This is a genomic window from Derxia gummosa DSM 723 (assembly GCF_000482785.1).
In the GTDB taxonomy this organism is placed as follows: domain Bacteria; phylum Pseudomonadota; class Gammaproteobacteria; order Burkholderiales; family Burkholderiaceae_E; genus Derxia; species Derxia gummosa.
The window spans coordinates 453559-510229 of the sequence record NZ_AXWS01000007.1 but is presented as its reverse complement, the minus strand read 5'-3'; the positions used below and the strand labels follow the sequence as shown (position 1 = coordinate 510229).

The window sequence follows — 56671 nt, the reverse complement described above, 5'->3', positions numbered from 1 at the left end:
AGCGCGCGGAACTGCTCGGCGCCGATCTGCGCCTCGATGATCCCGGCCGAGGCGTCGCCCTGGCGCTGGAGTTCGAGCCGCGCGATCGGGCCGACCACGAGCGAGCGCGCGAGCGTCACGGCGATGCCTTCCACGCCCGGCGCCGGCAGCGCCACGTCGAAGTCATAGGGCCGCACATAAGCCACGGCGCTCGCCGAGCCGACATGGGCGTGGTCGTCGGCGGGCAGGCTGAAGCCTTCGAGATGCGCCTTGCCATCCTCGACCCGGCCGTGGAACAGGTTGACGTCGCCGAGGAAGCCGTACACGAAGGGGCTCGCGGGTTGCGCCCAGACCTGCTCGGGCGTGCCGATCTGCTCGATCTGGCCGCGGTTCATGAGCACCACGCGGTCGGCCACTTCGAGCGCTTCCTCCTGGTCGTGGGTGACGAAGATGCTCGTCACATGCAACTCGTCATGCAGCCGGCGCAGCCAGCGCCGCAGCTCCTTGCGCACCTTGGCGTCGAGCGCGCCGAAAGGCTCGTCGAGCAGCAGCACCTGGGGTTCGACCGCGAGCGCCCGCGCGAGCGCGATGCGCTGGCGCTGGCCGCCCGACAGCTGCGACGGGAAGCGGTCAGCCAGCCAGTCGAGCTGCACGAGCTTGAGCAGCTCCATCACCTTCTCGCGGATCTTGGCTTCGCTCGGGCGCGTGGCACGCGGGCGCACGCGCAGGCCGAAGGCGACGTTCTCGAACACGCTCATGTGGCGGAACAGCGCGTAGTGCTGGAACACGAAGCCGACGTTGCGCTCGCGCACATGCAGGTCGCTGGCGTCGGTGCCGTCGAACAGCACGCTGCCGGCGTCGGCCGATTCGAGGCCGGCGATGATGCGCAGCAGCGTGGTCTTGCCGCAGCCCGAGGGGCCGAGCAGGGCGACGAGTTCGCCGGGCGCGATGTCGAGATTCACGCCGTTGAGCGCGGTGAAGGCGCCGAAATGCTTGGAGACGGAACGGATCTGGATGGTCATGGCGGCGAGGCTCAGGCTTGCGCGCCGGTCGCGGCCGGCGTGGTCGGGGAGGAGTTGCCCGCGTTGGGGTTCTCGGGCGGAAGGTCGTCGGAGGGCGTGGCGAGCAGGCCGCGCCATTCGATCCAGCTCTTGATCGCGAGCGTGACGAGCGCCAGCAGCGCGAGCAGCGAGGCCACGGCGAAGGCGGCGACGAACTGGTACTCGTTGTAGAGAATCTCGACATGCAGCGGGATGGTGTTGGTGTAGCCGCGCACATGGCCCGACACCACCGACACCGCGCCGAATTCGCCCATAGCGCGCGCATTGCAGAGGATCACGCCGTACAGCAGACCCCACTTCACGTTGGGCAGCGTCACGCGCCAGAAGGTCTGCCAGCCGCTCGCGCCCAGCACGATCGCCGCCTGTTCCTCGTCGGTGCCCTGGGCTTCCATGAGCGGAATCAGCTCGCGCGCCACGAACGGAAAGGTGACGAAGATCGTGGCCAACGTCATGCCCGGCACCGCGAAGATCACCTTCACGTCATGCGCGCTCAGCCAGGGCCCGAACCAGCCCTGGGCGCCGAACACCAGCACGTAGATCAGGCCCGACACCACCGGCGACACCGAGAACGGCAGGTCGATCAGCGTCATCAGGAACTGCTTGCCCCTGAAGTCGAACTTCGCCACCGCCCAGGCGGCGCAGATGCCGAAGAACAGGTTCACCGGCACGGCGATGACGGCGACGGTCAGCGTGAGCGTGATCGCCGACCACGCATCCGGCTCGCGGATCGATTCGAGGTACACGCCGAAGCCCTTGCGCAGCGCCTCGGTGAACACCGCCACCAGAGGCAGCAGCAGGAAGAAGGCGAGAAAGCCGAGCGCCGCCGCGATGAGCAGCACGCGCACCCAGCGCGGCTCGGTGGTCGAAATCTTTGCCGTGCTCATTTGCGACCGCTCCCGGCCGAACCCGACCGCTTCGCCTGCCATGCCTGGAGCAGGTTGATGACGAACAGCAGCACGAAGCTCACGCCCAGCATCACGGTGGCGACGGCCGTCGCGCCCGCGTAGTCGTACTGCTCCAGCTTGGTGATGATGATCAGCGGGCCGATTTCCGAAACCATCGGCAGATTGCCCGCGATGAAGATGACCGATCCGTACTCGCCGATCGCGCGCGCGAAGGCGAGCGAGAAGCCGGTCAGCAGCGCCGGCAGCACCGTGGGGAAGATGACGTGGCGGAAGGTCTGCCAGCGCGTCGCGCCGAGCATGGCGGCGGCTTCCTCAAGCTCGCGTTCGGCTTCTTCGAGCACCGGCTGCACCGTGCGCACGACGAAGGGCAGGCCGATGAAGATCAGCGCCACCACGATGCCGAGCGGCTTGAACGCCACCTTGATGCCGAGCGGCTCCAGGTATTGCCCGATCCAGCCGTTGGGCGCGTACAGCGCCGTCAGCGCGATACCCGCGACCGCCGTCGGCAGCGCGAACGGCAGATCGACCAGCGCGTCGATGAAGCGCCGGCCAGGGAAGCGGTAGCGCACCAGCACCCAGGCCACCAGCAGCCCCGCGAACAGGTTGACGAAGGCCGCCGCGAAGGACGCGCCGAAGCTCACCTTGTAGGCGGCGAGCACGCGCGCCGAGGTGGTCGCGGCGATGAACTGGTCCCAGGTGAGCGTCGCGGTCTTGAGGAAGAGCGCGACGAGCGGGATCAGCACGATCAGGCTCAGATAGAAGATCGTGTAGCCGAGCGTGACGCCGAAACCGGGCAGCACGCTCGGCTGGCGCCAGGGCGTGCGCCGGGCACCGGGCGCGCCGCCCGCGAGCGGAGGACTGGCAACTGCGGACATGGTCTTGTTCTGTTTGGGGAGTAGGAGCCCGCGCGCGGCGGGGCCGGACGGTGCGCCGGGGCGGTTGCCCGGTCATTTCGGCGATGCGGGCGGCACCGACTCCGCCCGCCTGCCCCCACGCTCAGCGGCCGCCGGGCGTGTAGATCTGGTCGAAGCTGCCGCCGTCGTCGAAGTGCGCCTTCTGGGCGCGGCCCCAGTCGCCGAAGCTCTCGTCCACGGTGAAGAACTTCACCGTCGGGAACTGCGCCGCGTACTTGACGAACACCGTCTTGTCGCGCGGACGCAGGTAGTTCTGCGCGGCGATTTCCTGGCCTTCGGGCGACCACAGGTATTCGAGATAGGCGGTGGCGACGGCGCGGCTGCCGCGCTTGTCCACGACCTTGTCGACCACCGCGACCGGCGGCTCGACCAGGATGCTCAGGCTCGGGTACACGACCTCGAAGCCGCCCCGGCCGAATTCGCGCGCGATCATCTCGGCCTCGTTCTCGAAGGTCACGAGCGCATCGCCGATCTGCCGCTGCATGAAGGTGGTGGTGGCGGCGCGGCCACCGCTGTCGAGCACCGGCACGTTCTTGAACAGCGCGGCGACGAATTCCTTGGCCTTTGCCTCGTTGCCGCCGGGCTGGCGCAGCGCGAAGCCCCAGGCCGTGAGGTAGGTGTAGCGGCCGTTGCCCGAGAGCTTGGGATTGGGGATGACCACCTGCGTGCCCGGCTTGACCAGATCGCTCCAGTCCTTGATGCCCTTGGGATTGCCCTTGCGCACGAGGAACACGGTGGCCGAGGTGAAGGGTGCCGAATGGTCGGGCAGGCGTTTGGCCCACTCGGCCGGCACGACACCGTTGCGTGCAAGCAGGTCGATGTCGGTGGACTGGTTCATGGTGATGACGTCGGCTTCGAGGCCGTTCACCACCGAGGTCGCCTGCTTGCTCGATCCGCCGTGCGACATGTTGATCGTGAGCGTCTCGCCGCCGTGCTTCGCGGCCCAGGCCTTGGCGAAGGCCGGGTTGTAGTCCTTGTAGAAGTCGCGCATCACGTCGTAGGAGACGTTGAGGATCGTCGTCGGGCCGGCGGCGCGCGCGGGCAGGGCGCTGCCGGCGGCGGCGAGGGCGATGAGGGCTAGGGCGTGGCGTCGCTTCATGAAGGGCTTTCGTCTGCGAGGGTTCAGTCGGCACGGCCGGGCCGGCCGGGGGACCGCCGATGATGCATCGCGCGCATCAGAGGGCAGTCCGGGGCGTGCGTGGCGGCGCGATGCCGCCGCGCGGCTCGGTCTTCCAGTCGATCTCGCGCCTGAGGGTTTCGAGATGCTTGAGACCCTCCGGCCAGTCGCCATGGCCGGACTCGGCGTTGATGTGGCCGACATTGTCCAGCAGAGTCAGCCGGCTGCCCCAGGCATCGGCATAGGCGTGGGCGCGGTCGGCGTGGCAGAACGGATCGTCGCTGCTGGCGATGAGCTTGGACACGAAGGGCAGGCGCTGCATCGGTACCGGCGCGAAGTCGGCCAACGGCTCGCGGTTGGCGGGATCGGCGGGCGCCACGAACAGCGCGCCCACCACCGGCGCCAGCGCGGCCGGCGGCAGATGCTGCACGGCGATGCAGCCGAGGCTGTGCGCCACCAGCACGACCGGCGCGCCGAGTTCGGCGATCTTCGCGGCGAGGGCGGCGACCCACACCTCGCGCTTCGGCTCGGCCCAGTCGACCGGTGCCAGCTCCAGCCGGCGGAAGGCGCGAAAGCGCGCCTGCCAGCGGCTCTGCCAGTGGTCCGGGCCGGAATCGCGCCAGCCCGGGACGAGGAGGACCTTGGTACGCATCGGTGGCGTCCTTGTTCTTCTTGCTGGCGCCGGCTCAGCGGCCGGGCGTGTAGAGCTGGTCGAAGCTCGCGCCGTCGGCGAAGTGGGCCTTGTGCGCCGCGGCCCAGGAGCCGAACACCTCGTCGAGCCTGAACAGCGTCACCTTCGGGAACTGCGCCGCGTACTTGGCCGCGACCTTCGGGTCCACCGGCCGGTAGTAGTTGTCGGCGATGATGTCCTGGGCTTGCGGCGTGTAGAGGAATTCGAGATACGCCTTCGCCACGGCGCCGGTGCCGCGCTTCTCGGTCACCTTGTCGACCACGGCCACGGGGGGCTCGGCCAGGATGCTGGTGGACGGCGCGACGATGTCGAACTTGTCGGGGCCGAGTTCCTTCAGCGCCAGCAGCGCCTCGTTCTCCCAGGCCAGCAGCACGTCGCCGATGCCGCGCTCGACGAAGGTGGTGGTGGCGCCGCGCGCGCCCGAGTCGAGCACCGGGACGTTCTTGAACAGCGCCTTGATGTAGTCGCGCGCCTTGGCTTCGCTGCCGCCCGGCTGGCGCAGCGCATAGCCCCAGGCCGCGAGGTAGTTCCAGCGCGCGCCGCCCGAGGTCTTGGGATTGGGCGTGATGACCGAGATGCCCGGCTTGATCAGGTCGCCCCAGTCCTTGATGCCCTTGGGATTGCCCTTGCGCACGAGGAAGACGACGGTGGATGTGTAGGGCGCCGAGTTGCGCGGCAGGCGCGACTGCCAGTTCTTCGCGACGATGCCGCGCTCGGCGATCTCGTCGATGTCGTAGGCGAGGGCGAGCGTCACCACATCGGCCTCGATGCCGTCGATGACGGCGCGCGCCTGCTTGCCCGAGCCGCCGTGCGACTGCTTGATGGTCACGTCCTGGCCGGTCTTCGCCTTCCATTCCTTGGCGAAGGCCGGGTCGATTTCCTTGTACAGCTCGCGGGTCGGGTCATACGACACATTGAGCAGCGTGACCGCGTCGGCGGCGAGGGCGGTCGCGGTGGCGGCGAGGCCGAGGGCGGCCGCGACGACGATCTTCTTGAGGTTCTGAAAGCGCATGGAAGGACTCCGGTCTTGATGGCCGGATCATGCGGAGCCGCTTTCAGACAACGAAGTTCTATCTGGCAAGTTCGAAACAACCGCCAGTTATGACGATGTCGGCTTGCCTGCCGGGTCGGTCAGTTGCCCGGCGCGGCAGGACTCGGCAACGCCGCTTCAGGCGCGGTCACGGCGCGAGTCGGCATTGCCGAGCCGCAGCACCGACATCGTGTCGCGCAGGCTGCGCGCTTGGTCGCGCAGCGAGTCGGTGGCCGAGTTCGACTCCTCGACCAGCGCTGCGTTGTTCTGTGTGGCCGCGTCGAGCTGCTGGATGGCTTCCGCCACCTGCGAGATGCCGAGCGACTGCTCGTCGGTCGCGCTGGTGAAGTCGGTGATGAGCGCGGCCACCTGACCGACGCGCTCGACCACGCCGCGCATGACGACGCCGGCGTCTTCCACCGTGCGCTCGCCCTCGTGCACCTTGGCCGATGATTCCTCGATCAGCGTCTTGATCTCGCGCGCCGCGCCGCTGGCGCGCTGGGCCAGTGCCCGCACCTCGCCCGCCACCACGGCGAAGCCCCGGCCCTGCTCACCGGCGCGTGCCGCTTCGACCGCCGCGTTCAGCGCCAGGATGTTGGTCTGGAACGCGATGCCCTCGATCACTTGGATGATCTCGCCGACCTTGTCGGACGAGCGGTTGATGTCGCGCATCGTCTCGATCATCCGGCCGACCGTCGCGCCACTCTCCTGTGCGGTCTGGTTGGCCTCGGTCACGAGACGCTTGGCGTCGCGCGAGCTGTCGGAGTTGTGCTGGACGGTGCTGCTGAGCTGTTCCATCGCTGCGGCGGTCTCTTCCAGGTTGCTGGCCTGGCTTTCGGTGCGCGCCGACAGGTCGGCCGTGCCGCGCGAGATCTGCTCGGTCACGGCGGCGAGGCTGTCGACCTCGTGCTGCATGTCGCCGCAGATGGCCTGGAGATTGACGTTGAGCTGGCGCAGCGCGCGGTGCAGGCCGCCGAGGTCGTGGTCCCGCCGCGCGGTACGGCGCACCGCGATGTCGCCGGCGGCCAGTCGGTTGGCGAAGCCGATCGCGCTGTGCACCGGCCGCACCACGCGCGCGCGCACCCAGGCCATCGCCGCAAAGCCGCCGGCGAGCTGGGCCAGCCCCACGGCCAGCGCCGTCTTCCAGTCGGCCATGAGCACCGCGACGATGACCGATACCGTCGCGAGCACACCCATTGCGGAGACGATCGGTGCCGCTACCGAGGTCTGGAAGCGCAGCAGCAGGCTGGCGCCCGGACGGTTGCTGATCACATGCCCGCCTTCGAGGCGCACGGTCGGGCGTCCGCGCGCGGCGTCGGCGCGCATGCGGGCGTAGAGGTTCTCAGCCTCGTCGATCTGCTCGCGCGTCGGCTTGGTCCGCACCGACACATAGCCTTGGATCTTGCCGCGCTCGAGGATGGGCGTGACGTTGGCGAACACCCAGTAGTGGTCGCCGTTCTTGCGGCGGTTCTTGACCATGCCGCACCACGGACTGCCGCTGCCGATCGAACGCCACATGTCGCGGAAGGCCTCGGGCGGCATGTCCGGGTGGCGGATCATGTTGTGCTCCTGGCCGATCAGCTCCTCGCGCGTGTAGCCACTGACCTCGATGAAGTTGCGGTTGCAGTACAGGATCCGGCTCTGTAGATCAGTAGTCGAAACCAGCGTCTGCCCATCCGGGTAGTCGTATTCGCGCTGGGTGATGGGCAGGTTGTTGCGCATGGGGACATGCCTTCCGGCAGGAAAGGTTCAGCAGTGGCGGCCTGATGACAACAACCAGGCCATGACAGGACGGAGATCAAGGTTCCTGCGAAGGCTAGTGCCACCCCCCATGACACCAACCCGGGAAAAGCGCTACAGAACGGCCGCTTTGCATGTCACAAGCTTTGGCTGCGACTTTGGCCGGTTTCGACTACACTGCGCGGTTTCCGTTTTCGGCCGTGGCCGGTCGAGGGCGGTCAATCGGCGCATTTGCCGGCTTTTTCGTTCAACACGGACCGTCCGCTGGGTGATCTGGGCCTGAAGCCCGATGACCTGCATGGTCCGCAAGTCAGGAGTCATCCATGTCCGTCGCTGATATCGACAAGGGCGCAATCGTCGCCGCCCACGCCCGTGCCGCCAACGACACCGGTTCCCCCGAAGTGCAGGTCGCGCTGCTCACCGCGCGCATCAACGAGCTGACCGGCCACTTCAAGACGCACATCAAGGATCACCACAGCCGTCGTGGTCTGCTCAAGATGGTGTCGCGTCGCCGCAAGCTGCTCGACTACCTCAAGGGCAAGGATCTTGGCCGCTACCGCGCCCTGATCGAGAAGCTCGGTCTGCGCAAGTAATCTTTTCCCCTCCCGGATCGCTTTCGGTGCATCGCACCAGTCCGGCCGAAGCCCGCTGCGGTGTTCCGCTGCGGGCTTTTTGCATTGGGCTGACGCGTTTGTCCCGACGCTGATCCGGCGTTTGCAGGTGCGCACCGCGGCGCACGGAATTCCGCGGGTTTAGCGAAAGGAAACAGACGTGTTCAACAAGGTCACCAAGGAATTCCAGTACGGTCAGCACAAGGTCGTGCTCGAGACCGGCGAGATCGCGCGCCAGGCTTCCGGCGCCGTCGTCGTCAACATCGAGGACACCGTGGTGCTCGCGACCGTGGTGGCGGCCAAGAAGGCCAAGCCCGGCCAGGATTTCTTCCCGCTGACGGTCGACTACATCGAGAAGACCTATGCCGCCGGCAAGATCCCGGGCGGCTTCTTCAAGCGTGAAGGCAAGCCGAGCGAGAAGGAGACGCTGACCTCGCGTCTCATCGACCGCCCGCTGCGCCCGCTGTTTCCGGACGGCTTCTACAACGACGTGCAGGTCGTGATCCACGTCCTGTCGGTCAACCCCGAGGTTGATCCCGACATCGCCGCGATGATCGGTTCGTCGGCTGCGCTGGCCATCTCGGGCATTCCGTTTAACGGCCCGATCGGCGCCGCGCGTGTCGGTTACATCGACGGCCAGTACGTCATCAACCCGACCGCCTCGCAGCTCAAGCAGTCCAAGCTCGACCTCGTCGTCGCCGGTACCGAAGCGGCCGTGCTGATGGTCGAGTCCGAGGCCGACCAGCTGCCGGAAGACGTGATGCTCGGCGCCGTCGTGCACGGCCACGAGCAGATGCAGAAGGTCATCGACGCGATCCACGAACTCGTGCGCGACGCCGGCAAGCCCGAATGGGACTGGAAGCCCGCGCCCAAGAACAAAGTGCTGGTTGCCCGCGTCGCCGAACTGGGCGCCGCGCCGATCCGTGCCGCGTATGAAATCCGCTCGAAGCAGGAGCGCAGCACCAAGCTGAAGGAAATCTATTCGGCCGTGAACGCCGCGCTGGCCGCCGAAGCCGCCGCCGCCGGCACCGCCGCACCGAGCGAAGTCGATGTCGGCAACCTGCTGTTCGACCTCGAAGCCAGCACCGTCCGCAGCCAGATCCTCGCCGGCGAGCCCCGCATCGACGGCCGCGACACGCGCACCGTGCGCCCGATCGAGATCAGCACCGGCGTGCTGCCGCGCACCCACGGCTCGGCGCTGTTCACCCGCGGCGAAACGCAGGCGCTGGTCGTCGCGACGCTCGGCACCAAGCAGGACGAGCAGATCATCGACGCGCTCATGGGCGAGTACCGCGATCGCTTCATGCTGCACTACAACATGCCCCCGTTCGCGACCGGCGAGACCGGCCGCGTGGGCACGCCCAAGCGCCGCGAAATCGGCCACGGCCGTCTGGCCAAGCGCGCGCTGATCGCCGTGCTGCCGAGCGATTCCGAGTTCAGCTACTCGATGCGCGTGGTGTCGGAGATCACCGAGTCGAACGGTTCGTCGTCGATGGCCTCGGTGTGCGGCGGCTGCCTCGCGCTGATGGATGCCGGCGTGCCGCTCAAGGCGCATGTCGCGGGCATCGCGATGGGTCTGATCAAGGACGGCAACAAATTTGCCGTCCTGACCGACATCCTCGGCGACGAGGACCACCTCGGCGACATGGACTTCAAGGTAGCAGGCACGACCTCCGGCGTGACCGCCCTGCAGATGGACATCAAGATTCAGGGCATCACGAAGGAAATCATGCAGGTCGCGCTGGCCCAGGCCCGCGAAGCCCGCCTGCACATCCTCGACAAGATGCAGTCGGCCGTGGGCGGCGCCCGCACCGAGCTGTCGGCCTTCGCGCCGCGTCTGCTGACCATCAAGATCAACCCGGAAAAGATCCGCGACGTGATCGGCAAGGGCGGCGCGACGATCCGCGCGCTGACCGAGGAAACCGGCACGCAGATCGACATTCAGGATGACGGCGTGGTCACGATTGCGTCGGTCGATGCCGCCGCCGGCGAAGAAGCCCGGCGTCGCATCGAGGCGATCACCGCCGACGTCGAAGTCGGCGCGATCTATGAAGGAACGGTGCTCAAGCTGCTGGACTTCGGCGCGATCGTTCAGGTGCTGCCGGGCAAGGACGGTCTGCTGCACATCAGCCAGATTGCCAAGGAGCGCGTCAACGCCGTCACTGACTACCTGAAGGAAGGTCAGCAGGTTCGCGTCAAGGTACTCGAAGCCGACGAAAAGGGCCGTCTGCGCCTGTCGATGAAGGCCATCGCCACGGACGAGGCGACGTCGGCCTGATCGGTCGGCGGGAATGGCCGCTTGCCGGGCCATTCCCTCGCGCGATCCTGCGAAATCTGACTGCTGGCTTATGCGCGTTGTCCCACGTTGACGAGGCAACGGTACCGCGCTAGCGGCCTGTTGCGCTCGCTATAATCCGCCGCCGCATGTAACACGATGCGTGACTGCTCCTCGAAGCGGCCATGCCGGTGATGTGCCTCCGATCTCGAATACTTACCTCGAAGCCGGCTTGGTCGGCTTCCATCGATGCCAAACATGAGCCGCGCACGCTGGGTAGTCGGAAACTGGAAAATGAACGGCTCGATTGCCGCGAACGAGGCATTGCTTGCCGCCGTGCGCGAGCTGCCGCGAATCGGGGCCAATGTTGGCGTTTGTGCGCCTTACGTCTATCTGCCGCAGGCAGTGCAGGCGCTGGACAAAAGCGCGGTCGTCGTCGGTGCCCAGGACCTGAGCGCGCATGCCGCGTCGGGCGCCTTCACCGGGGAAGTGTCGGGTGCGATGCTGGCCGAGGTGGGTGTGCGTCAGGTGATCGTCGGTCATTCGGAGCGCCGCCAATACCATGGCGAGACTGACGAGATCGTCGCTGCGAAAGCGCTCGCCGCGCTGGGTGCTGGATTGGTGCCTATCGTCTGCGTCGGCGAAACGCTGGTCGAGCGCGATGCCGATCAAGCCTTCGAGGTCGTGAATCGTCAGCTGGGTGCGGTCATGGCGGCGCTCGGCGAGCGCATCAATGAAGTGCTGGTTGCCTATGAGCCCGTCTGGGCAATCGGCACCGGCCGTACCGCGAGTCCGGAGCAAGCGCAGGAGGTCCACGCCTCCATTCGCGCCAAGCTCGGTAGCGCTGGCGCGGTCGTTCCGGTTCTGTACGGCGGGAGCGTCAAGGCCTCGAATGCTTCCTCGATTTTCGCCATGTCCGATGTCGATGGTGGGTTGATCGGCGGCGCATCCCTGGTCGCCGGCGATTTTGCGGCGATTGTTGCCGCGCTCTGATCGGCGATCGAAAGAGTTCTGGAGTTATTGGTAATGCAAACGGTCGTAATGATTCTTCAACTGGCTGCTGCGATTGCGGTCATCGTTCTCGTGCTGCTGCAGCACGGGAAGGGTGCAGATATGGGTGCCGCATTCGGCAGTGGCGCCTCGGGCAGCCTTTTTGGTGCCACAGGGTCCGCAAACTTCCTGAGCCGTTCCACGGCGGTCGCGGCTGCCGTCTTCTTCGTCTGCACTCTCGTGCTGGCGATGATTTCGAACAGCGGTGATTCGGCGACGGGTGGTGTGATGTCGGGCGAGACCGGTGCGGCAATTCAAGTGCCTGCCGCAAGCGAGCCTGTTGTGCCAAAAACTACGGATATCCCCAGGTAGTCGAGGGGAAAGCGTCTGCGGCTGGTGCGAGGCAGAAAAAGACGCTATTATCTATTGCTCTTTCAGCGGTCGACGCCGCAGACACCTCAGTCTAGAAGTTTCCAGGCGTCATTCAACCCGCTCCTCGTAAGCAGGACACGTGCCGACGTGGTGAAATTGGTAGACACGCTATCTTGAGGGGGTAGTGGCGAAAGCTGTGCGAGTTCGAGTCTCGCCGTCGGCACCACAAGTCAATCGTCGCATCTTGCCAGCTAGGCAATGGTCGCAGCGACGAATTCAGTTCACCTCCCTTTCTCCCGCCCTCGCGGCTGCGTGATCGTGAACCTGCAAAGCTATTTCCCGATTCTTCTCTTCATTCTCGTCGGCGCTGCCGTCGGGGTTGGTCCCTTGCTGGCGGGTGCTCTCCTTGGTCCGCATCGCCCCTACGCTGAAAAGCTGTCGCCCTACGAGTGCGGTTTTGAAGCATTCGAGGATGCTCGGATGAAATTCGACGTTCGCTACTACTTGGTGGCGATTCTCTTCATCCTTTTCGACCTGGAAATCGCCTTTCTGTTTCCTTGGGCTGTTTCGCTTGGGGAAATCGGCCGTGTCGGGTTCTGGACCGCAATGATTTTTCTCGGCGTCCTGACTGTCGGCTTCGTCTACGAATGGAAGCGCGGCGCGCTTGACTGGGAGTGACTCTGCGGCGTGCTCCCGAATGCGGAGCGCGTGCGGAACTAAACGAGGTGTGATGTATGAGCATCGAAGGCATTCTCAGCGAAGGCTTTGTCACGACGACCGTTGACAAGCTCATCAATTGGGGCAAGACCGGCTCCTTGTGGCCAGTGACTTTTGGACTTGCCTGTTGCGCTGTTGAAATGATGCACGCCAGCGCTGCACGCTATGACCTGGATCGATTCGGCACTTTCTATCGTCCGAGTCCTCGTCAATCGGATGTGATGATTGTTGCCGGCACGCTGTGCAACAAGATGGCGCCGGCGTTGCGCAAGGTCTATGACCAGATGGCGGAGCCCCGCTGGGTTATCTCCATGGGATCCTGCGCGAATGGTGGTGGCTACTACCACTATTCCTATTCAGTGGTGCGGGGGTGTGATCGGATTGTGCCGGTTGACATTTACGTTCCTGGGTGTCCTCCGACTGCTGAGGCGCTGATTTACGGCGTGCTGCAACTGCATCAGAAGATTCGTCGTACCAATACGATTGCGCGTTGACGCCATGACCAAGATCGAAAGGCTGCATGAGACATTGCAGCAAGTCCTCGGAACCGCGATCGCCAATAGCAAGGTTACACTCGGTGAGGTGACCATCGAGTTGCATGCCAGTCAGTATCTGGCGGCAATGACGACATTGCGCGATCACGAATTGCTGAAATTCCAGCAATTGATCGATCTCTGTGGGGTGGACTACTACAGCTATGGAAATGCGCCTTGCGAAGGGCCGCGATTTGCTGTCGTCAGTCATCTCTTGTCCGTCAAGTACAACTGGCGTGTGCGGGTTCGTGTCTTCGCTGCAGATGACGATTTTCCGTCCATTGCTTCCGTGGTCGATGTCTGGAGTTCCGCCAACTGGTTCGAGCGAGAGGCGTTCGACTTGTTCGGGATCATCTTCGAAGGTCATTCGGACCTGCGTCGGATTCTTACGGACTACGGCTTCATCGGACATCCTTTCCGCAAGGATTTTCCGGTGTCAGGGTATGTGGAAATGCGATACGACCCTGAGCAGCGTCGTGTGATTTATCAGCCTGTCACGATCGAGCCGCGGGAAATCGTTCCGCGCATCATTCGTGAAGAAGCGTACGGTCAGGGGCGCTGAAATGGCAGATATCAAGAATTACACGCTCAACTTTGGTCCTCAGCACCCGGCAGCACACGGTGTCTTGCGCCTAGTCTTGGAACTGGACGGTGAAGTCATCCAGCGCGCTGATCCTCATATCGGCCTTCTTCATCGTGGCACCGAGAAGCTGGCTGAGAACAAGACTTTTCTCCAGAGCGTTCCTTACATGGACCGACTGGATTACGTCTCGATGATGTGCAACGAGCACGGTTACGTGCTCGCTATTGAAAAGCTGCTGGGCATCGAGGTTCCGCTGCGGGCGCAATACATTCGCGTGATGTTCGACGAGATTACTCGTCTGCTGAATCACCTCATGTGGCTTGGCGCGCATGCCTTGGATGTGGGCGCCATGGCTCCCTTCCTGTATGCATTTCGGGAACGCGAAGATCTCTTCGACATGTACGAAGCCGTTTCTGGCGCACGCATGCACGCCGCCTATTACCGTCCCGGTGGTGTCTATCGCGATCTTCCCGATGAAATGCCCAAGTACAAGGCATCGAAGGTTCGCAACGAACAGGCCGTGAAGGAACTGAACCGAAATCGTGAAGGTTCGCTGCTTGATTTTATCGAGGACTTCACGAATCGGTTTCCGATCTATGTCGACGAATACGAAACACTGCTGACCGAGAATCGTATCTGGAAGCAGCGTCTGGTCGGTATTGGTGTTGTCTCGCCCGAGCGAGCATTTCAGCTAGGCTTTACTGGTCCGCTTCTTCGCGGGTCGGGTATCGAATGGGACTTGCGGAAGAACCAGCCGTACGAAGTCTACGATCTTCTGGATTTCGACATTCCCGTCGGTACCAACGGCGATTCCTACGATCGCTATCTGGTTCGTGTCGAAGAAATGCGGCAGTCGAATCGCATCATCAAGCAATGCGTGGAATGGCTCCGCAATAATCCCGGTCCGGTGATCACGCAGAACCATAAGGTGGCTCCGCCGAAGCGCGCAGGAATGAAGTCCAATATGGAGGATCTCATTCACCACTTCAAGCTGTTCAGTGAAGGCATGCATGTGCCTGAAGGTGAGGCCTACGCGGCAGTGGAGCATCCCAAGGGTGAGTTCGGCATTTACCTGGTTTCGGATGGTGCCAACAAGCCGTATCGACTGAAAATCAGGACGCCTGATTACGTGCATCTTTCGTCGCTCGATGAAATGTCGCGTGGTCACATGATCGCCGACGCGGTAACGATCATCGGCACGCAAGACATCGTTTTTGGCTCCATCGACCGGTAATTGGCATGAGCGCTGTTCCGAATTCTCCTCGACTGCTGAGTGACGACGCCTATCGCATGATCGATAGGGCGCTTGCAAAATACCCGGCAGACCAACGACTGTCAGCCGTAATGGCTGCATTGGCAATTGCTCAGCGAGAGTTGGGTTGGTGCTCGCAGGCTGTCATTGACGAGATTGCTGCCTATATCGGCGTCATGCCAATGGCCGTGTGGGAGGTCGCGACCTTCTACAACATGTTCAATACCAAGCCGGTGGGCAAGTACAAGATCACGGTCTGTACCAATCTTCCGTGCGCTCTTTCGGGTGGTGAGCATGCGGGTCAGGTGCTGCGGAGGAAGCTTGGTATCGACTACAAGGAAACGACGGAAGACGGTCGCTTCACCTTGATCGAAGGTGAGTGCATGGGCGCCTGTGGCGACGCACCGGTCATGCTCGTGAACAATGAGCGTATGTGCAGTTTCATGACCGATGAGCGGATTGATGGTCTGCTGGCCGAATTGAAGAAGGACTGAGGCAATGAATTACGCTCCGACTTCGGTGACTAGCATTCATGATCGTCACATTTCGCCGCAAATCCTTGCGGATCTGGATGGCGACAACTGGCGCCTGGCCGATTATGAAAAGCGCGGTGGCTATCAAGCCCTGCGCAAGGTTCTGGGTTCGATGACCCAGGATCAGGTGATTGCAGAATTGAAGGCCTCCGCCTTGCGCGGCCGTGGTGGTGCGGGTTTCCCCACTGGCCTCAAGTGGAGCTTCATGCCGCGCACCTTCCCCGGTCAGAAGTATCTCGTCTGCAATACAGATGAAGGTGAGCCTGGAACTTTCAAGGACCGCGACATCCTCAGATTCAATCCCCATATCGTCATCGAAGGCATGGCGATTGCCGCCTTCGCGATGGGAGTCACCGTTGGCTACAACTATATCCACGGTGAAGTCTGGGAAGTCTACGAGCGCTTCGAAGAGGCACTCGAAGAGGCGCGCGCGGCTGGTTATCTCGGCGACAACATCTTCGGTTCCGGTTTCAATTTCCAGTTGCATGCGCACCATGGTTACGGCGCATATATCTGTGGTGAGGAAACTGCACTGCTCGAATCGCTGGAAGGCAAAAAGGGTCAGCCTCGCTTCAAGCCTCCCTTTCCTGCCAGTTTTGGTTTGTATGGCAAGCCGACGACAATCAACAATACCGAGACCTTCGCTGCCGTTCCGTGGATCATCCGAAATGGCGGCGATGCCTATTTGGCGACTGGCAAACCGAATAACGGTGGAACCAAGATCTTCTCGATTTCCGGAGATGTAAATCGGCCGGGAAACTATGAGATTCCCCTCGGTACTCCGTTTGCCAAATTGCTTGAGCTTGCCGGCGGTATGCGCGAAGGCAAGAAGCTGAAGATGGTCATTCCGGGTGGTTCTTCGGCACCGGTCGTGCCCGGGGACATGATGATGGAATGCACCATGGATTACGACTCGATTGCCAAGGCGGGATCGATGCTGGGATCAGGTGCTGTCATCGTCATGAACGAAACCCGTTGTGCAGTGAAGTCGCTGGAGCGTCTTTCCTATTTCTATTTCGAGGAAAGCTGTGGCCAATGCACTCCCTGCCGCGAAGGCACGGGTTGGTTGTATCGGATGGTTCATCGGATCGAGCACGGTGCCGGACGAATCGAAGATCTGGACGAGCTGGATCGTGTGGCTGGGAACATCATGGGCCGGACAATCTGTGCGCTCGGTGACGCGGCAGCGATGCCTGTTCGCGGATTCATCAAGCATTACCGCGACGAATTTGCGTATCACGTCGAGCACAAAAAGTGTCTTGTGCCCCCGTACGTATAACGAACGATTGATTGCCCGCTAGTGGCGAATATTCCGGCGGTCGCAGGTTTTTTAACAGCGACCGGAGTTGAGAACGGATTAGGTAAGGACTCGCATGAGCGCAGTCGACGGTCAGGGCGTAGAAGTCGAAATCGACGGGGCCAAGGTAGTGGTGGCACCCGGTGCGATGGTCATGGAGGCTGCCACCAAGGCGGGCGTCTACGTTCCTCATTTCTGCTACCACAAGAAGCTGACGATTGCGGCGAACTGCCGGATGTGTCTCGTTGAAGTCGAGAAGAGTCCCAAGGCAGTTCCGGCCTGCGCGACCCCGGTGACGCCGGGCATGATCGTGAAGACCAAGAGCGCAAAGGCAGTGGCGGCGCAGAAGTCCGTCATGGAGTTTCTGCTCATCAATCACCCGCTCGATTGTCCGATCTGCGACCAAGGTGGCGAATGCCAATTGCAGGATCTGGCTGTTGGTTATGGCGGTACCGGTTCGCACTATCAGGAAGAAAAGCGCGTCGTCTTTCATAAGCCGATGGGGCCGCTCATTTCCGCCGAGGAAATGACCCGATGCATTCATTGCACTCGCTGCGTGCGATTCGGTCAGGAAATTGCCGGTGTGATGGAACTCGGCATGGCCAATCGAGGCGAACACTCCGAGATCATGACGTTTGTCGGGCGCAGCGTTGATAGCGAGTTGTCCGGCAACATGATCGACCTTTGTCCGGTCGGTGCCCTGACCAGCAAGCCTTTCCGTTACAGCGCTCGTACCTGGGAATTGGCACGTCGACGCTCGGTTGCGCCGCATGACAGTCTCGGCTCGAACATCGTCGTGCAGGTCAAGGGTGGGGCGGTGAAGCGCGTTGTGCCCTTCGAGAACGAGGAAATCAACGAGTGCTGGCTTTCGGATCGCGACCGGTTCTCGTACGAAGCGCTTGACTCCGAGCAGCGTCTCTTGAAGCCGATGATTCGTCGCGCTGGTCAGCTCGTCGAAGTGGAATGGGACGAGGCCATTGCGGCGGCGGCCGAGGGTCTGAGCAGCGCGAAGGCCAAGCGTGGCGCTACGTCGATCGGTTTCGTCGGCAGTACAAGTTCGACCGTCGAGGAACTCCACCTGCTGCAGAAGCTCGCCAAGGCCTTGGGTAGCAATGCAATCGAGGCTTGCACCCGCATTTCGGATGCTGCGCTTGCTCCGGCGCTGTCTGGTGCGCCTTGGCTGGGCCTGCCGATCGCTGATGTGAGCGGTCTCGAATCGGTCTTCGTCATTGGCAGTTATCTGCGCCGTGAACAACCGCTGCTTGCCGCGCGGCTGCGTTCGGCCGCGCGGCAAGGTCTCGTCGTGTCGGCGCTTGGCGCACTCGACGAGGATTGGCTCATGCCGGTGGAGACACGCATCGTGGCGACGCCGTCAGCTTGGCTTGGCCAGATCGCAGTAATTGCCCGCGCGGTGGCTGAGGCGAAGCAGGTTGCGTGTCCCGCCGAGTTTGCGCAGACCCAGCTTTCCGATTCTGCGGTGTCAATTGCCGGTTCCCTCATGTCAGGTGGCAAGACCGCGATCTTTCTCGGCAATGCCGCCATACAGCATCCCCAAGCCAGTGCGCTCTGGGCTGCGGCGCAATGGATCGCCGACCAGACTGGTGCGGTTCTTGGCGTGCTGTCGGAAGGTGCCAATGCCGTGGGTGCCCACCTCGTCGGCGCGACCGGCGCGAGCGCCAATCTTTGGAATGGCAAGCAGTCTTCCTACGTTCTGTTCAACACCGAGCCCGAGCTCGACAGCGCCGATGGCGTCAAGGCAGCCGCAGCGTTGTCCAGCGCCGACTTCGTACTGGCGCTGACGCCTTTCAGGACGGCTGCGTTGAACTACGCAAGTGTGGTGCTCCCGATCGCGCCGTTCACCGAGACGTCCGGCAGCTTCGTGAACGCCGAAGGTCGTGTGCAGTCCTTTGCCGGCGTTGTCCACCCGGCAGGCTCGGCGCGTCCGGGCTGGAAGGTGTTGCGAGTGCTTGCGAACGCGCTCGAACTTGGTGGGTTCGATCAGGTTTCGACGGAAGTCATCCTGACCGAGGCTCTCGGTGACATCGCACAGGTTGGGACTCGCCTGGGCAATCGGATAAAGGCTCCGCTCGTGGCACCGACCGCAGCGCAGGCCTTGATGCTGGAGCGCGTGTCGCCCGTGGGCGGCTATGCCAGCGATTCGATCGTGCGTCGTGCGCCTTCGCTGCAGCTTACTCGTGAAGGCAAAGCCGTACATGTGCTGGCCGCGAGCCCGGTGCTGCTGGAGCGCATGGGGATCGCCAGCGGCGACAAGGTGCGGGTGCGGCAGGGCAATGCCTCTGTTGAATTGACCGCGAACGCTGACGCGGCAGTGCCGGATAACGCGGTGGTCGTGCTTGCCGGCCATCAGGCCACGGCGGCGATCGGTCCGCTTTTTGGCGAAGTGACCCTGGAGCGGATGTGATGGAAGCCATCGAGAACTTTGCCCAGGCTTGGCCCGGGCTGTTCCTTTTGATCAAGTCGATGCTTGGCATCCTCGCGATCGTTCTCCCCATTCTCGGCTGCGTCGCCTATCTGACGCTCTGGGAGCGGAAGATGATCGGCTGGATGCATGTGCGCGTCGGCCCCAACCGTGTGGGCTTCTTAGGTCTGCTCCAGCCGATCGCCGATGCGGTCAAGCTGATCTTCAAGGAACTGATCATTCCGGCGCAGGCTGACAAGGCGCTCTACCTGATCGCGCCGATCGTCGTGATGATGCCGGCATTGGCGGCTTGGGCCGTGATTCCGTTCGGCCCCGAACTGGTGCTGTCGAATATCAACGCCGGATTGCTGTATGTGATGGCAATCACGTCGATTGGCGTTTATGGCGTCATCCTCGCCGGCTGGGCTTCCAATTCTAAATACGCATTCCTTGGTGCTCTGCGCGCTTCGGCTCAGATGGTTTCGTATGAACTGGCGATTGGCTTCGTGCTGCTCACGGTTCTGATGGTGTCAGGCACGCTCAACATCTCGGGCATCGTGCTGTCGCAGGACCGTGGTCGTTTCGCCGACATGGGCCTCAATTTCCTTTCCTGGAATTGGCTTCCGCTGTTGCCCCTGTTCGTGATCCACGTGATTTCGGCCGTGGCGGAAACCAACCGCCATCCGTTCGACGTTGTGGAAGGCGAATCGGAAATCGTTGCCGGTCACATGGTCGAGTATTCGGGCATGGGCTTCGCGGTGTTCTTCCTGGCGGAATACGCCAACATGATTCTGTTGTCGGCACTTGCCGCAATCATGTTTCTGGGAGGCTGGCTGCCGATCGTAGATTTTGCGCCGTTCAATCTGCTCCCAGGCTGGCTCTGGTTGTTCGTCAAGACTTTCTGCGTGGTGTCGCTGTTCGTGTGGTTCCGCGCTTCGTTCCCGCGCTACCGCTATGACCAGATCATGCGTCTGGGCTGGAAGATCTTCATTCCGCTCACGCTCGTCTGGCTGATCGTGGTGGCGATCTGGATGCAGACGCCGTGGAATATCTGGGCCTGATGCGCGACGAAAGATAGGCGAGGACTTCATGGAAGCAATCAAGGACTTCCTCAGCAGCCTGATGCTGAAGGAATTGTTCAAGGGACTGGCACTGACCGGGCGCTACATGTTTGCGCGCAAGGTCACTGTTCTTTTCCCGGAAGAGAAGACGCCGCAATCGCCGCGTTTCCGCGGCCTGCATGCGTTGCGCCGTTATCCGAACGGTGAAGAGCGCTGCATTGCCTGCAAGCTGTGCGAAGCGGTCTGTCCGGCAATGGCGATTACCATCGAATCCGATCAACGCGAAGACGGCACTCGCCGCACGACCCGCTACGACATCGATCTCTACAAGTGCATCTTCTGCGGATTCTGCGAAGAAAGCTGTCCGGTTGATTCGATCGTCGAAACCGGACATTTCGAGTATCACGGTGAGGTCCGCGGCGATTTGTATTTCACGAAGGAAATGCTGCTTGCCGTGGGTGATCGTTACGAGGCTGATATTGCGGCCGCGCGTGCTAAGGATGCTCCGTACCGCTGAGGCAGGCGACGGCTCCGCTCTGGGATCAAGTTCAAGTCATGGAATTCAAGAACCTGCTGTTTTGGGTGTTCTCGGCTGTGCTGATGTTTTCGGCCACCCGAGTCATCACCGCACGCAATCCGGTACATGCAGTCCTGTATCTCGTGCTGGCGTTTTTTAATGCCTCCGGCATCTGGCTGCTGCTTCAGGCGGAGTTTCTCGCGATCACCCTCGTGCTCGTCTACGTGGGCGCGGTCATGGTGCTGTTCCTGTTCGTCGTGATGATGCTCGACATCAATACAGACAAGTTGCGGATGGGCTTCAGAAAGAATCTGCCGCTTGCAATCATCGTCGGATTGGTCGTGGCGATCGAAATGTCGGCGGTGATTTACAACTCTTTCGATGTCGTCGATGCCACTTGGCCTGCAGCGGCGGCTGACAACTACAGCAATACGCGTGAACTCGGAAAGCTGATGTACACCGAGTACGTTTATCCAATTGAAATCGCTGCTCTGATCCTGCTCGTGGCGATGGTATCGGCCATCGCATTGACGCTGCGTCACCGCAAAGACAGCAAATATCAGAATGCAGGCGACCAGGTGGCAGTTACCAAGAACCAGCGTCTGCGCATTGTGAAGATGGCTGCCGAGCCCAAGGCTCGGGCTGACAAGTCGGCGCAAGGCTGACCGGTTCGGATGCATCGAATGAAAATAATCGGGAGCCTTCCTTGCTGACCCTCACGCATTACCTGGTGCTCGGCGCCTTACTTTTTGCGATCAGCATCGTCGGGATCTTTCTCAATAGAAAGAACGTGATCGTGCTGTTGATGGCAATAGAGCTGATGCTGCTTGCCGTCAACATGAATTTCGTGGCCTTTTCGCATTTCCTCGGCGATTACTCGGGTCAGATATTCGTGTTCTTCATTCTCACCGTGGCGGCTGCGGAATCCGCAATTGGCTTGGCGATTCTTGTTGTGCTGTTCCGGAATTTGAGCACGATCAACGTAGAGGATCTCGATCAGCTGAAGGGCTGATTCGGGCAGAACGAAAATGGACCTCAAATCTCTGCTACTTGTAGTCCCGCTCGCGCCATTGGCCGGGTCGGTGCTTGCCGGATTGTTCGGCAAGCAAATCGGACGGGCTAATTCGCACCGGGTGACCATCCTGGGTGTCGCCATCGCGGCCGCCATTGCGCTCTACGTTCTGAATCTTGTCCTGAGCTCGCCGGCAGGCATTCCGCTGTTCAACGACACGATTTACACCTGGGCAATGCTCGGTGATCTCAAGTTAGAAGTTGGATTTCAAGTCGACAGCCTGACAGCCACCATGATGGTAGTCGTGACTTCGGTGTCGCTGATGGTGCATGTCTACACGATCGGCTACATGGAAGAAGATCCTGGCTATGCCCGCTTCTTCAGCTACATCTCGCTGTTCACTTTCTCGATGTTGATGCTCGTGATGAGCAACAACTTCCTCCAGCTCTTCTTCGGCTGGGAGGCGGTGGGTTTGGTTTCTTATCTGCTGATTGGTTTCTGGTATACCCGGCCGACAGCGATCTACGCCAACCTCAAGGCATTTCTCGTCAACCGTGTGGGTGACTTCGGCTTCATTCTCGGCATTGGTCTAATTCTGGCGAATGCCGGCACCATGAATTACGCGGAGCTGTTTGCCAAACTCCCGCAGATAGCCGATGCGAAGATCGAATTGTTCGCCGGTCATCCCTGGTCGCTCATCACGGTGTCGTGCATCTGCCTGTTCATCGGCGCGATGGGCAAGTCGGCCCAGTTCCCACTGCACGTGTGGCTGCCCGATTCGATGGAAGGTCCGACGCCGATTTCCGCGCTGATTCACGCGGCGACCATGGTGACGGCCGGTATCTTCATGGTGTCCCGCATGTCGCCGCTGTTCGAACTGTCGACCACGGCACTGTCCTTCGTGCTCGTGATCGGTTCGATCACCGCGCTGTTCATGGGTTTCCTGGGCATTGTCCAGAACGACATCAAGCGCGTGGTCGCGTATTCGACGCTGTCCCAACTCGGATACATGACGGTTGCCCTCGGCCTGTCCGCCTATCCGGTTGCGATCTTCCACCTGATGACCCACGCCTTCTTCAAGGCGCTGCTGTTCCTCGCGGCGGGCTCCGTGATCATGGGCATGCACCATGATCAGGACATCCGCCACATGGGCGGCCTGTGGAAGCACATGAAGATCACGTGGTTCACATCCCTCATAGGTTCGCTTGCGCTGATTGGCACGCCCTTCTTCTCGGGTTTCTATTCGAAGGATTCGATCATCGCGGTGGCGATGGAATCGCATGTGCCGGGTGCCGGTTTTGCCGCCTTCGCCGTGATCGTGGGCGTATTCGTCACCGCCTTCTATTCGTTCCGGATGTTCTTCCTGGTCTTCCATGGGAAGGAGCGCTTCCACGATCTCCACCATGATCATGACGATCATGGTCACAATGATCATCACGGCCCTCTGCAGCCGCACGAATCGCCGCTGGTTGTCACGCTGCCGCTGATCGCGCTTGCGATTCCGTCTCTGTTCATCGGTGCGATCGCACTGAAGCCGCTGCTGGTCGGTCATTACTTCGAGAGCGTGATCACGATCGATCACCACGCTCACCCGGCCTTCGAGGAATTCGTCAAGGCGGATGCCGAGCACGGCTGGCTTGCAATGGGCATGCACGCCTTCACCAGCCTTCCGTTCTGGCTGGCGCTCGCCGGTGTCGGCACTGCGGCGTATTGCTATCTGATCAATCCGGCAGTGCCGGCCTGGTTTGCACGCACCTTTGCCCCGATCCGGGTGGTGTTCGAGAACAAGTATTTCCTCGATCGATTCAACGAGATTGTCTTTGCCGGAGGCGCGCGCGCAATCGGTTCGGTGCTTTGGCGAGTCGGTGACGTCAAGTTCATTGACGGACTGTTCGTGAATGGAAGCGCCAAGCTTGTCGGCTGGTTTGCTTCGGTCATTCGGTATCTCCAGTCGGGCTACATCTACCATTACGCGTTTGCAATGATCGTCGGCGCAGTGGGTTTGATGACCTACTTCCTGTTCATGCCCAAGTAAAGAACAAGCCCATGCAGTCAGTTCCCTTGTTAAGTCTTTCGATCTGGACGCCGATTGTCTTCGGTCTTGTCCTGCTCGCGATTGGCAGTGACCGAAATGCGGCGATTGTTCGTGCAGTAGCCTTGCTGGGCTCGCTGGTGGGTTTGGCATTCGCGCTGCTGATGCTGCCGGGTTTCGATGTTTCTTCCGCCGCGCCGCAATTCGTCGAGCGCGCGCCTTGGATCACCCGCTACAACGTCGAGTACTACCTGGGCGTGGACGGCCTGTCGTTCTGGTTCGTTCTGCTGACGGCATTCACCACCGTGATCGTGGTGATTGCCGGCTGGGAGGTCATCCAGGAGCGGGTCGCGCAATACATGGCCGCCTTCCTGATTCTTTCGGGATTGATGATCGGCGTGTTCTGCGCCCTCGACGGAATGTTGTTCTACGTGTTCTTCGAAGCGACGCTGATCCCGATGTACGTGATCATCGGTGTCTGGGGCGGACCGAATCGCGTCTACGCGGCATTCAAGTTCTTCCTCTACACGCTGCTGGGTTCACTGCTGACGCTGATTGCGCTGATCTATCTGTATTTCGCCGCTGACCACAGCTTCGACATCCTGGCCTGGCACAAGCTGCCGATTCCGCTGTCGGCGCAGATCCTGATCTTCCTGGCCTTCCTCATGGCCTTCGCGGTGAAGGTCCCGATGTGGCCGGTGCACACCTGGCTGCCCGATGCCCACGTCGAGGCGCCCACGGGCGGCTCCATCGTGCTGGCCGCGATCATGCTGAAGCTGGGTGCCTACGGTTTCCTGCGTTTCTCGCTGCCCATCGCGCCGGATGCCGCGCATTACCTGTCGAACTTCATGATCACGCTGTCGCTGATCGCGGTGGTCTATATCGGCATGGTGGCACTGGTCCAGAAGGACATGAAAAAGCTGGTGGCTTACAGCTCAATCGCCCACATGGGTTTCGTGACGCTGGGTTTCTTTGTCTTCAATTCGATGGCCGTCGAAGGCGCGATTGTCCAGATGATTTCGCACGGCTTTGTCTCGGGTGCGATGTTCGCCTGCATCGGTGTGCTTTATGACCGCATGCACTCCCGTCAGATCGCCGATTACGGCGGCGTGGTGAACACGATGCCCAAGTTTGGCGCGTTGTTCCTGCTGTTTGCGATGGCCAATTGCGGTCTGCCGGCAACCTCCGGTTTCGTCGGCGAATTCATGGTGATTCTAGGTGCCGTCCAGTTCAATTTCTGGATCGGCCTGCTGGCAGCAACGACGCTGATCTTCGGTGCCGCCTATTCGCTGTGGATGTACAAGCGCGTGGTGTTCGGTGAAGTGGCAAATGACCATGTACGCGAACTCACCGACGTGAATTCCCGCGAATTCTTCATGCTCGGTCTGCTCGCGGCGTTCACGCTGCTGATGGGCCTGTATCCGAAGCCCTTCACCGATGTAATCCATGCCTCGGTCGTCGATCTGCTCGCGCATGTCGCGCAGTCGAAGATCCCGGTCGCACAATAAGGCTAGACGCGATGAACGTCCCGGCAATCAATGTTTCGGTGTTCGCTCCGGAACTCGCTCTAATGCTTTCGATCGGCATCATCCTGATCGCCGATCTGTTCGTGCCCGAGAAATCGCGCACGATCACCTATGCACTTGCCCTGCTGGCGGCAGTCATCGCCGGCGCGCTCGCGGCGACCGGAATCGGCGCGGAGACGGCAACCACTTTCGGCGGAATGTTCATTTCCGACCCGATGTCGTCTCTGCTCAAGGTGTTTGCATCGCTCGCGACCTTCACCGCCTTCATCTATTCGCGGCAGTACGCTGCCGATCGCGGCTTCATGAAGGGCGAGTTCTATGTACTCGGTCTGGCCTCGCTGCTTGGCCAGATGGTGATGATCTCCTCGCACAACCTGCTGGTGATTTACCTCGGCCTCGAACTGATGTCGCTCGCTCTGTACGCGCTCGTTGCCCTGCGCCGCGATTCCGTTCAGGCGACGGAAGCCGCGATGAAGTACTTCGTGCTGGGTGCACTGGCTTCGGGCTTCCTGCTCTACGGTATCTCGATGATCTACGGCGGTGCCGGCTCGCTCGACCTGGCTGAGATCGCCAGCGCCGCCGCGAGTGACCAGATCAACGAAGTCGTGATGGTGTTCGGCGCGGTCTTCCTAGTCGCCGGCATCGCCTTCAAGCTCAGCGCGGCGCCCTTCCACATGTGGGCGCCCGACGTGTACGAAGGCTCGCCCACCGCCGTCACGCTGCTGATTGCCGGTGGCCCGAAGCTTGCCGCCTTCGCGATGATCATGCGTCTGCTGGTGGATGGCCTCGTGCCTTTCGCACCGGACTGGCAACAGATGATCGGCGTGCTTGCCGTCGTCTCGCTCGCGGTCGGCAACCTGACCGCGATCGCCCAGACCAACATCAAGCGCATGCTGGCCTACTCGGCCATCGGCCAGATCGGTTTCATGCTGCTCGGCTTCATGTCGGGCGTCGTTGTCGGCGCCACGCCGGAATCGGTCATCAGCGCCTACAGCGCGTCGATGTACTACGCGATCGTCTACGTGATCACGACGCTCGGCAGCTTCGGCGTGCTGATGCTTCTGGCGCGCAAGGATGGCGATGCCGGCTTCGACTGCGTGCAGATTGACGATCTCAAGGGCTTGAACCGCCGCTCGCCCTGGATGGCGTTCGTGATGTTGCTGCTGATGTTCTCACTCGCGGGCATTCCGCCGACCGTGGGCTTCTACGCCAAGCTTGCGGTGCTGGAAGCCGCGATCGCCGCCGACCATCTCTACGTTGCCATCTTCGCGGTCATGTTCTCGCTCGTCGGCGCCTTCTACTACCTGCGTGTCGTGAAGGTCATGTACTTCGATGAGCCGACGCACAACACGCCGATCCAGGCGCCCGCAGATGCCAGTCTCGCGCTTGCCCTCAACGGTGCGCTGATCCTGTTGCTTGGCCTGTTCGGCGACGGCCTGATGCTGGCCTGCCTGCACTCGATCAAGCTCGCCATTCCGGGCTGAGCCCGAAGCAATGAGTCAGGAAGCAGGCCTCTGGTTGGTGGTGGCGATCGGATTCGCCGCCGCCAATCTGCCGTTCGTGAACGATCGCGTGTTTGGTCTTCTGCCTTACGCGCGTGTACGGTCGGCAATCAAGCCATTCTGGTTCCGGGCAATCGAACTGCTGCTGCTTTACGGTCTGTCGCTCGTCCTCGGGCGCGCGATCGAAGGGCGTTTTGGCCCGGCCTCACCGCAGGAATGGCAGTTCTACGCGGTAACGGCCTGCCTGTTCGTCGTCGCGGCCTATCCCGGATTCGTTTTCCGTTATCTGCGCCGCAAGCCGCAGCAGGGAGCCTGAATGACGAACCCCAGCGATCCGCGCCTCGAAAAGAGCGATCCCAAGCTCGATGAGGCTACGGTGTCCAGCGAAATCGTCTTCAGTGGGCATTTCCTCAAGGTGCGTCGCGATGTGGCGCGCATGCCCGATGGCAAGACCACGACGCGCGAGCACATCCTGCATCCGGGTGCAGTGATGATCGTGCCGATGCTCGACGACGGCCGACTGGTGCTGGAGCGCCAGTTCCGCTATCCGCTTGGTCGCGTCTTTCTCGAGTTTCCGGCCGGCAAGATCGATCCGGGCGAGGCGATGCAGGTCTGCGGCGAGCGTGAACTGCTGGAGGAAACCGGCTATCGCGCGCGTGAATGGGTGCGGCTTGGCGCGATCAACAACGCGATCGGCTACAGCGACGAAGTCATCGAGATCTGGCTCGCGCGCGGGCTGGAGGCTGGCAGCAACCAGCTCGATGAGCACGAATTTCTCGAAGTGATCGCCGTCAGCCTCGACGAGTTGCTCGGCTGGATCCGCAGCGGCGAGGTCACCGACGTGAAGACCATCGTCGGAGCGTACTGGGCCGAGCAGTTTCTCGCGGGCAAGTGGCCGGCTGACTGACATCGGTCAGCATCGCAAGCCGGGTAGGGGCTGACGGATCCGGGCTACAGACCCGGGCTCCAATCACGTCGTCCCGCTCGATGCCCCGGACCGACGACGCGGTGTCGAGCGCGCGGTGCCATCTAGAGCGTTCGGCTCACGAGCATGAACTCCGGATCATCGGCATAGGTCTTGACCGAGAAGCCGAGGTCGCGCATCAGCTTGAGCATCTTGTCGTTTACCGCGAGCACTAGGCCGTCGATCTCGGTCAGGCCGCGCTGGCGCGCCGTGTCCATGATCGCGTGCATGAGGCGCCGGCCGAGGCCCATGCGGGCGTAGTCGTCGGCCACCACCAGCGAGAACTCGCAGCTCGTCGAATCGGGGTTGGTGATGTAGCGCGACACGCCGATCACCCGTTCCTCCTCGATGGTGTCGCCGTTCTCGTCGGTGTGCTTCTCGATCGCGACGGCGGCCAGCGCCATTTCGCGGTCGTAGTCGATGAGCGTGAAGCGCGCCAGCATGCGCGCCGACAGCTCGCGCATCGCCGACGCGAAGCGCATGTAGCGGCTTTCGGACGACAGCTCGCGCACGAAGCGCTGGAGCATCTCGGCGTCATCGGGCTTGATCGGGCGCAGCAGGCATTCGGCGCCACCCGGCAGCATCCAGTGCTGCTCGCAATTGGCGGGGTAGGGCAGGATCGCCAGATGCTGATAGGCGTGCGTCGGATGGGCGGCGGGCTCCAGCGCGATGCGGGCATCGACCGCGACCGCGCCGTGCTCGTCGACGATGAGCGGATTGATGTCCATCTCGGCCAGCTGCGGCAGCTCGCAGACCATTTCGGACACGCGCAGCAGCACGCGCTCGATGCTGTCGATGGCCACGGCGGGCGCGCCGCGCCATTCGCCAAGCGTCTCGGCCACGCGCGCGCGTTCGATAAGCCGGTGCGCGAGGAACTGGTTGAGCGGCGGCAGTTCCGTCACGCGGTCGCGGATCAGTTCGACCATCGTGCCGCCCGCGCCGAAGGTGATGACCGGCCCGAAGGGTGCATCGCTCACGAGGCCGATGAACAGCTCGCGCCCGCGGTCCTTGCCCGACATGTTCTGGATCGTGATGCCGTTGATGCGCGCGCCCGGGCAGGCCTTGCGCACCGTTTCCATCATGCGCACGTAGGTGTCGCGCACCTGCACCGCGTTCAGGATGTTGAGCGCCACGCCCTGCACGTCGGACTTGTGCAGCACGTCGGGCGAATCGATCTTTAGCGCGACCGGATAGCCGAGCTGGTTAGCGATCAGGATGGCCTGGTTGGGCGAAGTCGCGAGCATCGTGCGCGTGACCGGGATGTGGAAGGCCGACAGCAGCGCCTTCGATTCCATCTCGGTGAGGGTCTTGCGCCGCTCGGCCAGCACGCTGTCGATGAGCAGTCGCGCGCCCTCGACATCCGGATCGGCCAGCTCGCTCAGCGGCGGCGGTGTCTGCATCAGCAGCTGCTGGTTCTCGTAGTACGAGGCGATGTTGTGGAAGGCATCGACCGCCGCTTCGGGCGTGCGGAAGTTGGCGATCGAGGCCGCACTCAGGATGCGGCGCGCTTCGCCCACCGTGTCGTCGCCCATCCAGGTCGCGATCAGCGGCTTGCCGAGCTTGCGGTTGGCCTCGGCCACGGCGGTGGCGACTTCGGCCGGATCGACGCCGGCCTTGGGTGTGTGGATGACGACCACGCCGTCGATGTCGCGCTCCTGCGCGGCGGCTTCGAGCGCGACGCGATAGGCGTCGCCAGGAGCGTCCTCCGACAGGTCGATGATGTCGCTGATCGAGGCCTGCGGCGGCAGGCGCGACTTGAGCGGCTCGAACAGCTCGGCGCCGATCAGCCCGAGATGCAGGCCCAGCTCGTTGATCCAGTCGGCCGCCAGCACGCCCGGTCCGCCGCCGTTGGTGATGATCGCGAGCCGCTTGCCCGCCGGCCGGTAGCGCGATGCCAAGCATTTGACTGCCGAGAACAGCTGCACGAAGGAGCGCACGCGCACCGCGCCCGCGCGCCGCAGCGCCGCGTCGAACACCTCGTCGCTGCCGACCAGCGCGCCCGAATGCGTGCGCGCCGCCACGCCGCCCTGCGACGCTTCGCCGAAGCGCACATGCCCCGCCTTCAGCACCACAACCGGCTTGGCGATCGCCGCCAGCCGCAGCGCGCTCATGAAGCGGCGCGCGTTCGAGATGCCCTCGAAGTACACGACGATGCTCTGCGTCGCCGGATCGTTGCCGAAGAAGTCGAGCATGTCGGCCATGTCGAGCGCCGAATCGCGCCCCACCGAGGCCACGCCCGAGAAGCCGATGCCGTTGCGCAGCGCCCAGTCCAGCACCGCCGCCGTGATCGCGCCCGACTGCGAGATGAAGGCCAGCGAGCCGCGCTGGGCCAGCTTGCCGGCGATGCTCGCGTTGAGCGAGATGCCCGGGCGTTGCAGGCCGAGGCTGTTCGGCCCGAGCAGGCGGATGCCGAGCCGGCGCGCCGTTGCCACCAGCGCCTGTGCCGCCTCGCCATGGATGCCCGAGCCGAGGATGACCGCCGTGCGGCATTCCACCCGCCCCGCGAGCCGCAGGCCGTCTTCGACTTCGTCGGCGGGCAGGGCGATGAGCGCGAGGTCGAAGCGGCTGTGGCTCAGCTCGCCGAGGACGACGCTTTCGTCGTCGCCGTACACGATCTCGCCGGTGTAGCCGCCGCTCGACAATGCGTCGACCAGGGCTTGGCCGGGCGCGGGCCGCTTGCCGTCGATTTCCTTGCCTGCGAGCACAAGAATCGACTTCGGCGCGAAGAGCGCGTTGAGGTAATGCTGGTCCATGACGGATCTCGTTCTGGAGGTGACTCGGCCAGCATAACCATGCGGCAATGACGTCAGTCGGCGCCGATCAACACCTTGACGTGTGCCGCCGCGCTGCGGCCGAGCGAGCTCAGCGCGTACCCGCCTTCGAGCACCGAGACGATGCGTCCGTCGCAATGCCGTTCGGCCACCGCCACGAGCTGGCGGGTCACCCACTCGTAGTCGGATTCGACCAGCCCGAGCTGGCCCATGTCGTCTTCGCGGTGGCCGTCGAAGCCGGCCGAGATGAAGATGATCTGCGGCTTGAAGCGGTCGAGCGCCGGGATCCAGGCGTAGTCGACGGCCTCGCGGAACTTCTCGCCGGTGGAATACGCGGGCAGCGGCACGTTGACCATGTTCTTCCCCATCGGCGTGTCGCCCGAGAAGGGGTAGATGCCGGTCTGGAAGATCGAACACATCAGCACCCGGTCGTCGCCGGCGAGGATGTCCTCGCTGCCGTTGCCGTGATGCACGTCGAAGTCGATGAGCGCGACGCGCTCGAAACCGCGGTCGTCGAGCGCATGGCGGATCGCGACCGCGACGTTGTTGAAGAAGCAGAAGCCCGACGCCTGCTCGCGTTCGGCATGGTGGCCGGGCGGGCGCACGTTGCAGAACGCGGTCGGCGCCTTGCCGTCGATGACCAGGTCGGTCGCGAGGATGGCGGCGCCCGCCGAACGCAGCGCGGCGCGCGCGGTGTGCGGGCACATCATCGTGTCGGGATCGACATGCTCGTAGCCCTCGGTCGGGCAGCGCGACAGCGTCTCGCGCACATACAGCGCGCTGTGGGCGCGGGCGAGCTGTTCCTCGGTCGCGAGCGGCGCGTCGTAGGACTGCATCACGTCGAGCAGGCCCTTGATGAGCAGCTGGTCGGACACCGCGCCCAGGCGTTCGGGCGCTTCGGGGTGGTCCTTGCCCATCTCGTGCTTCGCGCAATCGGAATGGGTGATGTAGGCGGGCAGCATGGGTGCTCCTCTAGGAATGGGCCCGGTCTCCCTCGGGCGTGCGACGAATTTCGCACTTTCCAGTCTAGGAAGACGCCCTTACGCCGCCCTTGAGCATGGTCATACCCGAGTTACATGTTCGGGTAGTTGGGGCCGCCGCCGCCCTCCGGCGCGATCCAGACGATGTTCTGCGTCGGGTCCTTGATGTCGCAGGTCTTGCAGTGCACGCAGTTCTGGGCGTTGATCTGGAGACGGTCGCCGTCTTCCTTCTTCACGAACTCGTACACGCCCGCCGGGCAGTAGCGCTGCTCGGGGCCGGCGTACTGCGCGAGGTTGATCGCGACCGGTACCGACTCGTCCTTGAGCGTGAGGTGGGCCGGCTGATGCTCGTTGTGGTTGGTGTTGCTGATGAACACCGACGACAGCCGGTCGAAGGTGAGCTTGCCGTCCGGCTTGGGATAGCTGATGGGCGCGAACTGGCTCGCCGGCTTGAGGCATTCGTGGTCGGCGTGCTGGTGATGCAGCGTCCACGGCGGATTGCCGCCGAACACCTTGTCCTCGATGCCGACCATGAGCGCGCCGACGTACAAGCCCTTGCTCATCCACTGCTTGAAGTTGCGCGCCTTCCACAGTTCGGCGTGCAGCCAGGAGTCCTTGAACTTCGCGGTGAAGTCGGTGACTTCGTCGCCACCGCGGCCGGCGGCGAGCGCCTCGACCAGCGCCTCGGCGGCGAGCATGCCGCTCTTGAGCGCCGCATGGCTGCCCTTGATGCGACTCGCGTTCAGGAAGCCGGCGTCGCAGCCGATGAGCGCGCCGCCGGGGAAGGTCAGCTTGGGCAGGCTCATGATCCCGCCGGCGGTGATGGCGCGCGCGCCGTAGGCAAGGCGCCGGCCGCCCTCGAAGAAATGGCGGATCGCCGGATGCGTCTTGTAGCGCTGGAATTCCTCGAAGGGGCTCAGATAGGGGTTCTCGTAGGCGAGGCCGACCACGAAGCCGACGACGACCTGATTGTTCTCGGCGTGGTACAGGAAGGAGCCGCCGTAGGTCTTGCTGTCGAGCGGCCAGCCGGCCGTGTGCACGACGAGGCCGGGCTTGTGCTTGGCCGGATCGATCTCCCACAGCTCCTTGATGCCGATGCCGTAGGTCTGCGGATCGCTGTCGCGGTCGAGCGCGAACTTGGCTATCAGCTGCTTGCCGAGCTGGCCGCGCGCGCCTTCGGCGAACAGCGTGTATTTGGCGTGCAGCTCCATGCCGACCTGGAAGTCGCCCGTCGGCTCGCCGTTCTTGTCGATGCCGAGATTGCCCGTCGCCACGCCCTTGACCGAGCCGTCCTCGTTGTAGAGCACCTCGGCGGCGGCGAAGCCAGGGAAGATCTCGACGCCGAGCGCCTCGGCCTGTTCGCCGAGCCAGCGCACCACGTTGCCGAGGCTGATCACGTAATTGCCGTGGTTCTTGAAGAACGACGGCATCGCCCATTCCGGCGTCTGGTGCGAGCCGGTTTCGGTCAGCAGCAGGAAGCGGTCTTCGGTGACTGGCACGTTGAGCGGGGCGCCCTTGTCCTTCCAGTCGGGGATCAGCTCGTCGAGCGCGCGCGGGTCCATCACGGCGCCGGACAGGATGTGGGCGCCGAGTTCGGAGCCCTTCTCGATCAGGCAGACGCCCAGATCGGCATTGAGCTGCTTGAGACGGATGGCGGCGGCCAGACCGGCCGGGCCGCCGCCGACGATGACGACGTCGTATTCCATCGACTCGCGCGGACCGTTTTCGGCCACGAGCTTCTGCGACAGCGCGACGAGTTCGGCGTGATTCATGGGTGCGGTTCTCCTGTCTGGCGGCGCTGCGACGAGCGCGCGCGGCCTTTCTGTGCTGGTTGGATCGAGCGGGCCGTACGCTACAGTACGGAAGCCGCATTGGCGAGTGCGGGAAATCGCCGACGTTGCAGGCTTTGACGCACTGCATCAGGAATTACGCGGGCTACTTGCATCCGATGCCTTGGGTAGACTCGTTCGGACGCGCCGGACGCGAGTTTGCCGCACCGCGATCACGCGGTCGCGCATGCCGGTGCCGACAAGCGGCTTCGCTCCATCCACTCATCACGCGGCAACGCGCTGAGACATCCCATGAACAAAGTCTTTGCCAGTGCAAAAGATGCGCTCGCCGATCTCGTCGCCGACGGCCAGACCTACGCGGTCGGCGGCTTCGGCCTGTGCGGCATCCCCGAGGCGCTGATCGCGGCCCTGCGCGACAGCGGCGTGAAGAACCTGACCGCCATCTCCAACAACGCGGGCGTCGACGGCTTCGGCCTCGGTCAGCTGCTCAACACACGGCAGATCAGGAAGATGATTTCGTCGTACGTCGGCGAGAACAAGGAGTTCGAGCGCCAGTACCTCGCCGGCGAACTGGAGCTTGAATTCACGCCCCAGGGCACGCTGGCCGAGAAGCTGCGCGCCGGCGGCTGCGGCATCCCGGCCTTCTTCACCAAGACCGGCTACGGCACGCTCGTGGCCGAGGGCAAGGAGACGCGCGAGTTCGACGGCGAGATGTACGTGATGGAGCGCAGCCTCGTCGCCGACGTCGCGCTCGTGAAGGCGTGGAAGGCCGACAAGGCCGGCAACCTCGTCTATCGCAAGACCGCGCGCAACTTCAATCCGATGTGCGCGATGGCCGGCCGCGTGACCGTGGCCGAGGTGGAAGAGATCGTCGAGATCGGCGAGCTCGATCCCGATCAGGTCCACACGCCGGGCATCTACGTGCACCGCATCGTCCACAACCCCACCCCCGAGAAGCGGATCGAGCAGCGCACGATCCGCACGGCCTGAGGAGCGCAGCCATGGCATGGAACCCCACCCAGATGGCCGCGCGCGCGGCCCAGGAACTGCGCGACGGCTTCTACGTGAACCTCGGCATCGGCATGCCGACCCAGGTCGCCAACCACATCCCCGAAGGCATGAGCGTCGTGCTCCAGAGCGAGAACGGCATGCTCGGCATCGGGCCGTTTCCCACGGAAGACGAGATCGACGCCGACCTCATCAACGCGGGCAAGCAGACCGTGACGATCCTGCCCGGCGGCAGCTTCTTCAGCAGCGCCGACAGCTTCGGGATGATCCGCGGCGGCAAGGTGAACCTGTCGATCCTCGGCGCGATGCAGGTGAGCGAGAAGGGCGATCTGGCCAACTGGATGATCCCCGGCAAGATGGTCAAGGGCATGGGCGGCGCGATGGACCTCGTCGCGGGCGTGCAGCGCGTCGTGGTGCTGATGGATCACGTCGCCAAGGGTGATGCGCACAAGATCCTGCCCGAGTGCAACCTGCCGCTGACCGGCGTGGGCGTGGTCGATCGCGTCATCACCAACCTCGGCGTGTTCGATGTGACGCCGGAGGGCTTCACCTGCGTGGAGATCGCGCCCGAGGTGACGCAGGAGGAGATCAGCGCGAAGACCGGGTGCCCGGTGAAGTTCGCGGTCTGAGGCTCTGAGAGGCGGCGGGCTTCATCGCCGCCGCAGAAGAAGAGGGCGCCCGGGTGGCGCCCTTTTTCATTGGCGCGGCGCGGCTTGATTGGCGCAGCGCTGCTTGTCGTCGGTGGGGAGGCGGTCCACGCCTACAGCGCCGCGAGCCGCCTAATCGCCTCGTCGAGCGTGTCGTCGCGCTTGGCGAAGCAGAAGCGGACGATGCCGTTCTCGGTCGGCTCGTCGTAGAAGCTGCTGAGCGGGATCGCGGCCACGCCCACCTCGGTCGTGAGCCAGCGGCAGAAGTCGAGTTCGCTCAGGCCCGACGGCGCGGCCGTGACGCCGGCGTATTCGGCGCACTGGAAATAGGTGCCCGAGCATGGCAGCAGCCGGAAGCCGCTGCCCGCGAGGCCAGCGCGGAAGCGGTCGCGCTTGCGCTGGTAGAAGCCGGCGAGGTCGCGCCACGGCGCCGGGTCGCGCAGGTAGTCGGCGAGGCCGGCCTGCATCGGCGTGTTGACCGTGAACACGTTGAACTGGTGCACCTTGCGGAATTCGGCGGTGAGCGCGGGTGGCGCGGCGCAGTAGCCGACCTTCCAGCCGGTCACATGAAAGGTCTTGCCGAAGCTCGACACCACGAAGGATCGCGCCGCGAGTTCGTCATGCCGCGCGAGCGACTGGTGCTCGCGGCCGTCGAACACCATGTGCTCGTACACCTCGTCGCCGAGCAGCAGGATGTCGGTGCCGCGCACGAGGGCCGCGAGCCGGTCGAGATCGGCGTCGTCGAGGCTGGCGCCGGTCGGGTTGTGCGGCGAGTTGATGAGGACGAGCCGGGTGCGCGGCGTGATCGCGGCGGCGAGGGCGTCCCAGTCGATCGCGAAGCCGGTGGCGCCGGCGGGCGCGGCCGGGGCGTCGATGGCGGGTGCATCGTCGGCCGCCGCGCCGGCCTCCGGTGCCGATGGCCGTCCGCCGACGTCGGCGCGCCGCAGCGGCACCCGCACCGCCACGCCGCCCGCGAGCGCGATGTTCGGCAGATAGCTGTCGTACACCGGCTCGATCACCACCACCTCGTCGCCCGGATGCACGACCGCCAGGATGGCGGTGAGGATGGCCTGGGTGCCGCCGGCCGTGATCGTGATTTCGCCCGCCGGGTCGTAGCGGCGGCCGTGCATGCGCGCGATCTTTCCGGCCACCGCTTCGCGCAACGCCGGCAGGCCCGCCATCGGCGGATATTGGTTAAGGTTCGCGCGCATTGCGCGTTCGACGCATTCGATCAGCGCGGGATCGCAGTCGAAGTCCGGAAAGCCCTGGCCGAGGTTGATGGCACCGTGCTCGGTCGCGAGCGCGCTCATCGTCGTGAAGATGGTGGTGCCGACGCGCGGCAGGCGCGAGACGAGGCGGGGCGTGGCTGCGGTTTCGGGCATCGCGACTAGGAGACGACATTGGGGGACACGCCCGGATTGTGCATGCGCGCCATGCGCCAGCTGGCCTGCGTGCTGGCCTTGCTGCTGCTGTTGCTGTCCACGGGCGGCACGCAGGCGCGCTCGCCGGGCCAGCGGCTCGACCTGCCGCCCGCGCAGGCCGCGTGGATTACCGCGCATCCGGTCGTCACGGTCGCGCTCGCCGCCGACTTCCCGCCCTACTACTTCTATCCCGAGGGCACGGCCCAGCCCTGGGGCTTTCTGGTCGAGGTGCTCGACCTCGTGAGCCAGCGCACCGGCCTCGAATTCCGCTACCGCCGCGAAGCCGACTCGCATGCCGCGCTCGACGCGCTCGAAGCCGGCCGGGCCGATGTCGTGCCGATGGCGCCCGCCTTCCTGCGCGAGCATCACGCGCTGCGCCTCGCGCGGCCGCTGCTTCCCACGCGGCTCGTCGTCGCTGCGCGGCGCGACGTGCCCGACGTGTCGCCGGCCAACGACTTCGCCGGCCGGCGCATCGCGGTGCAGGCGCGGTCCGACGCCCAGGCGCTGCTGGCCGAGCGCCATCCGAATGCCGACGTGAAAGCCTATGCAAGCGCCGAGGATGCGTTGCGCGCCGTCGCCACCGGCAATGCCGACCTCTTCATCGGCTACCAGCACGAGGCGGTGTACGCGATCGAGCGCCACCTGCTCGCCAACGTCGAACTGCGCACCCGCATCGGCATTGGCGACACGCCGCTCGGCCCGATGCTGCGGCCCGACCAGATGATGCTCGCCGCCATCCTCGACCAGGCGCTCGCCTCGATCACGCCGGCCGACCGCTCGGCGCTGGCGGCGCGCTGGCTGCCGGCCGGGCTGCTCACCACCCAGGTGCCGGAAACCGCGCTGCTCACCGATGGCGAGCGCGACTGGGTCGCGGCGCATCGCGGCATCGCGGTCGCCTATGACGCGACCTTTCCGCCGGTGAGCTTTCGCGGCGAGCTGGGCGACTTCCGCGGGCTGGGCGCCGACTTCATCGAGATGGTCGCCGGCAAGGCCGGGCTGGAGGTGGTGCGCGCCGTGGGCGGCAGCTTTGCCGACGGCGCGCGGCGCGTGCGCGCCGGCGAACTCGACGTGTACGTCGGCATGGCGCGCACGCCCGAGCGCCGCGCCTACTACGACTTCGTCGGCCCCTTCCTGCGCGTGCCGACGGCCATCGTGTCGCGGCTCGATGCCGACGGCATCGGCATCGGCGACCTCGGCGCCGCGAGCCGCATGCGCGTGGGCGTGATGCGCGACCACTTCCTGATCCCCGAGCTGCGCGCGCGCTATCCGGGCCTGCAACTGGTCGAGGTCGATCGCCAGGACCAGGTGCTGAGCGCGCTGGCCGAGGGCGCGGTGGAGGTGGCGATCGGCAACATCAAGGTGGTGAGCGACCTGATCGAGCGGCGCTGGGCCGGGCGGCTGATCATTTCCGGCACGGTGCGCGACGGCGACAGCGAGCTGTACTTCGCGGTGCCGCGCGACAAGCCCGAGCTGTCGCTGGTGCTGCGCAAGGCGATGGACGCGGTGAACGAGCGCGAATCGGCCGACCTGCTGGCGCGCTGGCTCAGCATCGAGGTGCGTCCGCGCGTGCCTTGGCGCGAGCTGGCACGCACCGTCGGACCGGTGCTGCTGGCGCTGCTGATCGGGCTGGCGCTGCTGTGGCGCGCGCACCGGCAGGCGATGGCGGCGCGCGCGATCGAGGCGCGCGGCCGCGCCCTGGCCGAGGAGGCGGCGCAGTCGCGCGGACGCTTCCTGGCCTATCTCGCGCACGAGATGCGCGGCAGCCTCGGCGGCATCAGCCAGGCGGCCGAGATGCTGCGCGCGCCGGTGCCGGCGCCGACCGGCGCGCGCCTGCTCGACGCCATCGCCGGTTCGGCGCGCACGCTGCGCGACCTGTTCGACACCACGCTCGACTACGAGCAGAACCTCGCGCGCCCGGTCGTGCTTCGGCCGATGCCGGTGGTGCTCGACGCCTGGCTCGACAGCGCGCTGGCCGCCGCGCGGGTCGTGGCCGAGAACAAGGGGCTGGTGCTGGAGGTGATCGGCCACGGGCTGGCCCGCACCGCCAGCATCGACCCGCTGCGGCTCGGTCAGGTCGTGGGCAACCTCGTGGGCAATGCGCTCAAGTTCACGTCGGCCGGCACGGTGCGCGTCGAGGCGGCGCTGCTCGACGCCGCCGCCGAGGGCGACCGGCTGCGCATCGCCGTCATCGACAGCGGTCCGGGCCTCGGCGAGGCTGAACTCGCCACCGTGTTCGACGCCTATGTGCAGGGCGCCGAGGGGCGGCGGCTGCGCGAGGGCGCCGGTCTCGGCCTCGCGATCACGCGCCAGATCGTCGAGGCGATGGGCGGCCGGCTCGACGTCGCCAGTGCGCCGGGCGAGGGCGCGACCTTCACCGTCGAGGTGCCGCTGGCGGAGTGAGGCAGGGGTGTGAGACCGACGTCGCGCGCGTGCCGCCCCGGCCCGGCATCCGGCGGCGAGCCTTGCTCAGGCCGGTGGTCCGTCAGTGCCCGGCCATTGCTCCGGCCTCAGCACCTCGCAGCCGCGCTGGCGCAGCCGCCTGGCGAGCTTGAGCACCGCCTTGTCCTTGCTCACCAGCCAGCGTGCGCCGCTGGCCACGGCCAGCTCGATGAACTTCTGGTCATCGCGGTCGCGGCAGCGCGGCAGCGACGGATCGGGCGCGACTTCCACCAGCTCGGTCGCCGCCGCGACGCGCGCCACCACGGCGGGGCGGTCGGCGATCAGGCCGTCCCATTTCGGGTAGTCGACCACTGCGCGCAGCTCGTCGAGGCAGCGCCGCGAGATCGGCACCTGCACCCGCCCCTCGGCGAGGGCGGCGGCGATCGCGGCGCAGCGCGCGTCGGCAAACACGAACAGGTCGAGCCAGACATTGGTGTCGAGCACGAGGCGGGGCGGGGCGGCGCTCACGGCTGGCGATCCGGTCGGCGCAGGTAATGCCGGTCGTCGAAGCTCAGCATCACCTCGGGCAGGTACACCGTCAGCAGCGTCACGATCATGCCGGTGGTGATGGCTTCGCCCCAGGCCAGCAGCAGCGTCCACGGCAGCACCTCCTCGCCGAACCATGCGAGCGGATGCCTGCCGAGCGCGGCCAGCACCGCCATCGAGCCGCACATCGACACCACCGTCGCCGCGAAGCTGCCGAACAGGCCGTTGCCGATCAGGAAGATGAACAGGTTGCCCGGCGTGAAACGTCGGACAAACCAGCCAATCGCGCCAACCGCGAAGGCCGGCAACGCCGCCAGCAGCAGCAGGTTGAGACCGAAGTTCGCCCACGGCCCGTCGGTGGTCTGGAGGTAGAACGCGAGGGTGGCGGCCATGCCCAGCGTGGCCAGACGCGGCCCGAACATCCAGGCCATCAGCGCCGCGCCCAGAAATTGCAAGGTCAGGTCCTGATGCAGACGGAAGCGCATGAGCCAGACCAGCGTCAGCGCGGTGGACGTGCCCAGCCAGGTGAACAGCACCGCGTTGTCGCGGATGCGATGCCAGGGCGCGCGCACCGCGCAGTACCCGAGCAGGCCGCCGCCGAGCGCCCAGCTGGCGATCACCAGCCAGCCCGGCAGCGACGTGTTGAACAGGCCCATGTGGGCTTCCTCCCGATGAATGCGGCCGGGTCCGCCCGGCGGCCGGCAAAGGCATATTGTCGCGCCGCCGCAAGGCCCACCCTTGCTTGCTGTCATGCCAACCAACACGAACACGGCCCGCGCCGATCACGCCATGCTGCTGCTGCTCTCTCCCGCCAAGTCGCTCGACACCACGCCGCTCGCCGCACCCCGGCCCGCGACCCTGCCCGATTTCATCCCTGACTCCGCCCGGCTCGCCGCCGAGATGCGCAAGCTCGGCCCGCAGGACCTGTCGCGGATCATGGACATCTCCGACGAGCTGGCGGTTCTCAACGTCACCCGCTTCCAGGCCTGGACGCCCGAGTTCACCGCCGACAACTCCAAGCAGGCCGTGCTCGCCTTCAACGGCGATGTGTACGAAGGCCTCGCCGCCGGCACGCTCGACGCCGCCGGCCTCGCCTGGGCGCAGGACCACATCCGGATCCTCAGCGGCCTGTACGGCGTGCTGCGCCCGCTCGACCGCATGCAGCCCTACCGGCTGGAAATGGGCACGCGCCTGAAGGGCAGCGCCGCCGAGGCCGGCGTCGGCCCGACGCTCTACGGCTTCTGGGGCGACAAGGTCACGCTCAAGCTCAACGAGGCGCTGAGGGAACAAGGCGGCGCGCCGGTGGTCGTGAACTGCGCGAGCGAGGAGTACTTCAAGGTCGTCAAGCCCAAGCTGCTCGGCGCGCGGCTCGTCACGCCGGTGTTCGAGGACTGGAAGGGCGGCAAGTTCAAGATCATCAGCTTCTACGCCAAGCGCGCACGCGGCCTCATGGCCCGTTACGCGGTGGACCATCGCGTGACGGACGTGGAGCAGCTGAAGGGTTTCGACAGCGAGGGCTATGCCTTCGACGCCGCCGCGTCGGACGAGAACACCTGGCATTTCCGCCGCCGCGTCGAATGAGGCGCGCGAGCGCGGCGTGACCGGTTCCGCAGCCGCGTCGGCCCGTCAGGCGCGGCACTTGCAAAGCGAACCGCGCCGTCTTCCCCCGAACCCACCGCATCACTTCTGGAGCCCGGCCATGCGAATCAGCAGCAACTTCGACAGCGGCGCGATCGAGCTCGTCTCGGTCGAGGGCAACCGCATCGACCTCGACATCCGCGCCGACAGCACCAGCGATCCGCTGTGCGACTTTCGACAGTGGTTCCACTTCCGCGTCGCCAGCACGCCCGGCGAGAAGCTGCACCTGCGCTTCCTCAACGCGCGCCAGTGCACCTATGCCGACGGCTGGCGCGACTACCGCATCGTCGCGAGCCACGACCGCGAGACCTGGTTCCGCATCGACACCCGCTTCGACGGCGTGATGCTCGAAGCCGAGTACGTGCCCGCCGCCGGCGTGACCTGGTTCGCCTACTTCGAGCCCTACTCGTGGGAGCGCCACCAGCGCCAGCTCGGCAAGTGGCTCGGCCGGCCCGGCGTGCGCCATCTCGACCTCGGCCAGACCGTGGACGGCCGCGATCTCGACGGCATCGAGTTCGGCAATCCCGAGGGCGCGCCGGTGTGGGTCATCGCGCGCCAGCATCCGGGCGAGGCGATGGCCGAATGGTTCGTCGAGGGCATGGTCGATCGCCTGCTCGACCCGGCCGACAGCCTCGCGCGCAGCCTGCTCGCGAAGGCGCACTTCTTCGTCGTGCCCAACATGAACCCGGACGGTTCGGTGCGCGGCAACCTGCGCGCCAATGCCGCCGGCTCCAACCTCAACCGCGAATGGATGGAGCCGTCGGAGCGCGCGCCCGAGGTCGCCGCCGTGCGCGAGAAGCTGCACGAGACCGGCTGCGAGTTCTTCCTCGACGTGCATGGCGACGAAGGGCTGCCCTACGTCTTCATCGCCGGCAGCGAGATGCTGCCCGGCTTCACCGAGGCCCAGGCCGCGGCCCAGGCCGCCTTCTGCGACGCCTTCCGTACCGCCGCGCCCGACTTCCAGACCGAGCACGGCTATCCGGCCGGCAAGTACACCGAGGAATCGCTCAAGCTCGCGTCGAAATGGGTCGGCTACGAATTCGGCTGCCTGTCGCTCACGCTGGAAATGCCGTTCAAGGACAACGCCGATCTGCCGGACGAGGAGCGCGGCTGGGACGGGGCGAGGAGCCGGGCGCTCGGCGCGGCGGTGTTGCCGGCGATCGCGGCGGTGCTGGGCTGAGCGTCGTTGCCGGGCGGATGCCGCCGGCCGGCGGCCATGCCCGCGCGGTCAGGCATCGTCGGCCGGGCCGGGCAGCCTCGCCCGCCCGGCCGCTTCCCGATCACATCTCCACCGCCCCGATGTCGCAGCGCGCGCCGTCGCGGCCGTCGCCGTCACGCGGGCGCTCGATGTTGCGCTGGTCGATCGTCGGGCAGGCGAGGGTCGAGGCGTTGTTGGGCGTGGCGGTGTTGCCGGCGTCGCGCGCGGCGCTGGTGGTCTGGAGCCGATGCACCGGCGCGAAGCCGCCCCAGAAGCCGAGGTCGGCCAGATCGGCCGTGAACAGCCCGCTCAGGTTGCCGGTCGTGATGCCGGTGAGCACGCAGCTCGGGCCCATGTCCTCGATCAGGTTGTAGCCGCGCGAATTGATCGTGCCCATGCAGTCGCTCGGCGTCGCGCCGCTGCCGCGCCAGTTCTCGGCGATGAGGGTGTTGCCGATCGTGTAGCTGGTGCTGCCGCCCGCGAGCAGCACGCCGCCGCCCAGGCTGCCGGAGCTGCCGGAGAGCGAGTTGTCGTCATCGGCGCGGTTGCGCGCGATCGTCACGTTGCGCAGCAGCAGCGAGCCGCCCATGCCGTTGGCATAGATGCCGCCGCCGTAGGTGGTCGAGCTGTTGCCCGAGATGGTGACGTTGGTGGCTTCCAGGCTGCCGCCCATGAGCGCGATGCCGCCGCCGTGCTGGGCGCCGTTGTGGTTGCCGGTCACGCTGCTGCGTTCCAGCACCAGCTTGGCGCCCTCGGCCAGGAAGATGCCGCCGCCGATGTGGCCGGAGCGGTTGTCGCGCACATGGATCTCGATCGCATGCGTGAAGTTGCTGACATAGAGCCCGCCCCCGTAGTGCCCGAGCAGGCTGCCAGCCTGACTGTCGCGGATGACGACCCGCTCCATGAACAGCTGCGCGCGGCTGTAGATGCCGCCGCCCGAGCCCGGCGGATGGCCGCCGCGGATCACGAGGTCGCGCAGCGTCACGGTGTCCCAGTCGGCGCGGCCGTCGCGGTCGGTGGCGGCGGGGAAGAGGTCGAACACGCGGTCGCCCAGTTCGGCTGCGTCGATCGTGGCGGTGCCGCCGTTGGCGGTCTCGATCAGCAGCGGATTGCGGATGTCGAGGTCGCCGGCGCTGGCGTCGTCGTCCTGGCCCTGGCGGGTGAGCGCGTAGGTCTGCGAGGCGAGCACGACGCGGTCGGCCACGGCGGTGGTGTTGGCTTCCATGATCGCGGCGCGCAGGGTGCAGGCGCCGGTCGCGGTCTGGCACAGGCCGTCGCCGGGGTTGGCGTCGGGCTGGTCGGCGGTGGAATCGACGGTGAAGGTCTTGCCGAAGGTGTCGGGGCAGGCGACGGCGGGCGCGCCCGTGAGCCATTTGCGCAGGCTGCCGGCCTCGGGCTCGCGCTCGGTGTCGCTGAGCGTGCCCGCATGCCAGACGGCCTCGTAGCGCACCGCGAGGCTGTTGACGCAGGGGTTGACCGGCACCGTCGCGCGCCAGCCTCCGCCCACGAGCGCCATCGGGAAGGGCGTGCCGTCCACCTTCACGGTCACGCTGTCGAGCTCCGCGCCGCTGGTTTCGATGTCGGCATTGAACTCGTAGGTGCTGGCCGGATTGCGGGCCAGCGCGGTGGGCGTGTCGTCGCTGATCTTCACGCCGCAACCGGCAAGCAGCGCGAGCGCCGCCGTTCCCGCGATCGCGGGCCTGATGAATGTGCGCATGGCGGTCTCCTCGTGTTGCGCATCGAAAGATTTTGGAAATCTTCCTGCGCGAGGAAATACCGCACAAGTTGAGCAAAAAGCTCCGGGATGAATCCGGCCGGGTGGCGGCGTCAGGGGTGTGGCGCGTTCCGGCCCATGCGCAAATCAAGGTTTTCTCGCCTGTGGCCGATGCCGTTCGAGGCCGACAACCCCGATACGCCACCACCCGCGTGGCCGGTCGGGCGCGCTAGCATCGACCGGCGCCATGGGCGGCGCGGCGCGGCTCGGCGCCACGCCCGGCGGACCCTAGGAGAACAGCATGTTCAAGCTGGCGATGTACCAGGTCGATGCCTTCACCTCGGAGTTGTTCCGCGGTAATCCGGCGGCGGTCGTGCCGCTCGACGACTGGTTGCCCGATGCGACGCTGCAAGCGATTGCAGCCGAGAACAACCTCTCGGAAACCGCCTTCATCGTGAAACCGCCGACGGCGCTTGCCCCACCCCACGCGGGGGCGAGCGCGCATGCGCCGCTGCACTGGGGGCTGCGATGGTTCACGCCGGCCTGCGAGGTCAACCTCTGCGGTCACGCGACGCTGGCGGCGGCCTGGGTCATCACGCACAAGCTCCAGCCGCATCTGCGCGAGGTGGCCTTCGACACCGCCAGCGGCGTGCTGCGCGTGGTGCGCGGGCTGGAGTTCCTGACCATGGACTTCCCGGCCGATCCGCCGGTGCCCGCCGCCGTGCCCGACGCGCTGGTCGATGCGCTGGGGGTGCACATCGTCGAGTACTGGACGGGCACGACGATGAACCTCGCCCGGCTCGAAAGCCGCAAGGCGGTGGAAGCGGCGCTGCCCGTCGGCACGCTCGACTGCCTGGAGGAGCGCAACCTGATCATCACCGCCGAGGACGACGACTACGACTTCGTGTCGCGCATGTTCGGGCCGTTCGCGGGCATCGCTGAAGACCCGGTGACGGGGTCGGCGCATTGCCTGCTGGCGCCGTTCTGGGCGGCGCGGCTGCGCAAGACGACGCTCAACGGCTGGCAGGCGTCGCAGCGGGGCGGGGCGGTGCTGTGCGAACTGGTGGGGGAGCGGGTGAAGCTGTCGGGCACGTGCGTCGAGTTCCTCAGCGGGACGATCTGCGTTCCCTCTTGAGCGGCGTTGGTCGGGCTTGCTGGTTGGGTTGCGGGCGCGGGTCGGGGAGTGGCGTGGGTGGGGCGGCTGGAGCTGCCGGCCCGTCGGGCCAGCTTCCCTCGCTGCCTTCGGCAGCTCGCGGGCCGGCTTGCCAACTCGGCTTTGCTGCGCAAAGCCTCAAACAGGCAAGCCCGAACGGCCTGCGGCCGTTCTCCCGCGCCTACCTCGTTTGCTCGGCGCTCCAGACGCCCCGCCCACGCCACTCCCCGACCCGGCCCGCCGTTAATGCGGTGAGGCCGTTGGGGCGAGCACTCCGAGTGCTCGCCGGCTCGTGGCGCCGAGGGGGCTCGTGTTGCAAGGCTCGGTGCTCGCGCGAGCGCGAGCGCGAGCACGAGCACGAGCACAGCGGTCGAGCAAGTTCCCGCTCAATGCATGCGGCTTGAGATTCGAGCGCGAGTGGCGGTGAAGCGAGCCGAGTGCGGCTCGGATCGGTTGGTCGGGAGTGGGAGCGCGGCGAGGCGCTGGAGGAGGTGGCCCGATCGAAAGGCCGATTCGCCGAGTCGTCGCCACCGCTGCAAGGGCCGCGTCGCGGCCCCGGCTGCTTGTGCACAGGCACGAGGCGCGGGGCGGGGATGGCGCGGGGCGCGGCCTTCGGGGGCGCCGAGCGACGAGGTAGACGACGGTGAGCGCCGCAGGCGCTCAGGCCTGCTGTCCGAAGCCCGCGAAGCGGGCTGAGTTGCAGGCCGGCCGTCGGGCTACCGAAGGAGCGAAGGGCAGTCGCGCCGTCCAGGCGCGACCGCTCCCGCCGGCCGCGCCCCGCGCCATCCCCGCCCCGCGCCGACCCCTCAGGCCAAAACAGCCGCCGCGGCCGGAGCCGACGCCCGAAGCCGCCGAGCCGCAGCGACCATGTTCGCCAGCGCCGCTTCCGTCTCCGCCCAGCCGCGCGTCTTCAACCCGCAGTCCGGATTCACCCACAGCCGCTCGCGCGGGATCACCGAGCAGGCCCGCTCCAGCAGCGCCAGCATCGCCTCCACCGACGGCACGCGCGGCGAATGGATGTCGTACACGCCCGGCCCGATCTGGTTCGGATAGTCGAAGGCCGCGAAGCCATCGAGCAGCTCCATCGCCGAGCGCGAGGTCTCGATGGTGATCACGTCGGCGTCCATCGCCGCGATCCACGGCAGCACGTCGTTGAACTCCGAGTAGCACATGTGGGTGTGGATCTGCGTCGTGTCGGCCACGCCGGCCGCGCTCAGGCGGAAGGCGCGCACCGCCGCGTCGAGCCAGGCGCCCTGGTCGGCGGCGCGCAGCGGCAGCCCTTCGCGGAAGGCCGGTTCGTCGATCTGGATGATGCGGATGCCCGCCGCCTCCAGCGCCTGCACCTCGTCGCGCAGCGCGAGCGCGAGCTGGAGCTGCACCTGCTCGCGCGGCAGGTCGTCGCGCACGAAGGACCACTGGAGCATCGTGACCGGCCCGGTCAGCATGCCCTTGACCGGCTTGCCCGTGAGCGACTGGGCGTGGACGGCGGTATCGACCGTCATCGCCTCGGGCCGCAGCACGTCGCCGAAGAGGATGGGCGGCTTCACGCAGCGCGAGCCGTAGCTCTGCACCCAGCCGTTGGCCGTCACCGCATAGCCCCAGAGCTTCTCGGCGAAGTACTCGACCATGTCGGTGCGCTCCGGCTCGCCGTGCACGAGCACGTCGAGGCCGAGCGCTTCCTGGCGGCGGATGACCTCGGCCACCTCGGCGCGCATCGCGTTGAGGTAGTCGAGCGCGCCGAGTTCGCCGCGCTTGTGGGCGGCGCGGGCGGCGCGGATGGCGGGCGTCTGCGGGAAGGAGCCGATCGTGGTGGTGGGCAGCGGCGGCAGGCCGAGCGCCGCCTGCTGGGCGACGGCGCGCCCGGCGTGCGGGCTGAAGCGCTCGGCCATGTCTGGCGTGATCGCCTCGACGCGGGCGCGCACCGTGCGGTGACGAGTGCGGCGCGAGGCGAGACGGGCGCCGCGCGCGGCGTCGGAGGCGGCGAGGGCGCGGGCGATGGCAGTGGCTTCGTGCGCCGGCGCGTCGGCGTTGTCGCCGGCATCGAGCGCCCGCGCCAGCAGCGCCAGCTCGCCGAGCTTCTCGGTCGCGAAGGCGAGCCAGGGCTTCACCTCGGCGTCGAGCTTGTCCTCGCCGTCGAGCGTGACCGGCACATGCAGCAGCGAGCACGACGGCGCGAGCCAGAGCCGGTCGCCGAGCGCGGCATGCAGCGGCGCGAGCGTGGCGAGGCTGAGTCGCAGGTCGTTGCGCCAGATGTTGCGGCCGTCCACCACGCCGGCCGACAGCACGCGGCCCTCGGGCCAGTCGGGCAGGAAGGCGGCGAGCTGATCGGGCGCGCGCACTAGGTCGAGATGCAGGCCGTCGATCGGCCAGCCGGCGAGGCGGTCGGCATGGCGCGACACGTCGCCGAAGGCGGTGGCGAGCAGTAGGCGCGGGCGGCCTTCGGCGCGGTTGAAGCGGGCGTAGATGAGGTCGGCGGCGTGGAGCCAGTCGTCGTCGAGGTCGGTGACGAGCGCCGTCTCGTCGAGCTGGACCCATTCCACGCCCAGCCCGCCGAGGCGGCCGAACAGCGTCGCGTAGCACTCGGCCAGATCGGCCGCGAGCGCGCGCCGGTCGAAGCCGGCCTCATGGCTCTTGGCCAGCCTGAGCCAGGTAAGCGGCCCGACCAGCGCGACCTTCACGCGATGGCCGAAGGCCTGGGCTTCGCGCACCTCGTCGAGCAGCGCCGCCGCGTGCAGCGACAGCCGCGTGCGCGAGTCCAGCTCGGGCACGAGGTAGTGGTAGTTGGTGTCGAACCACTTGGTCATCTCCAGCGCCGGCTGGGCGGCGTTGCCGCGCGCGAGGGCGAAGTGGCCGGCGAGGCCGAGCGGGGCGCGGTCGACGACTGCCTGTGCGCCGGTTGCCGGGGCGTTGTCGGCGCCAGCGCCGTGCCCGGCCGTGCCCGCGTCGCCGCCAAAGCCGAAGCGCGCCGGCACCGCGCCGAGCAGCAGGCTCGCGTCGAGCACATGGTCGTAGAGCGCGAAGTCGCCGACGGTCACGAGGCCGAGGCCGGCGCGGGCCTGGGTCTGCCAGCGGCGGGCGCGCACGAAGCGCGCGGCTTCCTCCAGCTGAGCGGCCGACGAATCGCCGCGCCAGAAGGATTCGAGGGCGAACTTGAGTTCGCGCCGTTCGCCGATGCGCGGGAAGCCGAGGGTGTGGACGAGGGTCATGCCGATGCCTTGTTCTGCGGATGAGGCGCGCAGTCTCGGCAGCGGTCAGGCATGAATCAAGCGACGGTTTTTCACCGTTTGATGAGATAGATTCATAATCGGTGGCCCCGCCTTCCGCCTTGCCGCTCATGTCCAGCCCGCTCGAACTGCGCCATCTGCGCTCCTTCATCGCCATCGCCGAATCGCGCACGCTCGCCGCCGCCGCCGAGCGGGTACATCTCACGCAATCGGCGCTGTCGCACCAGATCCGCGCGCTGGAAGCGCATTACGGCCTCGCGCTGTTCGAGCGCACGCGCGGCGGCCTGAAGTTCACCGCGGCCGGCGACCGCCTGCTCGCGCTGGCCCGCGAGCAATTGCGCGCGGTGGACGACGCCGAGCGCGACCTGCTGCGCATGAAGGGCGCGGCCGGCGGCAGCCTGCGCATCGTTCTCGAATGCCATACCTGCTTCGACTGGCTGATGCCGGTGATGGACGAGTTCCGTCGTCGCTGGCCCGAGGTGGAGCTGGACCTCGTCGCCGGCTTCCACGCCGATCCGCTCGGGCTGCTCGACGAAGGCCGCGCCGACGTGGTGATCGGCTCGGCGCCGGGCGCGCGCGGCAAGACGCTGGCGGTGCGGCCGCTGTTCCGCTTCGAGATCCTCGCGGTGCTGCCCAACGAGCACCGGCTGGCGCGCCGCAAGCGGCTGGCGGCGGCCGATTTCGCGGGCGAGACGCTCATCACCTATCCGGTGCCCGAGGCGCGCATCGACCTCATCCGCGAGGTGCTGGCGCCGGCCGGCATCGGCTTCGAGCGCCGCACGGCCGAGCTGACGGTGGCCATCCTCCAGCTCGTCGCGAGCCGGCGCGGCATCGCGGCGCTGCCCAACTGGGGCGTCGAGAACTACGTGAGCCACGACTACGTGACCGCCCGGCCGATCGGCGCGCGCGGCCTGTGGAGCGAGCTGCACGCGGCGATGCCGGCAGCGCTCGGCGGCACGGCGCATGCGGAGGATTTCGTGGCGATCGTGCGCGATACCTGTGCGGCAAGGCTGGCGGGGATCGAGCTGCTGTGAGCGACGGCGCGCCCGAGCGGAGCCGGCGCGCGATCCCGGTCGCCGGGCGGGAGGCGGCGCGACGGCGCCAGCGCCGCCCGGGTGCGCCGCGCCATGCGCCGACCGTCATTCCCCCGCTGTCCGCCCGTTCGCCCACCGGAGCGCTTGGTTAAGGTGCCCGCCAGTTCATCACCGGAGACGCCGCATGAAGACGGCCTTCCCGCAGGGTATGGGCGGCGCGCTGCGCGCCGGCCTGATCACGCTCGCCCGCCGTGCCGGGCGCATGCCGCGTGCCGGCCTTGTCGCGCTCGCCCTGCTCGCCGGCCTGTCGGCCGCGCCCGCGCTCGCGCGCGACGACATCGCCACCGACTGTCCGCCGCCGCCGGTCACGCCCACGCGCGACGAGGTGCAGGCCGGCCAGGCGCGAGCCAGGGATCGCGGTCTGCTCTGGCGCGTCGAGCGCGACGGCCGCGCGTCCTGGCTGTTCGCCAGCATCCATCTCGGCGAGCGCGACTGGATCTACCTCGGCCCGCAGACCAAGGCCGCGATGCGCGCCAGCGATGCCGTGCTCATGGAACTCGACCCGGCCGATCCGGCCACCCAGCAGCGCCTACATAAGGCCGCCCAGCGCAAGCCCGGCTTCCGTCTCGACGACGCCACCGCCGACCTGCTCGCCGACGCCTGGCGCGCCGCCTGCACCGATCCGCGCGCGATGGCCGGACTGCATCCGCTCATCCAGCTCATCACCATCACCGTGCTGGAAGCGCGCCGCGACGGGCTCGAAGCCGCCTATGGCCAGGAAGGCGCGGTGGCCGGCTATGCCCGCCTGTTCAAGCTGCCGCTCGTCGCGCTCGAAACCCCCGAGGCCCAGATCGACGCCCTGCTGCCGCCCATGAACGACGCCGAGGCGCGGGCCTACGTGCGCGAGGCGCTGGCCCGCAACGACTCGGGCGAGGAACTGCGCCAGACCCGCCGCCTGCTGCGCGCCTGGGCCGACGGCAATCTTGCCGACCTCGAAAGCTATGGCGACTGGTGCGACTGCATGCGCGACGACGCCGAGCGCGCCCAGATGCGCCGCCTGCTCGACGACCGCAATGGCCCGATGGCCGACGGCATTGCCGCGCGCCACGCGGCCGGCGATCGCGTGTTCGCCGTGGTGGGCGGGCTGCACATGGTCGGGGCGCGGGGGCTGCCGGCGCTGATGGCAGCGCGCGGCTTCAAGGTGACGCGGGTGTTCTGAGCCGGGACGGCGGCCGTATCGCCGCGCGCGCCGCGCCGGCGCGCGGACCGTGCGACTGGCCCTCGCGCCCGACCCATCGCGCCGCCGCAAAGCAGAACGGGCGCCCGCGAGGAGCGCCCGTTCCGTCTTCTTGGAGGGGAGGAGAGGCAGCGGTTGACCGTCTTGCCTCGCGGGCCGAGGCCCGCGCCGGTCAGCCCTGGGCGACCGGAATGCCGAGCGCCGCGCGCCGGCCAAGCTGCGCATCGACCTTGCGGCGCACGTTCTCGACCGTCAGCGGCTTGACGATGCTCGACGCGCAGCCGGCGGCGATCGCGGCCTTGACATGCTCGGCGGCGGCATCGGCCGTCACCACGAGGATGCGCACGTCGGCGATCGCGGCCTTGAACTTGCCGACGATGTCGACGCCATCGCTCAGCAGCAGCGCCTCGCCCAGCAGGATCACCTGCGGCGGGCGGTTCTCGGCCCAGTCGAGCGCGGTCTGCACGTCTTCATAGACGTTGCATTCCATCTCGTCGGCCAGCATGAATTGCAGGGCCATGCCCGAAACGTCGTTGCTGTCGACGACATAGACGCGCTTGTTCTCGACGGCGCGCGCGGTATCCACACCGATCTGCATGGTCCGATCCTTCGTTGCGAGGGGTGAGTGACAGGGGTTGCCCGTCACTCAGCAAACTCTGTTCCGCGTCTTTCTTGAGGCAAATCAAGCGGGTTTGGCGGAATTGGTGGATCGGGCTTGTCGCGTTTGTCGCCTTCTGGACGTGGGGTTATTCGGGGGCGGTCGCAAGCGACGCGGGCCACCTGACGGCAAGACCGCCTCCAGCGACGCGGGCCGCCCGCCCGATGGCGAAGCGGCCCGCGCCGGCCCTGGCGGTGGCGACGTCAGTGCGCGCCGCTCAGCGGCAGTTCGCCCGCCGGCAGCGGCGCCATGCCCGAGGCCTTGCGGCCGTAGCGCGCGATGCCGAGATCGTCGGCGCGGATGGCCGGGCGGCGGCCGAGCATGAGGTCGGCGAGCACGGCCGCCGAGCCGCAGGCCATCGTCCAGCCGAGCGTGCCGTGGCCGGTGTTGAGCCAGAGGTTCTGGAACTTGGTGGCGCCGACGATGGGCGTGCCGTCGGGCGTCATCGGGCGCAGGCCGGTCCAGAAGCTCGCGGCCGGGATGTCGCCGCCGCGCGGGAACAGGTCGCCCACCACCATCTCCAGCGTCTCGCGGCGGCGCGGATTGAGGCCGAGATCGAAGCCGGCCAGCTCGGCCATGCCGCCGACGCGGATGCGGTCGTCGAAGCGGGTGACGGCGATCTTGTAGGTCTCGTCGAGCACGGTCGATTGCGGCGCGCCGGCCGCATCGGTGATGGGCACCGTCAGCGAATAGCCCTTGACCGGATACACCGGCGCCTCGATGCCGAGCTTGCCGAGCATCGCGCGCGAATAGCTGCCGAGCGCGCAGACGATAGCGTCGGCGCCATAGAGCTGGCCGTTGACGCGCACGGCCTCGACGCGGTCGCGGCTCGGCACGATGGCCTCGATGTTCGCGCCGAAGCGGAAGGTGACGCCCAGCGCCTTCGCGCGTTCGGCGAGGCGGGTGGTGAAGAGCTGGCAGTCGCCGGTCTCGTCGCCCGGCAGGCGCAGGCCGCCCGCGAGGCGTTCCTTGACGATGGCCGGCTCGATGCGGGCGCAGCCGTCGGCGTCCAGCACCTCGAAGGGCACGCCGCAGCGTTCCAGCACCGCGATGTCCTTCTGCGCTGCCTTCACCTGGTCGCGGGTGCGGAAGAGTTGCAGCGTGCCGCCAGTGCGGCCCTCGTATTGCAGGCCGGTGGTGGCGCGCAGGTCGCGCAGGCAGTCGCGGCTGTATTCGGCCAGCCGCACCATGCGTTCCTTGTTGATGTCGTAGCGCTCGGCGGTGCAGTTGGCGAGCAACTGGGCCATGAAGCGCAGCTGCCACAGCGTGCCGTCGGGCCGGATGGCGAGCGGCGAATGGCGCTCGAACATCCACTTGATGGCCTTGAACGGCAGGCCGGGCGCGGCCCAGGGCGTGGAATAGCCGGGCGAGATCTGGCCGGCATTGCCGAAGCTGGTCTCCATCGCCGGGCCGCTCGCGCGGTCGATGACGGTGACCTTGTGGCCCGCGCTGGCGAGATACCAGGCGGTGGTGGTGCCGACGACACCGCTGCCGAGGACGATGACATGCATGGCGCTGCTCCCGTTGCGTGGTTGGGGCGGCGCGCGACACCGGGCCGGGGCGGGATCGCCGCCCTGCCGGCGAGAGGATTTCGCGCGTGCTTTTTTGCGATTCTGCGGCGGGAAGCGGGGTGGATCGGACTGTTCGCGGACGAGCAAGCCTGTAAACAAACTGTTTTCACGTCTGGAAAAAGCGATATTCACTACCGACTCGAGCCGCCCGGAGCCCTTGATGCGCAACCGAACCCAGACCACCCGCGACCTCGACCGCATCGACCTCAAGATCCTCGACGCGCTCCAGCACGACGGCCGCATGCCCGTGACGGAACTGGCCGAGCGCGTGGGCCTGTCGGTCACGCCCTGCGCCGAGCGCATCCGGCGCATGGAGCGCGAGGGCGTCATCCTCGGCTACACGGTGCGGCTCAATCCGCAGGCGCTGCACCTGCCGCTGCTGGTGTTCGTCGAACTCAAGCTGGCGGCCAAGTCGGGCCACATCTTTGAAAAGTTCCGCCGCGAAGTGGAAAACCTGCCCGGCGTTCTGGAGTGCCATCTGGTCTCGGGCGACTTCGACTACCTCGTCAAGGCGCGCATTTCGGAGATCGGCGCCTACCGCAAGATGCTCGGCGAGGTGCTGCTCAACCTGCCCGGCGTGACCGAATCACGTAGCTATTTCGTGATGGAAGAGATCAAGGAGACGGGCATCCTGCCGCTGCCGGGCGCCGACCCGGCCTGACTGTCAGGAATGCCAAAAGGTGGGATTGCCCGCCCTTGCATCCAGCCGCTAGCCTTGGCAGTTCGTCAGATCGCCGTCAGAACGCGGATGGCCGGGGGTGCGAATCGCGCCCGCCGCCCCGCGTCTGGACACGGCCAGTACGCCGGAAGCCGGCGTGCCGCGGGGACTGACCGACCTTTCCTCCGACAAGAAATCAACCACACGGAACCCGCATGCATTACGACATCGTGATCGCGGGCGGTGGCGCGGGGGGACTGGAACTGGCAGCGGCACTCGGGCGCAAGCTCGGCCGCCGCCTGGGCCCCGAAAAAGTCCTCCTCGTCGATCGCTCGCTGTTTCACATCTGGAAGCCGACGCTGCATGAAGTCGCGGCCGGCACGCTCGACATCCACCAGGAAGGGCTCAACTACTCGACGCTCGCGCAGCGCAACCACTTCAGCTTCGCCCTGGGCGAGGTGGAGGGGCTGGATGCGCCGGCGCGCACGCTCAAGCTCAAGCCCATCATCGACGAGCGCGGCGAGCTGGTCGTGCCGGCGCGCGAGGTGAGCTTTACCTGGGGCGTGCTGGCGATCGGCAGCGGCTCCAATTTCTTCGGCACGCCGGGCGCGACCGAGCACGCCAACGTGCTGGAGCGCGAGGCCGATGCCGAAGCCTTCCGCAAGAAGCTGCTCACCGCGTTCACGCGGGCGGCCTTCGCCGAGCGCAAGCAGCTGTCGGTCGCCATCGTCGGTGGCGGCGCGACGGGCGTGGAGCTGTCGGCCGAGCTGCTGGAATCGCATCAGGTGTTTCTGGCCGGCGTGGGGCCGCAGCACCGCTTCCGGCTCGACATCGCCATCGTCGAGGCCGGGCCGCGCATCCTCGCCGGCCTGCCTGAGAAGATCTCGCGCCAGGCTACCGTCGCGCTCCAGCAAAAGAACATCCGCGTGCTCACCGGCACGAAGGTCGAGGCGATCGAGCATGACCGGCTCAAGACCTCGGCCGGCGACATCGAGGCCGAGCTGATCGTGTGGGCGGCGGGCATCAAGGCGTCGGAGGGCAATGTCGCCTTCGGTCTCGATACCAACCGAATCCACCAGTTCGTCGTGAACCGCAAGCTCGAAACCTCGGCGCCCGGCGTGTACGCGATGGGCGATTGCGCGGCCTGCCCGCTGCCGCCCGGCGAAAGCGGCCATCCGAGCTTCGTGCCGGCGCGCGCCCAGGCGGCGCACCAGCAGGCGAGCTATCTGGCCAAGGTGCTGCTCGCGCGGCTGAAGGAGCAGGTGACGGACGAGGATTTCGTCTATCGCGACTTCGGCTCGCTGGTGTCGCTGGGCGAGCACAAGGGCGTGGGCAACCTCATGGGCAACCTCTCGGGCACCAACTTCTTCGTGGAAGGGCTGGTGGCCAAGTGGATGTACATGTCGCTGCACATCGCGCATCACGTCGCGGTGCTGGGCTACACGCACACGGCAGTGCTCGCGCTTGCACGGCTGCTGCACAAGCGGGTGTCGGGGCGGCTGAAGCTGCACTGAGCCTGCCGCTTAAGGGCGGCGCGACCGGCGAAAGGGGCGGCGAAGCCGCCTCGCTCCGGCGCGCCGGAGCCGCCCATTCCATACGGACGCGTTGGCTGCTTGCGTCATGTCAAGCGGCAGATACCGCCCGAGGGACCGTGAAGATGCACCGGACGTGTATCTTCGCGGCCCATGAAACTTACGAACTTCACCGATTACAGCATCCGCGTCCTCATCTATCTGGCCACGGACCCGCTTCGCCGCGCCACCATCGCCGAGATCGCAACCGCCTTCGGCGTGTCGGAAAACCATCTGATGAAGGTCGTGCACCACCTGGCGCGCCACGGCTGGATCACGAGCGTGCGCGGCAAGGGCGGTGGCCTGGAACTCACCTGGGAGCCGTCGAGCATCGTCGTCGGCGAACTCATCCGCAGCACCGAAGGCGCGCCGCTGCCCGCCGAGTGCTTCGACAAGGCCAGCAATACCTGCCCGATCATCAAGGCCTGCGGCATGCGCGACGTGTTCGGCGAGGCGGTCGAGGCCTTCTACGCGGTGCTCGACAAGTACACGCTGGCCGACCTCATGGACAAGCGCAGCAAGATCTCCAAGATCCTGTTCGGCAAGCCCCTGCTCAAGGCGCGTGCCTGATTTCCCGCTCTCGCACGGCCGGCCGCTCGCGCTGCCGGCCGGCGTCCCCGCCGGCGTCGAGGTGCATTGCCTCGACATCGACCTTTCCGCCGCCGCCGCCGGGCTGCTGCCCGCCGCCGCGCCGGCCGATCCCCGCCTCCTTGCCTCGCCCGACTGGGCGCTGCTGAACGAGGCCGAGCATGCGCGGCTGCTGCGGCTGCGCCAGCCGGCGGACCGCCTGCGCTTTCTCGTCGCGCGCGCGGCATTGCGGCGGCTGCTCGGCGAGCGGCTCGGCTGTGATCCGCGCGCGATCGGCTTCGTGACCGGCGCGCACGGCAAGCCGGCGCTCCATCCGGCGACGCTGTCCGGCGCTGGCGCCGTGGCGCTGCCGCCGTCCGGGGCCAGCGGCGGCCTGCATTTCAACGTCTCGCATTCGGGCGCGCGCGCGCTGGTCGCGCTCTCGACGGCGGGCGAGGTGGGCGTGGACGTGGAACGCATCGCGCCGCGCGCTTCGCTCGGCCGGCTCGCCGCCCATGCCTTCCATCCCGACGAGCGCGCGGCCTGCGGCGAGGGCGCCGACGTCGCGGCCTTCTTCGCGATCTGGGCCGGCAAGGAGGCGGTGGTCAAGGCCGACGGCCGGGGGCTGTCGGCCGGGCTGACCGCGCATTGCGCGCTGCCGCGCGCCGATGGCGGCTATGACCTGCGCTGGCCGGGCGCGCCGCGGCGCTTCCGGGCCTGGCGGCTGGAGGCGGGCGCCGGCCATGCAGCGGCGCTGGCGCTGGCCGACGAGGCCTGAGACCGACGCGCCGGCCGTGCCCGCCCGGTGCCGCATGCCGCGCCGGCAGGCGCCGGCCTCAGCGGATCTGCGCCAGCCATTCCGTGATGCGCTTCTCCGACTTGCCGGCCTGGTTGTCCTCGTCGAGCGCGAGGCCGACGAACTTCCCGTCGCGCAGCGCCGCCGAGCCCGTGAAGTCATAGCCCGCCGTGTCGGTGAAACCGACCACGTTCGCGCCCTTGTCCGCCACCACGTCGTAGAGGATGCCGATCGCATCGACGAAGGACTCCGGGTAGTTCATCTGGTCGCCCGCGCCGAAGATCGCGACCCGCTTGCCGTCGAGGTCGGCCTCCTCGAGCGTGCCGAGGTGGTCCTGCCAGTCGGTCTGCAGATCGCCGTCGCCATAGGTCGGGCAGCCGAGGATGAGCAGCGAGCAGTTCTCGAAATCGGCGGCGGTCGCCTTCTTGATGTCGATGGCCTTGCCGCTGGTCTTGCTGGCGATCTTCTTGGCCAGCT

Annotated in this window: 50 protein-coding genes and 1 tRNA gene (2 of these 51 running past the window's edge); 33 read left to right on the top strand and 18 right to left on the bottom strand. The window is 66.1% G+C overall.

The genetic code is table 11. The features are described 5' to 3' along the window. The 7 genes from H566_RS0103410 to H566_RS0103380 all read right to left on the bottom strand — a co-directional run. Window positions 1-1001, bottom strand: the 5' portion of a protein-coding gene (locus H566_RS0103410; RefSeq protein WP_028310333.1) for a sulfate/molybdate ABC transporter ATP-binding protein. 73 nt of this gene lie to the left of the window's left edge; 1001 of the gene's 1074 nt are visible here — the first part of the coding sequence; the start codon lies at window positions 999-1001; its stop codon lies off the left edge, out of view. 11 nt (window positions 1002-1012) lie between these two features. Beyond that, window positions 1013-1924, bottom strand: a complete 912-nt coding sequence (cysW, locus tag H566_RS22640; protein ID WP_034410391.1) for a sulfate ABC transporter permease subunit CysW — start codon at window positions 1922-1924, stop codon at window positions 1013-1015. Further along, window positions 1921-2820 (bottom strand): sulfate ABC transporter permease subunit CysT, encoded by a 900-nt coding sequence (gene cysT, locus H566_RS0103400; protein ID WP_028310332.1) that lies wholly within the window; start codon window positions 2818-2820, stop codon window positions 1921-1923. Before cysT ends, cysW begins: the two co-directional genes overlap by 4 nt. Before the next feature lie 121 nt (window positions 2821-2941). After that, on the bottom strand, window positions 2942-3958 hold the full coding sequence (locus H566_RS0103395; RefSeq protein ID WP_028310331.1) for a sulfate ABC transporter substrate-binding protein: 1017 nt from the start codon (window positions 3956-3958) through the stop codon (window positions 2942-2944). Window positions 3959-4034: 76 nt separating this feature from the next. After that, the gene (locus H566_RS22635) at window positions 4035-4628 is read right to left on the bottom strand and encodes an RBBP9/YdeN family alpha/beta hydrolase (RefSeq protein WP_034410388.1); all 594 of its coding nucleotides are present in this window, start codon (window positions 4626-4628) and stop codon (window positions 4035-4037) included. A gap of 34 nt (window positions 4629-4662) precedes the next feature. After that, entirely contained in the window at window positions 4663-5679 is a 1017-nt protein-coding gene (locus tag H566_RS0103385; RefSeq protein WP_034410386.1) for a sulfate ABC transporter substrate-binding protein, read from the bottom strand. Window positions 5680-5835: 156 nt separating this feature from the next. Next, complete coding sequence (locus H566_RS0103380) at window positions 5836-7419, bottom strand: methyl-accepting chemotaxis protein (RefSeq protein WP_028310329.1); 1584 nt, start codon at window positions 7417-7419, stop codon at window positions 5836-5838. A gap of 341 nt (window positions 7420-7760) precedes the next feature. Between H566_RS0103380 and rpsO the strand changes: the two genes are divergently transcribed. From rpsO to H566_RS0103290, 21 genes are all read left to right on the top strand, one after another. Continuing rightward, complete coding sequence (gene rpsO / locus H566_RS0103375; RefSeq protein ID WP_028310328.1) at window positions 7761-8030, top strand: 30S ribosomal protein S15; 270 nt, start codon at window positions 7761-7763, stop codon at window positions 8028-8030. Window positions 8031-8208: 178 nt separating this feature from the next. After that, window positions 8209-10326 carry a polyribonucleotide nucleotidyltransferase gene (gene pnp, locus H566_RS0103370; RefSeq protein WP_028310327.1) on the top strand — a complete coding sequence of 706 codons (2118 nt, stop codon included), beginning with the start codon at window positions 8209-8211 and terminating at the stop codon, window positions 10324-10326. Between the two features lie 246 nt (window positions 10327-10572). Next, on the top strand, window positions 10573-11316 hold the full coding sequence (tpiA, locus tag H566_RS0103365) for a triose-phosphate isomerase (RefSeq protein ID WP_084544715.1): 744 nt from the start codon (window positions 10573-10575) through the stop codon (window positions 11314-11316). A 48-nt stretch (window positions 11317-11364) separates the two neighbouring features. Beyond that, a complete protein-coding gene (gene secG, locus H566_RS27985) occupies window positions 11365-11685 on the top strand; it encodes a preprotein translocase subunit SecG (protein ID WP_245591278.1) in 321 nt (106 codons plus the stop codon). 141 nt (window positions 11686-11826) lie between these two features. Further along, window positions 11827-11911 (top strand) — tRNA-Leu (locus tag H566_RS0103360). A 92-nt stretch (window positions 11912-12003) separates the two neighbouring features. Then, window positions 12004-12363, top strand: a complete 360-nt coding sequence (locus H566_RS0103355) for an NADH-quinone oxidoreductase subunit A (protein ID WP_028310325.1) — start codon at window positions 12004-12006, stop codon at window positions 12361-12363. Window positions 12364-12419: 56 nt separating this feature from the next. Beyond that, the gene (locus H566_RS27980; protein ID WP_084544713.1) at window positions 12420-12896 is read left to right on the top strand and encodes a NuoB/complex I 20 kDa subunit family protein; all 477 of its coding nucleotides are present in this window, start codon (window positions 12420-12422) and stop codon (window positions 12894-12896) included. Between the two features lie 4 nt (window positions 12897-12900). Then, complete coding sequence (locus H566_RS0103350) at window positions 12901-13497, top strand: NADH-quinone oxidoreductase subunit C (protein ID WP_028310324.1); 597 nt, start codon at window positions 12901-12903, stop codon at window positions 13495-13497. Between the two features lies 1 nt (window position 13498). Beyond that, on the top strand, window positions 13499-14752 hold the full coding sequence (locus H566_RS0103345; protein ID WP_028310323.1) for an NADH-quinone oxidoreductase subunit D: 1254 nt from the start codon (window positions 13499-13501) through the stop codon (window positions 14750-14752). A gap of 5 nt (window positions 14753-14757) precedes the next feature. Further along, window positions 14758-15264 carry an NADH-quinone oxidoreductase subunit NuoE gene (gene nuoE / locus H566_RS0103340; protein WP_034410379.1) on the top strand — a complete coding sequence of 169 codons (507 nt, stop codon included), beginning with the start codon at window positions 14758-14760 and terminating at the stop codon, window positions 15262-15264. Window positions 15265-15268: 4 nt separating this feature from the next. Further along, entirely contained in the window at window positions 15269-16582 is a 1314-nt protein-coding gene (nuoF, locus tag H566_RS27975) for an NADH-quinone oxidoreductase subunit NuoF (RefSeq protein ID WP_084544711.1), read from the top strand. Window positions 16583-16676: 94 nt separating this feature from the next. Beyond that, a complete protein-coding gene (nuoG, locus tag H566_RS0103335) occupies window positions 16677-19022 on the top strand; it encodes an NADH-quinone oxidoreductase subunit NuoG (protein ID WP_034410376.1) in 2346 nt (781 codons plus the stop codon). Then, a complete protein-coding gene (gene nuoH / locus H566_RS0103330; protein WP_034410374.1) occupies window positions 19022-20080 on the top strand; it encodes an NADH-quinone oxidoreductase subunit NuoH in 1059 nt (352 codons plus the stop codon). Before nuoG ends, nuoH begins: the two co-directional genes overlap by 1 nt. Window positions 20081-20108: 28 nt before the next feature. Continuing rightward, complete coding sequence (nuoI, locus tag H566_RS0103325; RefSeq protein WP_028310319.1) at window positions 20109-20597, top strand: NADH-quinone oxidoreductase subunit NuoI; 489 nt, start codon at window positions 20109-20111, stop codon at window positions 20595-20597. A 38-nt stretch (window positions 20598-20635) separates the two neighbouring features. Next, complete coding sequence (locus H566_RS0103320; protein WP_028310318.1) at window positions 20636-21262, top strand: NADH-quinone oxidoreductase subunit J; 627 nt, start codon at window positions 20636-20638, stop codon at window positions 21260-21262. A 41-nt stretch (window positions 21263-21303) separates the two neighbouring features. Then, a complete protein-coding gene (gene nuoK / locus H566_RS0103315) occupies window positions 21304-21609 on the top strand; it encodes an NADH-quinone oxidoreductase subunit NuoK (protein WP_028310317.1) in 306 nt (101 codons plus the stop codon). Between the two features lie 16 nt (window positions 21610-21625). Next, entirely contained in the window at window positions 21626-23644 is a 2019-nt protein-coding gene (nuoL, locus tag H566_RS0103310) for an NADH-quinone oxidoreductase subunit L (RefSeq protein WP_028310316.1), read from the top strand. Window positions 23645-23655: 11 nt separating this feature from the next. Beyond that, window positions 23656-25149, top strand: a complete 1494-nt coding sequence (locus H566_RS0103305) for an NADH-quinone oxidoreductase subunit M (RefSeq protein ID WP_028310315.1) — start codon at window positions 23656-23658, stop codon at window positions 25147-25149. Between the two features lie 11 nt (window positions 25150-25160). Continuing rightward, window positions 25161-26651, top strand: a complete 1491-nt coding sequence (gene nuoN / locus H566_RS0103300; RefSeq protein WP_034410370.1) for an NADH-quinone oxidoreductase subunit NuoN — start codon at window positions 25161-25163, stop codon at window positions 26649-26651. 10 nt (window positions 26652-26661) lie between these two features. Then, window positions 26662-26985, top strand: a complete 324-nt coding sequence (locus tag H566_RS0103295; protein WP_028310313.1) for a DUF2818 family protein — start codon at window positions 26662-26664, stop codon at window positions 26983-26985. Beyond that, window positions 26986-27576, top strand: coding sequence for an NUDIX domain-containing protein (locus tag H566_RS0103290; RefSeq protein WP_028310312.1), 591 nt, complete (start codon window positions 26986-26988; stop codon window positions 27574-27576). 122 nt (window positions 27577-27698) lie between these two features. Here the strand turns inward: H566_RS0103290 and H566_RS0103285 are convergent, their stop codons facing one another. From H566_RS0103285 to H566_RS0103275, 3 genes are all read right to left on the bottom strand, one after another. Beyond that, window positions 27699-30386 (bottom strand): bifunctional acetate--CoA ligase family protein/GNAT family N-acetyltransferase, encoded by a 2688-nt coding sequence (locus tag H566_RS0103285; RefSeq protein WP_028310311.1) that lies wholly within the window; start codon window positions 30384-30386, stop codon window positions 27699-27701. 53 nt (window positions 30387-30439) lie between these two features. Beyond that, on the bottom strand, window positions 30440-31366 hold the full coding sequence (locus H566_RS0103280) for a histone deacetylase family protein (protein WP_028310310.1): 927 nt from the start codon (window positions 31364-31366) through the stop codon (window positions 30440-30442). A gap of 110 nt (window positions 31367-31476) precedes the next feature. After that, window positions 31477-33156 (bottom strand): electron transfer flavoprotein-ubiquinone oxidoreductase, encoded by a 1680-nt coding sequence (locus H566_RS0103275; RefSeq protein ID WP_051377950.1) that lies wholly within the window; start codon window positions 33154-33156, stop codon window positions 31477-31479. A 309-nt stretch (window positions 33157-33465) separates the two neighbouring features. Between H566_RS0103275 and H566_RS0103270 the strand changes: the two genes are divergently transcribed. Further along, window positions 33466-34164, top strand: coding sequence for a CoA transferase subunit A (locus H566_RS0103270; protein ID WP_028310308.1), 699 nt, complete (start codon window positions 33466-33468; stop codon window positions 34162-34164). A gap of 11 nt (window positions 34165-34175) precedes the next feature. Then, window positions 34176-34811 carry a 3-oxoacid CoA-transferase subunit B gene (locus H566_RS0103265; protein WP_028310307.1) on the top strand — a complete coding sequence of 212 codons (636 nt, stop codon included), beginning with the start codon at window positions 34176-34178 and terminating at the stop codon, window positions 34809-34811. A 131-nt stretch (window positions 34812-34942) separates the two neighbouring features. On the opposite strand, the gene H566_RS0103260 is transcribed toward H566_RS0103265, so the two are convergent. Beyond that, window positions 34943-36211, bottom strand: coding sequence for a pyridoxal phosphate-dependent aminotransferase (locus H566_RS0103260; RefSeq protein ID WP_028310306.1), 1269 nt, complete (start codon window positions 36209-36211; stop codon window positions 34943-34945). Between the two features lie 42 nt (window positions 36212-36253). Here H566_RS0103260 and H566_RS0103255 point away from each other — a divergent pair, with 42 nt between their 5' ends. Beyond that, a complete protein-coding gene (locus H566_RS0103255; protein ID WP_028310305.1) occupies window positions 36254-38650 on the top strand; it encodes a transporter substrate-binding domain-containing protein in 2397 nt (798 codons plus the stop codon). A 66-nt stretch (window positions 38651-38716) separates the two neighbouring features. Here H566_RS0103255 and H566_RS22630 read toward each other — a convergent pair whose 3' ends face one another. Beyond that, on the bottom strand, window positions 38717-39157 hold the full coding sequence (locus H566_RS22630; RefSeq protein WP_034410366.1) for a putative toxin-antitoxin system toxin component, PIN family: 441 nt from the start codon (window positions 39155-39157) through the stop codon (window positions 38717-38719). Further along, window positions 39154-39831 (bottom strand): energy-coupling factor ABC transporter permease, encoded by a 678-nt coding sequence (locus tag H566_RS29885; protein ID WP_051377948.1) that lies wholly within the window; start codon window positions 39829-39831, stop codon window positions 39154-39156. Before H566_RS29885 ends, H566_RS22630 begins: the two co-directional genes overlap by 4 nt. 133 nt (window positions 39832-39964) lie before the next feature. Here H566_RS29885 and yaaA point away from each other — a divergent pair, with 133 nt between their 5' ends. Both yaaA and H566_RS0103235 read left to right on the top strand, forming a co-directional pair. After that, entirely contained in the window at window positions 39965-40756 is a 792-nt protein-coding gene (yaaA, locus tag H566_RS0103240; RefSeq protein ID WP_028310304.1) for a peroxide stress protein YaaA, read from the top strand. Between the two features lie 118 nt (window positions 40757-40874). Continuing rightward, on the top strand, window positions 40875-41993 hold the full coding sequence (locus H566_RS0103235; protein ID WP_028310303.1) for a M14 family metallopeptidase: 1119 nt from the start codon (window positions 40875-40877) through the stop codon (window positions 41991-41993). Between the two features lie 100 nt (window positions 41994-42093). Here H566_RS0103235 and H566_RS0103230 read toward each other — a convergent pair whose 3' ends face one another. Beyond that, complete coding sequence (locus H566_RS0103230; protein WP_028310302.1) at window positions 42094-43728, bottom strand: right-handed parallel beta-helix repeat-containing protein; 1635 nt, start codon at window positions 43726-43728, stop codon at window positions 42094-42096. Between the two features lie 298 nt (window positions 43729-44026). Between H566_RS0103230 and H566_RS0103225 the strand changes: the two genes are divergently transcribed. Further along, window positions 44027-44860, top strand: coding sequence for a PhzF family phenazine biosynthesis protein (locus H566_RS0103225; RefSeq protein WP_028310301.1), 834 nt, complete (start codon window positions 44027-44029; stop codon window positions 44858-44860). An 824-nt stretch (window positions 44861-45684) separates the two neighbouring features. On the opposite strand, the gene metE is transcribed toward H566_RS0103225, so the two are convergent. Next, window positions 45685-48084: a 5-methyltetrahydropteroyltriglutamate--homocysteine S-methyltransferase gene (gene metE, locus H566_RS0103220; protein ID WP_028310300.1), complete on the bottom strand. Its 2400-nt coding sequence runs from the start codon at window positions 48082-48084 to the stop codon at window positions 45685-45687. A gap of 128 nt (window positions 48085-48212) precedes the next feature. Here metE and H566_RS0103215 point away from each other — a divergent pair, with 128 nt between their 5' ends. Then, a complete protein-coding gene (locus H566_RS0103215) occupies window positions 48213-49136 on the top strand; it encodes a LysR family transcriptional regulator (protein ID WP_034410362.1) in 924 nt (307 codons plus the stop codon). Between the two features lie 184 nt (window positions 49137-49320). Beyond that, window positions 49321-50355: a TraB/GumN family protein gene (locus H566_RS0103210; protein WP_245591276.1), complete on the top strand. Its 1035-nt coding sequence runs from the start codon at window positions 49321-49323 to the stop codon at window positions 50353-50355. A gap of 190 nt (window positions 50356-50545) precedes the next feature. Here the strand turns inward: H566_RS0103210 and H566_RS0103205 are convergent, their stop codons facing one another. Together H566_RS0103205 and H566_RS0103200 are read right to left on the bottom strand one after the other, a co-directional pair. Continuing rightward, window positions 50546-50971 carry a response regulator gene (locus tag H566_RS0103205; RefSeq protein WP_028310297.1) on the bottom strand — a complete coding sequence of 142 codons (426 nt, stop codon included), beginning with the start codon at window positions 50969-50971 and terminating at the stop codon, window positions 50546-50548. Between the two features lie 263 nt (window positions 50972-51234). Beyond that, window positions 51235-52542, bottom strand: a complete 1308-nt coding sequence (locus H566_RS0103200; RefSeq protein ID WP_028310296.1) for a D-amino acid dehydrogenase — start codon at window positions 52540-52542, stop codon at window positions 51235-51237. 220 nt (window positions 52543-52762) lie between these two features. Between H566_RS0103200 and H566_RS0103195 the strand changes: the two genes are divergently transcribed. The 4 genes from H566_RS0103195 to H566_RS22620 all read left to right on the top strand — a co-directional run bounded on the left by H566_RS0103195 (window position 52763) and on the right by H566_RS22620 (window position 56176). Then, complete coding sequence (locus H566_RS0103195; protein WP_028310295.1) at window positions 52763-53263, top strand: AsnC family transcriptional regulator; 501 nt, start codon at window positions 52763-52765, stop codon at window positions 53261-53263. Window positions 53264-53475: 212 nt separating this feature from the next. Continuing rightward, entirely contained in the window at window positions 53476-54774 is a 1299-nt protein-coding gene (locus H566_RS0103190) for an NAD(P)/FAD-dependent oxidoreductase (protein ID WP_028310294.1), read from the top strand. A gap of 171 nt (window positions 54775-54945) precedes the next feature. Then, the gene (locus H566_RS0103185) at window positions 54946-55401 is read left to right on the top strand and encodes an RrF2 family transcriptional regulator (RefSeq protein WP_028310293.1); all 456 of its coding nucleotides are present in this window, start codon (window positions 54946-54948) and stop codon (window positions 55399-55401) included. Next, window positions 55394-56176 (top strand): 4'-phosphopantetheinyl transferase family protein, encoded by a 783-nt coding sequence (locus tag H566_RS22620; RefSeq protein WP_051377943.1) that lies wholly within the window; start codon window positions 55394-55396, stop codon window positions 56174-56176. Before H566_RS0103185 ends, H566_RS22620 begins: the two co-directional genes overlap by 8 nt. A gap of 58 nt (window positions 56177-56234) precedes the next feature. On the opposite strand, the gene fldA is transcribed toward H566_RS22620, so the two are convergent. Continuing rightward, window positions 56235-56671, bottom strand: partial view of a flavodoxin FldA gene (fldA, locus tag H566_RS0103175; RefSeq protein WP_028310292.1) — the 3' portion only. The gene runs 46 nt beyond the window's last position; the window shows 437 of its 483 coding nt (coding positions 47-483); its start codon lies beyond the right edge, outside the window; it ends in the stop codon at window positions 56235-56237.

Bases quoted from the DNA above. Each gene is read 5' to 3' on its own strand.
- cysW (WP_034410391.1), bottom strand. From the start codon at position 1,924: ATGAGCACGGCAAAGATTTCGACCACCGAGCCGCGCTGGGTGCGCGTG.
- cysT (WP_028310332.1), bottom strand. From the start codon at position 2,820: ATGTCCGCAGTTGCCAGTCCTCCGCTCGCGGGCGGCGCGCCCGGTGCC.
- H566_RS0103395 (WP_028310331.1), bottom strand. From the start codon at position 3,958: ATGAAGCGACGCCACGCCCTAGCCCTCATCGCCCTCGCCGCCGCCGGC.
- H566_RS22635 (WP_034410388.1), bottom strand. From the start codon at position 4,628: ATGCGTACCAAGGTCCTCCTCGTCCCGGGCTGGCGCGATTCCGGCCCG.
- H566_RS0103385 (WP_034410386.1), bottom strand. From the start codon at position 5,679: ATGCGCTTTCAGAACCTCAAGAAGATCGTCGTCGCGGCCGCCCTCGGC.
- H566_RS0103380 (WP_028310329.1), bottom strand. From the start codon at position 7,419: ATGCGCAACAACCTGCCCATCACCCAGCGCGAATACGACTACCCGGAT.
- rpsO (WP_028310328.1), top strand. From the start codon at position 7,761: ATGTCCGTCGCTGATATCGACAAGGGCGCAATCGTCGCCGCCCACGCC.
- tpiA (WP_084544715.1), top strand. From the start codon at position 10,573: ATGCCAAACATGAGCCGCGCACGCTGGGTAGTCGGAAACTGGAAAATG.
- secG (WP_245591278.1), top strand. From the start codon at position 11,365: ATGATTCTTCAACTGGCTGCTGCGATTGCGGTCATCGTTCTCGTGCTG.
- H566_RS27980 (WP_084544713.1), top strand. From the start codon at position 12,420: ATGAGCATCGAAGGCATTCTCAGCGAAGGCTTTGTCACGACGACCGTT.
- H566_RS0103350 (WP_028310324.1), top strand. From the start codon at position 12,901: ATGACCAAGATCGAAAGGCTGCATGAGACATTGCAGCAAGTCCTCGGA.
- H566_RS0103345 (WP_028310323.1), top strand. From the start codon at position 13,499: ATGGCAGATATCAAGAATTACACGCTCAACTTTGGTCCTCAGCACCCG.
- nuoE (WP_034410379.1), top strand. From the start codon at position 14,758: ATGAGCGCTGTTCCGAATTCTCCTCGACTGCTGAGTGACGACGCCTAT.
- nuoF (WP_084544711.1), top strand. From the start codon at position 15,269: ATGAATTACGCTCCGACTTCGGTGACTAGCATTCATGATCGTCACATT.
- nuoG (WP_034410376.1), top strand. From the start codon at position 16,677: ATGAGCGCAGTCGACGGTCAGGGCGTAGAAGTCGAAATCGACGGGGCC.
- nuoH (WP_034410374.1), top strand. From the start codon at position 19,022: ATGGAAGCCATCGAGAACTTTGCCCAGGCTTGGCCCGGGCTGTTCCTT.
- nuoI (WP_028310319.1), top strand. From the start codon at position 20,109: ATGGAAGCAATCAAGGACTTCCTCAGCAGCCTGATGCTGAAGGAATTG.
- H566_RS0103320 (WP_028310318.1), top strand. From the start codon at position 20,636: ATGGAATTCAAGAACCTGCTGTTTTGGGTGTTCTCGGCTGTGCTGATG.
- nuoL (WP_028310316.1), top strand. From the start codon at position 21,626: ATGGACCTCAAATCTCTGCTACTTGTAGTCCCGCTCGCGCCATTGGCC.
- H566_RS0103305 (WP_028310315.1), top strand. From the start codon at position 23,656: ATGCAGTCAGTTCCCTTGTTAAGTCTTTCGATCTGGACGCCGATTGTC.
- nuoN (WP_034410370.1), top strand. From the start codon at position 25,161: ATGAACGTCCCGGCAATCAATGTTTCGGTGTTCGCTCCGGAACTCGCT.
- H566_RS0103295 (WP_028310313.1), top strand. From the start codon at position 26,662: ATGAGTCAGGAAGCAGGCCTCTGGTTGGTGGTGGCGATCGGATTCGCC.
- H566_RS0103290 (WP_028310312.1), top strand. From the start codon at position 26,986: ATGACGAACCCCAGCGATCCGCGCCTCGAAAAGAGCGATCCCAAGCTC.
- H566_RS0103285 (WP_028310311.1), bottom strand. From the start codon at position 30,386: ATGGACCAGCATTACCTCAACGCGCTCTTCGCGCCGAAGTCGATTCTT.
- H566_RS0103280 (WP_028310310.1), bottom strand. From the start codon at position 31,366: ATGCTGCCCGCCTACATCACCCATTCCGATTGCGCGAAGCACGAGATG.
- H566_RS0103275 (WP_051377950.1), bottom strand. From the start codon at position 33,156: ATGAATCACGCCGAACTCGTCGCGCTGTCGCAGAAGCTCGTGGCCGAA.
- H566_RS0103270 (WP_028310308.1), top strand. From the start codon at position 33,466: ATGAACAAAGTCTTTGCCAGTGCAAAAGATGCGCTCGCCGATCTCGTC.
- H566_RS0103265 (WP_028310307.1), top strand. From the start codon at position 34,176: ATGGCATGGAACCCCACCCAGATGGCCGCGCGCGCGGCCCAGGAACTG.
- H566_RS0103260 (WP_028310306.1), bottom strand. From the start codon at position 36,211: ATGCCCGAAACCGCAGCCACGCCCCGCCTCGTCTCGCGCCTGCCGCGC.
- H566_RS0103255 (WP_028310305.1), top strand. From the start codon at position 36,254: ATGCGCGCCATGCGCCAGCTGGCCTGCGTGCTGGCCTTGCTGCTGCTG.
- H566_RS29885 (WP_051377948.1), bottom strand. From the start codon at position 39,831: ATGGGCCTGTTCAACACGTCGCTGCCGGGCTGGCTGGTGATCGCCAGC.
- yaaA (WP_028310304.1), top strand. From the start codon at position 39,965: ATGCTGCTGCTGCTCTCTCCCGCCAAGTCGCTCGACACCACGCCGCTC.
- H566_RS0103235 (WP_028310303.1), top strand. From the start codon at position 40,875: ATGCGAATCAGCAGCAACTTCGACAGCGGCGCGATCGAGCTCGTCTCG.
- H566_RS0103230 (WP_028310302.1), bottom strand. From the start codon at position 43,728: ATGCGCACATTCATCAGGCCCGCGATCGCGGGAACGGCGGCGCTCGCG.
- H566_RS0103225 (WP_028310301.1), top strand. From the start codon at position 44,027: ATGTTCAAGCTGGCGATGTACCAGGTCGATGCCTTCACCTCGGAGTTG.
- metE (WP_028310300.1), bottom strand. From the start codon at position 48,084: ATGACCCTCGTCCACACCCTCGGCTTCCCGCGCATCGGCGAACGGCGC.
- H566_RS0103215 (WP_034410362.1), top strand. From the start codon at position 48,213: ATGTCCAGCCCGCTCGAACTGCGCCATCTGCGCTCCTTCATCGCCATC.
- H566_RS0103210 (WP_245591276.1), top strand. From the start codon at position 49,321: ATGAAGACGGCCTTCCCGCAGGGTATGGGCGGCGCGCTGCGCGCCGGC.
- H566_RS0103205 (WP_028310297.1), bottom strand. From the start codon at position 50,971: ATGCAGATCGGTGTGGATACCGCGCGCGCCGTCGAGAACAAGCGCGTC.
- H566_RS0103200 (WP_028310296.1), bottom strand. From the start codon at position 52,542: ATGCATGTCATCGTCCTCGGCAGCGGTGTCGTCGGCACCACCACCGCC.
- H566_RS0103195 (WP_028310295.1), top strand. From the start codon at position 52,763: ATGCGCAACCGAACCCAGACCACCCGCGACCTCGACCGCATCGACCTC.
- H566_RS0103190 (WP_028310294.1), top strand. From the start codon at position 53,476: ATGCATTACGACATCGTGATCGCGGGCGGTGGCGCGGGGGGACTGGAA.
- H566_RS0103185 (WP_028310293.1), top strand. From the start codon at position 54,946: ATGAAACTTACGAACTTCACCGATTACAGCATCCGCGTCCTCATCTAT.